This is a genomic window from Pelatocladus sp. (assembly GCF_059505505.1).
The window spans coordinates 1-52,767 of the sequence record NZ_JCACKS010000209.1; the positions used below are offsets into that span (position 1 = coordinate 1).

Sequence of the window (52,767 nt, forward strand, 5' to 3'; positions counted from 1 at the left end):
AGGCTGGTCGTGGCAGCTTGAATCACTGCCTACCCCGAATTATTGAGCCGATACTAAATAATTTTATTAATGCTTAATTACTGATTACAGATGCTATGAATGCACTGATGTTGATACCTGTGGACGAACATTTGATAATTGCCACGGTAATTGGTGACGATTAAACCAAAAATCTACACAAACACCTGTAATAAATAGTACTAATAACATAAGTAATTGTGTGCGGGCAAACTTACCGCGTGAGTTCTCACTCAAGCTAGATGAATGTAAATTTAAGTTCTCATCAATTTGATGATGTCTCATATTAAACCTTCACATAATATTAACCCTGTTTTTTTATTTAGAAAATTTGGTGAGAATTTCTACGCTGTTTAGCTATTTGGTTTTACTCTCAATTTACCTAAAAAAAAGTTGAAAAACAGGGGAGAAATCGGGTAAAAATTGGGTAGCAAAAGTTAGAGCATATCTAACGCATCTGATTTACTCGAAACCAGCGATAGCCGTATGCTTCTAATGAGATCGAGGAGGAATCACCATTAAGGGGTTCATATTGGCGATCGCTAAATATCTCAATGAGATGGGTATATTTGTGTGACTTAAATGTCGCTATGCATGGTTGATCTGCTAAATTGTGTAGGGCGATAACTGCTTTACCTTCCCACTCACAGCAGTGAGCCAATACACACGGCTCGTCAGTTTCCAAAATCTGCCATTTACCCCAGCCAAACTCCGGACACTGTTTGCGAATGCGAATGATGTGTTCCATCCAATTCATTAAGGAAGTGCGATCGCGTTGTTCGACTCTTACATTTACTTGTTTGTAGCTGTACTCTCCTTCTTCAATCACAGGTCGAGTCAGGGAAGCAGGTGAGGCGGTGGAAAAGCCGCCGTTGGCTGCATCTGACCATTGCATGACTGTACGAACGCTATCTCTACCTTCAAGTGATAGATCATCACCCATACCGATTTCTTCGCCATAGCGTAGCAGAGGCGTACCAGGTAGACTGAATAATAGACTATAGGTAAGTTCGATCCGATGCCTATTGTTTCCTAACATTGGTGGTAGACGACGGCGAATACCATGTCCGAAAATTTGCATATTCTTTTCGGGAGCAAAGGCCTGGAAGATTTCTTCACACTCAGAATCAATGATCTGATCAAGGGTAAGTTCGTCATGGTGGCGGACAAAGTTAAGCCACTGACAGCTATCAGGAATATGAGGTAATATTTTTAATCCCTCACACAAAGCTGGTGATTCTTGCCTTGCCAGAGCCAAAAACATATATTGATTTAACAGGAAATTAAATAACATTTGGCATCTGTCACCATCGCCAAAGTAAATAGGAATTTCTTCTGGTCGGACATTTGCTTCTGCTAAGAGTAGAGCATCACCCCGACGTGATGATAGAAACTCTTGCATGTCTTTTAAAAAGGTTTGCAAATTCGGACACTTTGACATCCCCAATGGATTAATTAAAAATGGTGCAGCATCGATGCGAAATCCAGACACACCAAGTTGTAGCCAGAAACCCATAATTTTATAGATTTCTTCTCGCACCGCAGGATTAGCAATATTTAAATCTGGTTGTTCTTTATAAAAGTGATGCAGATAGTAAGCTTCTGCTTTTTCGTCGTATTCCCAAATGCTTTCTTGTTCACCAGGAAAAGAAATTTGTTCCGGTTTTGTTTGTGGGCGTTTCTTTGACCATACATAATAATCGCGGTACTTGGAGTTTGGATCTAAACGTGCTTGTTGAAACCAAGGATGCTGATTGGATGTATGATTTACAACTAAATCAACTAGTACTCGAATGCCGCGATCGCTCGCTTGATGGATGAACTCGACAAAATCTCCCAATGTCCCTAGTCGCGGATCAACGTTGTAGTAATCCATAACGTCGTAACCGTTATCTTGGTTGGGAGAAGGATAAAATGGTAACAACCACAAACAGGTAATCCCTAATCCAGAGAAATGATCCAGACACTTGGTCAATCCTGGAAAATCACCAATTCCATCTCCATCTAAGTCCATGAAGGTTTCAACATCCAGAGAGTAAAATATTGCATTTTTATACCAAAGATTTTCCATATGAAACTAGTTAGCTGTTTCCTGCTGTTGTGAATCTTGTTGTCTGTGTCGTTGAGGTTGGGAACTATTGTCGTGAAAATGCAGCCACAGTAATACTCCACCAATCACTGCAAAAATGATGTTTAACCAGAAGGTGTAGTCAATGGCAAATTGCACTAACTCTGTCAGCGCAGTTCTTTCAGTAGGTATAGCATTGAAAAGGGCAAAAATTCCATGTACGGTGATTCCTGCACCAACCATGCAAACATAAAGTAATCCTGAAAGATAGATTGCATATTTCCAACCGTAATATTTTGCTTGTAAATAAACTACAGTCGCCGCCACTAAGTCAGCGCCTAAAAAGCTCATCACACCTGCAAAAGAAGCATTTTTTGACCATAATAAAGCCGCTAAGGGAACATTACCCATAGAGCCAATAAAGGTGAAAAAGGCAATAATCGGTGCTATCAAGGCATTTTCAACAATAGCAAGTAGTGCAGGTGCGTTTTGACCGGATTGTAAAAATAGGGTATTCCAGAAGGTGGTAGGAACAAACACGGAGATAAATCCAGCAATGGTGAAACCAAAGAGAATTTCTTTATACGCCATCTTCCATTCCATAAAGAAAGCATGGGAAATCGCCAGCCAACCTGTTTTGGAAGTTAACTTTTGCCACCAATTTTTGTTTTGCATCTCTGCGTGGTGTTGCATTCCTTCACCTTCTTGACGTTGTTGTGCATGTTGTTTTGCTTGATTAGCAAGATCCCTGGGAAACCAAAAGCGGGTGAGGATGTAGGCGTAGATAATCATCAAAGTGCCAAGTAGAAAGTTACCAACAAAGAATTTCCAACCCAGCAACACCCACAACACGATACCCAATTCAATCACCAAATTGGTAGAAGCAATTAAAAAAGAAACAGCATTGATCGGATGTGCGCCTTTGACGAAGACAGAACGCGAAGCAGCGATCGCAGCAAAGGAACAAGAAGAAGAAATAAAGCCAAACAAACCAGCTAATAATGCTTGTTTCCAACTGCGTTTACCTAAAACTCGCGCCATTTGGGAGCGAGTAACTATCACCTGAATTGCCGCAGAAACTGTATAACCGAACACCAGCGCCCAAAAAGATTTCCATAATATTCCGGCGCTGGTTAATAAAGCTTGTCCTATTTGGTCTAACATGATCGACCCTGATTGATGTTAGTTTACAGTCAGTATTCACTAAGTTTGCGTGATTTACGTTTTGTTTTTACCTTTCCCCAGATAGGATTCTTAAACAAAACCTTCTACAACCCCAATAATTGGGATCAGTTGCAAAAGATAAATAACTGCGAATACTGCGAAAAATATTCCGGCGATCGCAGTACCAGCAAAAATTATTTTTGACGGTTGTAATTCTTTTGGTAACATTCGATAGTTGAGGAAGAGAGTAAGCCCGGTGACAATGGGAATATGAGCAGCTTCAATTCCACCTGCGGTTTGCAGCAAGCCAATAGGTTGACCGAAGAATAGATAAACAGCGATTGGTAAAATAGCTAGTAACACAATAATATAAACACGCTGCAAGAACTTCTCTTTAGTCCAACGTCCCCGCACACCAAATCCTTGCAGAATAATTTGCGTACCATCAGCAAACATTCGCCCAAAACCATCTTCGACTGAAAGGACAGTGCTACAAAAGGTAATAAAAACAATCGCCACCATAAACCAAAAGCCAAAAGGCCCCCAAAGGTCGCCTAGCAAGCTTCCCAGAGTTTCTGCTACCTGATTTTCTTTTGGTACAAGTCCCTGCGGACGCAGCAACTCGCCACCGAGAATCAAGAAAGACAACGCCGCCAATAGCGCACCAACCACAGCTAAGGTGTTGGATATGGTCATCAAATTTATCCAGCCGCGCAGTTTCTTTTTTTCCTGTTGATTGAGTTGCTTGGGGTCTATACTTTCTTTTCCCTTAACACTAGCAGCACCATAACCTCTAGCTTCTACCCAGTAAGAATACCACATTAACCCGGCCGCTCCTGCGAGCATAAAACCTAGCCAAGGTAGTATTTCTTGATACTGCACGTTTTGGGGAATTTGCGGTACTAATCCGGCTGCCAGTTGACGAAGATTTGGAAAAACAAAAATAGCAGCTGTTACCACTGCAATTGTACGGGCAATCCCCACATAAGAGGAAATCTTTTCGACTACGTTGTATTGCCCAAATAAAACAATTGCTGCTGTAACAATTATGATAATTACCGTCCACAGTTGTACACCTCCCCCTGTTACCAAAATTAGTGCAGTAGCGGCGGCTCCTGCAAGTCCAGCAACAGTAGAGATTGCTACCACTAATTGTGGTAGTAATATCAGCCATATAGCCCAGTTTTTCGGTCCAGGAAGTTGTTTAAAACCTTCGAGAATAGTTGCGCCCGTGCAAACCGAAAAGCGACCCACCTCACCGTTAATAAACCATTTCAGAATCACAGCAGCAAGTAGCGCCCATAGCAAAGAGTAACCATAAAGAGCGGCAATACGAGGTGTAAATAGTAACTCTCCTGAACCCGCAGCCGAAAGCATCCACAAAAAACTTGGCCCGAGCCACTTCAAGTTTTCCCAACCACGGGGAGACTCTGGTATATTTATATTCTGTATAGATGAATGGCGATCGCTTTGATTGCTCATTTGGTAGTATTCCGTTAATAAATACCGTAACTTTCTAGATCCCCCTAAATCCTCCTTTTGAAGGGGGATTTAGGGGGATCTAGAATATTTTGCTACTGACAAGAGGATTTTTCAAACATCCTCTTACTGCGGAATTGCTGAGGGATATACTTCATCGGCAATTAGCACAGGTTTGTTGCTATATTCTGCTTCTAGCTGGCGCTTCAAATCTAAATTCCAAGTAAGCTTGTATTCTCGTTCCAAGTCAGCAACAACAAACTGACGTAATACACCCGTAACTGCTACTTTTTCATTCTCAGTCACCTTTGGCTGGGCATTCTGATACAAGACTAGCAAATCTTGTCCACCAAACAACTTGTCTTCATCCAGTGTAAATGAATTGGCATCTGTAATATTTTCCACTTCACCTGTCACCGCCAGTCTTTTACCGTAGTATTGCTGGGGATCTGTAGTAATTTCACCAGGTTTTGGTGCTTGGGCTAGTGACTGTGCAATAATTGCAGGTTTATTTTCATAATCCGTGTACAAGTTTGGATCTAAGTCCAACTTATATTCTCGCTCAATATCTGCAACTACAAATTTGCTCACCTGACCTGTTGCTTGAATGAGTGTGTTTGGATCTGCTGGAAAAGTAAAAGGTTTACCTGTTGCATTCACAACCAAGATGGGTTCACTACCAAAAAATTGCTTATCGCTGATTGTGAAGGTTGATGCACTCAATTTTTGGATGGGTTTGCTTCTAATAGTCACTGTTTTACCGAGAAGTTGGTTTGTATTATCGGCAACTTCTTCAGTAGTAACATTATTCTCTGGGACTGCTGATTGTTGCTCTAAGTTGTTGGTACAAGATCCAAGCAAGAAAGTAAAGAGTGCCAGAGTAAAAACCCCTGTAAACCTCTGATTTATCATTAGCAAAATCTCCTTAATTCGTTGTCTATCAAGTTTAAATTCATGGAGAAAAAGTTCGTAGCAAGCAATGCGCGTGTTTATTTTTTAAGCACGCGCATTGCTTACTACAAACTGTTAATTCAGAAATACTTGACCATTGCTTTGAATTCTCAACACAGTATCACTGTTAGAGAAGTTAGCTGTTTCATCCAATGAAAGAGTTAGTGTTCCATTTTTAGATGTAGATATAGGCATAGCATGAATAAAACCTGCATCTTCTCGTATCATTGTGATAGTCACAGGTGTTGGTAGATTTCGCAGAACAATTTCTTGTCCACCTGAAAGAATTCGAGGTTGGGTATAACCGATCGCTTGGTAAGAGACAGAAGCGTTAGTGTTATTTTGTAATTTCACATTTACCCTACCTGCTGTTGGTGTAATAGTAGCGATTCCCCTTCGGGGACGCTTCACGAACGGACTCTGTCTTGTTGCTGGTAAAGGTGGCTGTATAGGATTTACACCTCTGACATTAGGATTAATGGGAACAACCACGCCGTTTTGTCCGCCAGACATTTGACCTTGCTGTCTAAGAGTTGCAGCATTCGGTGGACATCCCTGGGGAACCAAAACTTGATTATTATGTGGTTCTTCGTAAAAAATGCTAGGACAGGGATTGACCGCAGAAAAAGGGGCTGCTGATGCAGCCAGAGGAATAGCTGGCAGACCTATTAATAAACTGCTAAAAATACCTCCCAATAGCCCAGCTTTGTTTTTGCTGTTCTGATTTGGTAGATTCATAGATGCCTCCACTAAATGTAATATAAATTTTTCAAAAATTTGAATTAAGTATGATTTTTCTCATCATCAAATAATTTATTTATTAATTAATATTAAAAATCAATATATTGTTTTGTTGTTCTAAAACAATGGCGAATATGAATTTGAATTAACTTAAAAAAAGTTGAGCCGCTCAACTATCAGAGGAGTCTTTCAAAACGTCTTTGATTTAAGCGTAATTTGTAATTGTGGAAAACTCGTGAATATTCTCAGCGTGTTTTTCAAATTACTACTTACGAAATAGAGTTGATTCGATCATTAGATTTTATCTTCTTCTTTTGATGGATAAGTAACTAAATCTATAGACTGATGAATATATATGTTTTAAGAGAGAAGCTAAATAAAAATCTACCTAAACAAAACAAAGTTGTAATTTGTTGAGGAGACAAAAATGGTAATCCAACAACATAAGCGTGCAGTTGGTACATTCCCCAATCGCCGAACAGCAGAAGACGCGCTGAATAAACTCAGAGACTCAGGTTTCTCTATGAATCGAGTTTCTGTATTGGCAAAAGACACAGATCGCAATGAACAAATAGGTGGAGCTGCTGTCAGAGATAAATCTGACATGAGCGATCGCGGTGACAACGAGGCTCAAGAAGGAGCTGGAGTTGGTGCAGTCACTGGGACTATTTTGGGTGGTATTGGTGGTTTACTTGTCGGTTTGGAAGCTTTAATCGTTCCGGGAGTAGGGCCTTTTCTGGCTGCTGGAACAATAGCAACAACCTTAGCTGGTGCGGGTATTGGTGCAGCAGCAGGTGGTTTAGTAGGAGCGCTGACTGGTTTGGGTATTCCTGAAGAAGACGCTAGAGCTTATAGCGAAAGAGTATCCCAAGGTGAATTTTTGGTAATTGTAGATGGTAATCAGCATGAAATTGAGCGTGCTGCATCAATTTTGAGAAATCAAGATATTCGCAATTGGGCTGTATACGATGTATCTAGTGATGTAGCTTCTGCTGATATGTCTGGTATGAATAACATGGATCGGACTACACAGAGGTATACAGGAAGTACTACTGATGAGGGTGTAGTGGAAATTGTTGATAAGCGGGATGAGCAATCTCGCTAAGTATGATCGAGCGATCGCCTCAAATCATGCGATCGCACTCCCTACAATGGCAAATCTATTTTACTTTTTGCCATTGCCATCACCTTTTGGGGAATTTTCACCATAAAAGTTGTTCCGACGCCTACCTTACTTTCGACAGAAATTTCTCCCTGATGTAGTTCCAGGCATTTTTTCACTACAGCCAATCCAAGTCCAGTGCCAACAATCTTACCTACATTATTACCACGATAAAAAGGCTCAAATAAATCCTGCTGAGATTCTACAGGAATACCGATTCCAGAGTCTTGAACTTGGAAAATAATCATCTCTGGAGTACAACTGAGAATTAACGAAATTATTCCTTTTTCAGGTGAATACTTAATCGCGTTTGAAAGTAAATTGCTGAGAATTGAATACAGCAAATTTTCATCCAATTTGGCATGAGTACAGTTACTTTGACTGGCAAATTTAATACTATGTTGTGGTTGAGTAGAAAACTGAAGATCCTCAATTAAATTAATACAAAATGCCTCTAAATCTATGAGTTCTGGACGAAATTCTAATTTGCCTGCTTCTGCTCTCGTTAATGTGAGAATATCCGTCAGTAATTGATTCATGGATCGAGCTGAAGATTGAATCCGAAGTAGATTTTTGAGCTTCTTTTCTTTTGTCCACTGCTGTTCACTTTGAGCCAACAATTGAGCCGATCCTAAGATAATACTCAAAGGCGTACGAAATTCATGAGACACCATAGAAAAAAAGCGCAGTTTTAGTTCGCTGAGTTCTTTTTCTTGAGCTAATGTGCGTTGAATCGCTTCCGCTTGCTGACGTTTAACTAATTGTTGATAAAGCAAAGCATAAACACCTAACAAAATACTAAAACTCAGGAAAGTGCCGAGAAATTCAATCAACATCCGGTTACGGATATTGTCCTGGGAATGTCTGACTGAAATTTCCAGTAACTGTTCTTCCCTAGTTTGCATTTGGGTTAGTGTTTCGCGAATTTCGCTACGGTTTTGGTTACTTTGATTCACTAGGGATGCTTGAACAGCAAAAGTCGATTTACCTTGCTGTAAAATGTCAATCGATTGCTGGGATAGTTCAACTCTTTGAGCGATTAAAAATTTTAACCTCTTCATCTGCTGTTCTTGAGAAGGATCATCAGCAAGTTGTTGTTGCAATTTTTTGACTTTAGCATTCAAGCTTTGCATTGCTTGATTGTAACGTTTGAGTTCTGAACGCTCTCCATAAAGAATATAGCCCCTACGTCCTGCTTCTGCATCGGTTAGTGTAGCGAAGACATCAATTAAGCTTTTCATTGCTTCATGGGTGTGCTTGACTTTATCACCACTCTTAATTAACTGAGTAGCGTTTTGATAAGAAATGAGGCTGACAATACCCATCAATAACAAAGACAAACCAAAGCCAGAGGCGATCCATTTTCCTTCCAGCGACCATTTCATAAGAAAATAATTTTAGTTAAAACTTTGAAGTCAGCACCTTTTGTTATCAAAAAACCTTACATTAAAGTTAATTCAAAAATGTTCAGATCATGCGTATCTTGGTAGTTGAAGATGATGTCCAGCTAGCAGAGATGCTGATGGAAGCCCTCAGCGATCGCCAATATGTGGTGGATGTAGCCCAAGATGGAGAAGAAGCATGGGATTTTGTTAATGCGTTGGAATATGACTTAGTAGTGCTGGATATTACGTTACCCAAGTTAGACGGTGTAAGTTTTTGCCAACGTTTGCGATCGCCTACGGTGGGGCGTATCTCATCGCGCAACAGTACACTGCCTGTCCTTATGTTAACAGCACGCGATACCCTAACTGACAAAGTTACCGGATTGGATGCTGGAGCAGATGATTATATGGTCAAACCTTTTGAAATGCCAGAGTTAATGGCTCGTATTCGCGCGTTGTTCCGCCGCAATAGTACCACAGCATCTTTCCCTGATCTCAGTTGGGGAGGTCTGCATTTAAATCCCACCACTTATGAAGTCACCTATGTTGACCAACCCCTACACCTAACACCCAAAGAATTTGCTCTTTTAGAATTAATGGTTTCTAGTGGTCGCCGGGTGTTAAGTCGAGCTGGAATTATAGAACGTATCTGGTCACTGGATGACCCACCTAGCGAAGAAACTGTGAAATCTCACATCAAGAGTTTACGACATAAACTTAAAGAGGCTGGTGCTCCTGATGGTTTGATTGAAACAGTTCATGGACTAGGCTATCGCCTCAAGCAGCTTTAGATATCTACCCGATTTCTACCCCATTTTTGCCCAATATCTCCACAATTGATTGCTAGACTCCTACTGAAAATAACTTCCTTAACACCAAAATTCTCCAAATCAATTAATTACTTGGTTTGGAGAATTTTAATTTTGACTGATAAGTAGTTGGACAAAATTAAATTCATTCGTGGATACTCTTAACAGGGAACTCTTAACTGTGAACAGAAAAACAATTTGTGTAATTAATTATGTCTAATTACTTACTTATTTCCCTATCCCCTGTCCCCTATTCCTTGTCTCCTCTAAATAACCGATATTTACCCGATTCTTACCCGATATTTTGACTTCTAAGTCGTAACATCACCAACATAGGCAAATTTTGAACATTATTTTACTTTTGGGTCTAATAATTATGTCTCAATTTTCAGTCAATATAGCTAACATTGTTCTTACTAATGAGCAGTATCGCAAGCTCAAACTTTATGCAGAAGCTCATGAGATATCAGTTCATGAAGCAATTCGCTTGCTCATTGACTCTCTTCCAGAATACTCCGAAACGGGCAAAAATTTAAATAAAAATCATCCATTTATATTTTCACGAAGGTTTTTACATACTTTTTTTGATATGCATTAATCTGAATTTGTTAGCAATCAAAAATTTCATAAACTTTAGTCTTTCTATTATTTTGCTACATTTTTTAATTTGTGGGTGAAGATTTAAAAAATGAATAATTTTACCTATCAGAGTTTAGTTAGATCTCTGGAAAATTCTGCTACAGAAATGCAATATTCTCAAACAGTTTATGCACTAATTTCAGTTCAGGGTGATCCTACTGCTGAAATTGGCAAAGAAGGAGCGGGTGAACAAAATATATATGTGCGCGAATTAGGATTAGCATTAGCAAAACGAGGTTATCAGGTTGATATTTTTACTCGACGCGAAAATCCTAATCAAGAAGAAATTGTGCAACTAGCACCAGGATGTCGCACAATTCGTTTACTTGCAGGACCAACAGAATTAATATCCAGAAATAATTTATTTGAATATTTACCAGAATTTGTAGAAGCTTGGCTCAATTTTCAACAACGAACCAAACGCAACTACGCACTGATTCATACTAATTATTGGCTTTCTGGTTGGGTAGGACTAAAACTTAAAGCCAAGCTGGGTTTACCCCAAATTCATACTTATCATTCTATTGGAGCAGTTAAATACCGCGATGTCCAAAATCCACCGCAGATTGCTTCGATTCGCTATCATGTAGAGAAGGCTATTTTAGAACAAACAGATTGTGTAATTGCCACTACTCCCCAAGAAGCAGAAGATCTGCGTCAGCTAATTTCACAAGACGGACGCATCAAAATTATTCCTTGCGGTATTAATACTGCACACTTTGGTTCTGTAAGTAAAGAAACTGCTCGTCAGCAGTTAGGAATCGCCCCTGATGATCGAATAATTTTGTATGTAGGACGTTTTGATCCTCGTAAAGGAGTTGAAACCTTAGTCAGAGCTTGCACCTATTTGACTCATCCATTTAAACTCTATTTAGTTGGTGGTAGTCGTGAAGATGAAACAGATTTTCGAGAACAACAACGCATTCAAAATCTGGTAAAAAAATTAGGATTGGCAGAAGTTACGGTTTTTACAGGACGGATTTCTCAAGCGCTGCTACCTGCTTATTATGCCGCAGGAGATGTTTGTGTTGTGCCTAGTTATTACGAACCTTTTGGTTTGGTTGCTATTGAAGCAATGGCAGCAAAAACACCTGTAATTGCTAGTGAAGTGGGAGGATTGCAGCATACAGTGGTACATGGTGAAACCGGACTGTTGGTTCCTCCTTGTAACCCCAACGTCTTGGCGATCGCAATTCGGAATTTGTTAGAAGATCCTATTCTTAGGCAATCCAATGGCAATGCTGCATATAATTGGGTTCAATCTCGTTTCAGTACTCAAGCAGTCACCGCCCAAATTTACGAACTCTACCAATCTCTAACACTAGGTACCTTTGTCCAAGAAATAATTCAAACTAAAAAGTTAACTCCGAACTTGGAAAGACAAATCCAAAATTTATTAAAATCAAAAGCTTTGAAGCCTCATGAAATTAAGGCTCTAGAAAAACTAATTGATTCTTTTTCTAATGGCACTGTGCAATGGGTAAATGGCTGAATGCGAGACTCGCAACAAATGAAATAATTATTTTGGATTTCCTACATGCATGTTTATTTAGAATGATAAATAGTTGATGTCAATTTCAAAAAGAGGTAAGTGTTGTGATGGAGATAGAAGAAAATAAATTTACAAACCAAGATGGTAATATCGTAATCGTCTTCAAACCAAAAGGTCGGCTAGACATCACCACATCTTGGGAATTTCGTTTAAGATTACAAAAATGTATTTCCAAACTCAGTTGTCACATAGTTGTCAATCTCAGTCAAGTCATTTTTATTGATAGTACGTCAAGTCATTTTTATTGATAGTACTGGACTAAATTCATTGGTGGCTGGAATGCGAGATGCTCACAAAGCAAAGGGCAGTTTTCGTATTTGTAACCTACGTCCAGAAGCCAAATTAGTGTCAATGATAGATATGGCATTAAAGATTTTTGAAACAGAGGAAGAAGCTTTAAATAAGCTAATTCCATTTTATTCATAGCTAATATTTTTAAATCCTCTTGCTGCTTGGTTGTAAAGATTAATCAAATCATATTAAGCTGTTCAGCATTTAAATCGAGCGAGCAATCTCGACACAGTAAGCAGTATAGCTCTCAAAAATCCTAGTTTAAATGCACATCAGCTTAATACAGGGACAATAATACATCCCTGTATTTAAATATATAAAATTATTCGTATTTTTTTAATTTTATTCTCAACACTTTGAAGTCGGAGGAACTTAACCATGAAAATGCTTATAGCTATTGACATAGATCATACTTTGGTTGAAAACGAGCAAGCTAATGCTGCTTTAAACCAACGTCTGGAAGCTATACGCAATCACATTTACTTAGTTTATGTTACTAGTAACTCTTATGCTTCTAGCCATGAGCAAATAGCACAGGCAAAGCTTTTAAAACCAGATTATTTGATTACGAGTCTGGGTAGTGAAATTTATCAACAAGGTATTATTTTAGATAAAGGTTGGGCAAATTACATTTCAAAAGACTGGAATCGAGATACAGTTTGGGCGATCGCCAGCCAATTTTCTGCACTTAAACCTAAACCTGAAAGAGAACAAGCTCCTTGGAAGTTTAGCTTTGATCTGGATATGAATGCATCGCTTGACATCATCAATGATTTGCGAGATTTATTAGAATTTGCCGGATTGAAGACTCAAGTTGTTTTTAGCAATGGACGAGACGTTGACATCTTACCCCACAATGGGAGCAAGGGAAAAGCTGCTGACTATCTGCAACAAATGCTGCAAATACAACCAGATGCAACCATTATCTGTGGAGGTTCTGGAAGTGACATTAGTCTATTTCAATTACCATCACCAGGAATTATCGTTGGTAATGCTCAAACTGAACTTCTTTGGTGGTATTACAACACACGTCACTCTCGCCACTATCTAACTCATTATCCTTATGCTGTAGGTATTCTCGAAGGTTTTATCTACTTTGATATGTTACCATTTTCCCCGATAGATACTAATAGATACTAGTTAAAAACAGTGGGGTGTAGAGACGCGAAATTACCCTGCGGGATCTTGCTACGCGTCTGGTACAAGGAATTGTGGGCTTAACACCAACTGTATTGGGTATGGGGTAGTTTGGGAGCATCGCAAATGTTCAAAAAACCGACTGCGATTTCAATCGCAGTCTTAGAGGATGTTTGAAAAGTCATGATTGATGTATCAAATATTTTTTACCCCACCCTAACCCTCCCCTTTACAAGGGGAGGGAACCGGATTTCTCTTGTTTCCCCCCTTTATAAGGGGGGATTAAGCAGGGTGGTTTCATACAAGCAGAGAAAAATTAAAATCTTCTTTTAAAGCCTCTCCCCTTAATAAGGGGAGAGGTTTGGAGAGGGGTAAAAATCTATGCTTCAAAACGATAAATACAGACTTCCATATTTTTCTTTTCTCGTATGAAACCACCCTGCTTTATAAGGGGGGATTAAGGGGGGTAATAATGTAATTAAAATTACAGCCAATCACTTTTCAAACAACCTCTTATAGCTCAAGTCTGCTTAAAGCAGACTACTTGATTTTATGAAGTCGTCTTCAGACGACTTGTGCTATTAGCTAAGGGTTAAAACCCAAGTGCGGTATTTAATGATTCAATTAAGGATTCTCTTTTCACCACCAAGACACCAAGTCGAATCGCAAACAATTTTATATAATTTTATGTATATTTATTATGCACTTGAACCTAACACTGCTGCCACTTGAGCAGCAAGTTTTTGAGCATTAAATGGTTTACTAATAACTCCTGTAACCCCCCATTCAATGAAGTGACGTGTTTCTGCGACACGCCCTTTAGCCGTTAAAAGAATCACAGGAATCTGCTTAGTAATTGGATTTTCTTGTAAATTTTTAAAGGTTGTCAAACCATCCATATCTGGCATCATGACATCTAAAAGAATGGCATCTGGGCGAGCAGTTTGAGCCAATAATATTCCTTCACTCCCACTTTTAGCAGTTAATACTTGCCAACCTCCCATAATCTCCAGACAGGTTTGAATTAATTTACGGATGTCATCTTCATCATCAATTACAAGAATTTGCTTGGCAGTCATTTTGATTTTTTTCCTTAATTGTAGGGTGCGTCACGGCTAATTCCTACTTTCGCAAAAGCTCCAATCCCTACATAGCCATAACATACCCTAATTAATATTTACTTTAGAAATGACCATCTAATACCAATTAAATATGAAGCTGCATATTATTTTAACCCCTCCCAACCTCCTTTCAAGGGTAGGGGTTTTAAAATCTCGAAAATAGTTGATAAAATTCTCAATTGCTTAACGTGGTTTGGTTGTTTCAGGATTTTTAAATCGGCTGAAATAGTCAAAAAATGACCGAATACAAAACCCCTACCCTTGAAAGCTCCCAACCTCCCCTTACCAAGGGGAGGTGCCGAAGGCGGTGGGGTTCTTTCTATGCATCTTCATATGAAAATGGTATAAGTTAGTTTTTTGTTACTATATAGGGCATATTAAATCTATTAATCTAAATTCCAGTAATAACTATCAGGAATTGTGATAACTACTCTTTTCAAGCGATGGAGAGCATCATGACAAATCGCCAAAGGAGCAGTTTTACCATAAGTCCTTTCTTCTTTATCAAAGCTTACCGCAAACGGTAGACCAGGAAAAGCATTCGACTCAGAACGATAAATTTCAAAGTAAGCAGACTCAGACTTTTCCAAAGCACAGACAACTAGCTCAAAAGCAGCCTTAATATCTGTTGAATATGGACGTAAAGGTAAATTGAACTGTTCAGATACAACCTGATCTAAATCTGCTAGCGAGTTTAGCTCAATAGTTGCAGTACTGTGAGATGTTGTTATGTTCATTTTCTACTCGCTCAAATTTAGCTGCAACAAGATGTTAGGTTACTCAACTTTAAAGATACATTTAAAAAGTGGAAAACTCGTGTAGAGATATAAAATTACCAGTTCCTTATTCTCTATTCCCTGTCTCTACTACTAAATTATCGAAATGAGAAAGCGATCAGGCATTTTACTTGCGTGATCTACTGAAATGAGAAAGTAATCAGGTATTTTACTTGCGTGATCTACCGAAATGAGAAAGTAATCAGGCATTTTGAGAAAGCAATTAGGTATTTTACTTGCGTGATCTACCGAAATGAGAAAGTAATCAGGCATTTTGAGAAAGCAATTAGGCATTTTGCTTACTAAATTTGACTTAATCCTTTCTTTTTCTCAGTAATCAGTTAAACAAACTGTGAGAACAAGTGATTATTTCAGCTAAAAACGCGGGATTGAAACAGGGAGTATCCCAAATAGACCTCTTGCAAAAATATTTTTACCCCACCCTAACCCTCCCCGTAAACGGGGAGGGAACTAAATCTTCCCCCCGTTCACGGGGGGATTGAGGGGGGTTCATTCGACTTTTGCAAGAGGTCTAATGTTTAAAATCTCCGCAGACTGGAAGTCTGGGGCTATACAGACAAAGCCTGCCTACGCAAGCTAGAATTAGTCCGCCTGCGCGGACTTGGTTTGTGTAGCCGTGATTTCTAATCGCCAGGTCTTTTTCTTTAGACTCACAACGCGCATTTTGTTTTCTGTTCCCTATTAAGAGTTCTTTATTCCCTCTCTCTTGTAAATTGTCTGAAAATATCTTTATTGTTCTTCATTACCTATTTTTAATCTCAGGTTAACACTTCGCGGTTGTTCTTTATCTGTTGGTTTTCTTTGAGTCTTAATAATTTTATTTGCAGAAATCTGCCATTTAGAAACTAAGTATTTTTGAATCACTTCAAATCTTTGGGAAATGAATTTATTAGGTTTTTCTTCGGTGGAATCGGTGATTAATTCTAAATGCAAAGTAGGCTGCTGTTGCATAATTTGTCCGACTCGATCAAGTAAGTTTGTGCTAGCCGTTGGTAAAGCTGCACTATCCGGTGCAAAAGTTATTACCCCTTGGGAAACAGAAATTCTTTGCATTCTCACCTTTGCTGTCGGAAAATTAAGCCTATTTACAATATCTTCAGTCAATAAAATATTTGCATCTCTATCAATTCTACGTTCACTGAGATATGTGATATTTATACCAAGTGGTTCCATTTGACTTGTTGTTACTTCGTAGCCTAATAACTGTGCTGGTGGTGGAAGTCTAAGATTTTGCAAAGCTGCTGAGGTGGTTTCCAAAAAAGTAATTTGTATTTCTGCAACGCTTGGAGGTTGTGTAGGCTGACTTTGTTGTTCGATGATATTTGTCACTGCCAATTTACTGATAATGTCACTGTTGGCTGTAGGAATTTCAATTAATTGCAGAACTATATCATCTGGCTTTTTTCTGAGATGAGATGCGACTAATTGCACAAATTCATTTTTTTCTTCTGGTGTGTAAAGTTTACTGGTAAACACGCGCATTTGCATTACTAACTTACCATTTCGATCTTGAGTCAGAAAGTTACCAAGATCAGAACGAGGTGTGCCGTTAGGAAAGTTGGCAAATTTCTGTCGCCAAATTTCTGTTCCTGCTTTTAATATTTGGTTATTTTGTTGTTTTTGAATAATTTCTTGCTGTAGTTGCATCAATGATTGGCTAAGGGGAAAAAGCAGAGTTAGTACTGGAATTAAAATCATAATAAAGCGACTGGGAAGACTACCAATTGCTTTTAAACGATTTGATGCTGGAAACTGTTCTAAAAATGATTGAATCCTGCTGCTTTCAGAGTCTTGGTAATGCCATTCTCGGATTTTTGAACGCACAGATTGTGTATCAATCCGTATCAATAAAAACACTACCATTGCCATTAAAGTAATTGCGACGAGGTTGGTTAAAAATAGCAAACCTCCCCCACGGGCGATTTGTAAACCATTTAACCAGTTTAGAGTAGCTGCAATACCAACTCCATAACCTACCACACATAAAGGTGGCATCAGTGCTACAGCAATTGCGACTCCTGGAATCGAAGTTACAACCCCTTTCGGTTCTTTGCAGGTAGCAACAGCAGCTAAAGCACCGGAAAATAGCGCGATCACTAAATCTAGAACATTGGGGCGTGTGCGAGCTGCAATCTCAGCTGTTAGTTCCTTAAATGGTAAAAGTCCTACTAGAACAAAGGCAAAGGTAATGGCAACCAGACAGCTTAAGCTAAGGTTAATGATGGCGCGTACTGCTAAAACTAAATCTCCCGCCGCGAATGCCAAACCATTGGCAAGAATTGTTCCCATCAGAGGAGAAATCAACATTGCACCAATAATAACTGCGGGGCTATTGATCACTAAACCCAAAGTGGCAACACCTGCTGCAAAAATGACTTGTAGCCAATAATTTATATCCTGTAGCGTTACCGATCGCAGCAAATCGCAGTAAATTTGTTCTTTACGGACTTCAGTAATGCCCAAGTTAGCAGTCAACCAATCTCGGCATTGATTGATCCGATTCTTTTTAGTGCCATCTGCTTGCCCGAACTTAGCCATAATTTTCCTTGCCAGTTAAGTAAAGCCTAACTTTCACTCTACAAGTTCAAAATATGTCGTGTTTTTAGATATTAATAGCCGTTTTGAGAAAAAGAAAAAAGTTAATTTAAATATAGAAAATAAATTATTGCTTTTTAGTCAACCGTAAAACCTAGAAAAATATTGTAATAAGAATAACTAAAAAACTAAATAAATATGCAAAAATTGATGCTTTTCCGCCTAAAACGCTATTGCGTTCCTATTCTAACGGTTTTACTCGCACTACTACTTACACAATTGTTACAACTGCTGCATAAGTTAAGTGCTTATCCACTATTTTTTGCTGCTGTCATGATCAGTTCTTGGTATGGCGGTTTAGAATTGGGGCTGCTAGCAACACTTCTGTCCGCTTTAGCTTGCGCCTATTTCTTTTTAATTCCTGTTTATTCTCTGAGTGTAATTGGTTTTAATATAGTAGGGCTAGCTCAATTTGTGCTTGTGTCACTTTTAATCAGCATCTTAAATCAGATGTTACGTTCTGCTCAACGGCAAGCCAATATTAATGAACGAGAAGCCCAGCATAATTACGATCGCTTGCGTCAAAGCCAAGAAAAACTACACCAAAGTGAAGAACGCTACCGTTTGTTTGTAGAAGGTGTGAGAGAATACGCAATTTTTATCCTGGATGCAAACGGTTTGATTGTGAGCTGGAATATTGGAGCAGAACGTATTTTAGGCTATCGGGAAGCAGAAATTATTGGTCAGCATTTTCAACTAATTTTTACACCAGATGCGATTGAGCGGGGATTACCTGAGCAAATATTAACAAAGGCAGCAACTAAGGGTTTTACTAAGAATAATCGCTGGCACATTCGTAAGGATGGCACACATTTCTGGGCGCATTGTGCGATCGCGCCTTTACGAGATGAAAACGGAAATCTGCGCGGCTTCTCAAAAATTATGCAAGACATCACTGAACGCAAACGATCTGAGGAAGAACGCAATCAGCTATTATTGCGTGAACAAGCCGCACGCGCTGAAGCAGAAGCAGCAAACCGTTCCAAGGATGATTTTTTAGCTATTGTCTCCCATGAATTACGCACTCCCATGACTGCAATCTTGGGATGGGTTGGGATGTTGCAAACAGGTAGACTCGATAAGGGCAGAGTCAGGGATGCAATTGAGACAATTGAACGCAATGCTAACTTACAGATGCAACTTATTGAAGACTTACTAGATATTTCACGTATTGTCCAGGGGAATCTTTCACTGAATTTTGACTCGGTTGATCTATTAGAAGTGATTACAGCTGCAATAGAAGTTGTACAACCAACAGCAGATGATCAAGCTATTCAACTGAAATCGGTGCTTGATACTTCGTTAGAGTCAATTTGGGGTGACTCAGAACGTTTGCAACAAGTTGTGTTAAATTTACTTTCCAATGCAATCAAGTTTACACCCCACGGGGGACGAGTTGAAGTGCGATTGTCGAAGGAACATGGGGACAAGGGGGACAAGGGAGAATTTTTTAACAAGTCTCTTCCCAATCCCCATTACCCCTTATCCCCTCCAGGGGCCCCACCTTCCCCTTATCCCCAAAGGGGACCCCTACCTTCCCCGATCCCCCATGTCCAAATTCAGGTGAGTGACACAGGTAAAGGTATTAGTCCTGATTTTTTGCCTTACGTTTTTGAGCGTTTTCGTCAAGCTGATAGTACAAGTACAAGGTCAAATAAAGGGTTAGGTTTAGGACTTGCGATCGCGCGTCATTTGGTAGAATTACATGGCGGTACTATTGATGCAGAAAGCCAGGGAATAGGACAAGGAGCAACGTTTACAGTAAAACTACCGCTTTTAGATGTCTCTGTATTATCTGTATTAAAGGATGTTCAAACAAACAATAATAACCAGATACAGCCGCCAACAGTTGGAGAACAAGCAGTAGCATCAAACAATCCTCCCAGACTTGACGGTTTGTGCGTCCTCGTTGTAGATGATGAGGTGGATGTACGAGAATGGATTAGCACAGTTTTGCAAGAGAGTGGTGCAGAAGTTATTGCTGTTGGCTCAACAGGTGCGGCGTTGGCAGTTATTGAACAATCCAAACCAGATATACTAGTGAGCGATATCGGGATGCCAAACGAAGATGGCTACACACTTATCCGTAAAATTAGGGAAATAGAATTAGAACAAGGTGGCAGGATTCCAGCCTTAGCACTAACTGGATACGCCAGAGAAGATGATTCCAGAGAAGCGATGACAGCAGGTTTCCAATTACACGTAGCTAAACCAATTCGAGCAGGTGAATTAGTGGCGATCGCTGCTAGACTTGCCAGAATGTCTGGAAAGAGGGTGTAGGGGTTTAAAAAAAGATTTCCGACGCTTCATTTATTACTGGACAAACTTTATTTGTTGATGGTGGTAGCAGTATTACTTTGCAAGTTACATTCCCTTGAATCCTACTTTACTTTCAATTTCTCGTAATTCGGTTGTAGAATTTATCTTTGAATTAGCAGCATGATCAGATGATTGCTTGCGTTGAATACCAATTTGACCGACAATTACACCAATTAAAATTACTGCACCACCAATATATTGGGCTAAAGTAGGAACTTCCCACAAAATTAAATAAGCTGCAACTACCGCAATCACAGGAGTAAACGACCCAACTAAGGAGACTTGGGAGACACTAGAAACTTTCAAACCAGCCATCCAAAATGATTGACCAACTACTACAATCACTGGGCCATAAACTAACATCCACTTCCATAAAAATGGGGAAAGTGCATCCATAAAGTGATTTTCACCATAAAGCAGTAAAGCAGTAAAGAAAAATATTATTGTTCCCAAGACTGTACGAAAAATGCTGTGAAAACCTAAAGGTATTTGAGATAGTTTTGCTTTAGCAATAATTGTTGATGCTGCTAATGTTATGGCTGCGATCGCTGTTAAAATTTCTCCTGTGCCTAAACTAAAGTAGTTTTTCATCTCTGTCATACCTTGGAAAGTCGAAGGCAAAAAAATAGTAAGTACCACGCCGACAAATGAGATCAGCGCGCCAACTATTTCCCAAAAATTCACGCGATCGCGCAATAGCCAGACAGATAATGCCAAAGTTAAAGGAGGTTCTAAGCGTCCAATTAAAACAACATTGTTGACATTAGTTAACGCCAGCGCTTGAAAAATCAAACCAGGTGCTACAGCACCACCAATAATCGCTAGTAATGTTAAATTAAACCATTTATCTCTGGAAAACTGTTGTAATTTCCAAGATTTAAACTGCTTCCCATATATAAGAATTAGCACTATCAACGCGCAAAGATTACCTACAAATAAAACATTGCAGAACGAAATGGGATTGCGACCATCCACAAAACGTTGAGCGCCGATTTCCGTGAGTTTGCGCGTGACAGAGTTTGCAGCACCGAAAATAATCACAGCAAACCATAAATAAAGCTGTGCTGGTATGCCGCGTGCAAGTAGACGACGTGTTACTCTCATGGAGTCTATATAAAAACTAATTTCAGTTTATTTTGTTAGATTTGATTCAGAACTAATTTGAATTGTACAAGGCTTTGTATCATATTGCGATCGCACCCAGATCCCCGAAGCATCCCAATTTTTTCAATATCCCGCGCTTGGGTTTAAACCATTAGCTAATAGCACAAGTCGTATGAATACGACTCAAGACTCAAATAAATCAAACAGTCTGCTTAAGCAGACTTTATTTATGAGGGTCTTCCACGTAGAAAAAACGGGCAGGCTTCTTTGGATATTCCGCATGGCCCATTGATTAATAAAGGGGTTTATAAGCCTGCCCGTTTTTTTGGGGACAATGCAAATGAGACTGCGATTTGAATCGCAGGCGGGTTTTTTGAACATTTGGGATACTCCCGTTTGGAGTTTCTTGTTTCAAAGAAAATTTTTTGGTTTAATTTAGACGTTTATTCTTTCCCAACCAGAATAAACATTAAATTTTTGTCCTCGCAAAAATCCGATTAAGGTAACTTCAAATTCTCTAGCTAGAGAAACCGCTAAACTACTAGGAGCGGAAACAGCACAGATAATTGGTACTCCAGCAACTGTACACTTTTGTAAAATCTCAAAGCTAGAGCGTCCACTCACCATGACAATGTGGTTATGCAAAGGTAAGCGATCGCTCAATAAAGCTGAACCAATAAGTTTATCTAGGGCATTGTGACGTCCAACATCTTCTCGCAAACTGATCAATTGTCCTTGAGTATCAAATAATGCAGCAGCATGTAGACCACCTGTAGCTTTAAATATACCTTGAGCGGCCCTTAGTTGTTCTGGCAAACTATAGAGAATTTCTGGTGTCACTTTTGGTTCTGGGGGTATGGTTGCAACACCCCGCAAATGTAAAGCTTCCAGACTAGCTTTACCACAAATTCCACAAGCGCTGGAGGTGTAGAAGTGACGTTCCAAAGGCTGTAAATTGGGATGCAAATCTTCTCGTAGTTCTACATTGACAATATTAAAACGTTGTTCGCCATCTATTTGTGTATCTACGCAATAACTCAAATGTTGGATATCTTGTCGGTTGCTAATCACTCCTTCAGTGTAAAGAAAACCAGCAGTTAGTTCAAAATCTGCGCCTGGGGTTCGCATAGTGATTGCAACTGTCCGACGCGGAGATATCAGACGAATTTCTAAAGGTTCTTCTGTGGTGATATAGTCAGAGCGCGATCGTATTTTGCCATTTTCCACTACCCAAACTCTAGCTTGAGTTTTACTGCCTTTAGATTGGTTCATGATATATATTGCTCAAACAATTTTGGATTTTAGATTACTCTGTCGAGTAGGCGCGTAGCGACTTTACCGGCGAAATCGGCGGATGGCTTTGTAACCTAAAATTGTACATAGCACACTGAACACGACGCTAAACACAAAAGCTGGTGAGATGAAAATTGAAAGGTCGTAATTTGAGTATTCTTTAGGTTTTGGTAGGTATGCTGTGGCGATTTGCTGACTTGAAAGTGGGTGTAGGGTAAAAACCTCTTTTATCTTTGGTGGTGAAATTGTTTCATTGGGGCTGCCCTGTGCATCAATGTTAGTTTATATTGTAGTAATTTCACTTAATCACTACAACGCGGGGTAGTTGAATTTCGGTTAATTCATAATCTTGCACCAACTTTTCGTAACGCCAAGAAATAAATTTCTTGGCTGATAGCGAAAGTCAGATAAATCTGACTAGGACGGTGTTTGAGTCCGTTTTAACTGACTTATGCTATTAGCCGATAAATTCATTCTGAGGCGGGATATGCGGTTGGTGCAAGATATCAGTTTCAACGGACTTATGCTATTAGAGTTGAGAATTTATTCTCAGGCGAGATATGGGGTAGGTGCAAAATTTTAAGTTCACTGAAGTTGTGATCTAACGACACAAGTTGGTGTCTCTACGACACAAGTTGGTGTCCTTACGACACAAGTTGGTGTCTCTACGACACAAGTTGGTGTCTCTACGACACAAGTTAGTGTCCTTACGACACAAGTTGGTGTCTCTACGACAAAACTTAGTGTCCTTACGACAACAAGTTTTATACCTACACCCTAAGTCGGTTTCCTTCACTCTCCATTTTTCTATTCTTCACCACCAAGGCACAAAGACACGAAGAAAATTCGTCTATTAGCTAAAGAGTGGTAGGAAGGAGAAAAATGTGAAGACTGCGGCTATTGTCAAAACTATCATTACATCAGTTGGTTTTTTAGTGCTGTTTTTTCCACAACAAGCTCATGCTCAATTGATACCACAACCTTGGGTATCAGTTGGTGGCAAAGATGGTGATGTTACTTATTCTGTAGGTGCAAGGGCTTTGAATTGGGGTGCGGAATTGGGAATCGGCCCTGATAGTGCCACAGGTGTAGATGTGCTAAAGTTTATTAGCTTACCAGTAGTTTCACCATATGTTGGATTAGGATATTATTCAGAAGATAAAGGACTTGCGGTTTCAGGTGGAGTTCAACTAGGTGCTGGTGACAATCTTTTCTTGGGCGCTGGTTACAATTCTGTGCGCGGCATCAATGGTCAATTAGGAATAAAATTCTAGAATCGCAATCCTAAATGTCAGATTCGCGACTTTGCAAGAATTGTCGGGGATCTTCATGTAATATTTTGATCCCCCTAGAATAAAGTCCCCCTTTGGAAGAGGGATTTAGAGAGAGAGCTAAAACATTTTGCTACCGACAAGAGGACTTTTCAAACATCCTCTTAGCTAATAAATTTATTTCTTGACGGAATGAAAAGTTGGTGCAAGATATGAACAAGTTTCCATAGTGATTGAGATGATTAAAAACTTCCTTATTGTTTTGAATTTCGCTGTCGAGGAGTGAAGCAAATCACAAAATCTCAACTTTAATTTTCATCGATAATGATGGCTTTTGAGGCAATTTCAGCGATTTTTTATGAGTATAAGCACTCAGTTTTGTACTGTCTTGCTTTATGATTAGTTATTGCTCCTTTGTTCATGGTTATGTAAAGTTGGATGCAATAAAGCAGTAGAATAGAAATGTGTGGGAATTTGCCGGATGGCAATAATGCCTAATTGAATGAAGCTATAGCGTTGATAATAATGAAAGCTTTTGAGATTTTTTATTTAGCAGGCATCTCTGTATGGAGCAAGGCTTAAGGTTATTACTACAATTAGTACTAGAATTTGCGCCTGTAATTGCAAGTTTGGTGCCAAAAAATAATGATGCGCGTTCTGATGGAACTAAAAACGATTATCCTGCCAAAATTCAAGAAATTATCCAAACCGTCAACAGTGCCAGTGAAAAGCTTACCTATTTAGGAGGATACGAGCAACAAAAATCGGAAGAACAGCAGCTAGCTGTTTACTACCATCAGATGCAGTTAGAAATCGCAACCCAGGAACAGGAAACAGCGCTCAAGATTCCAGAGGTTAATAAACTATTTGATAGCTGGCCTTTGCGGTTGTATCCTTCACAGATTTTAGAGTCTGGTACTAATTATGAACGTAAACCTTTAAAAATTTTTCTGGCTCCTCCGAAAGTAGGATTTGATCAGTTTGATTATCGAGAAGAAGAATTTGCTACTGATATCGAGTTAATGGTAGCGGAGGGATTACGAGATTTCTTGAGTAAATATTATTCTTTACAGAATACGATCAGACCAACAGAGTTTTTAGCAGGAGCATGGGACAGTAAGCGTTTTCACAGTGAATCTAGTATTAAGGCTCTGTTTGGAATGTTGAAAACAGAGCCGATTTTAATTTTAGAGTCTGAAGCTGATGGAGACTACCTAAATTTTCGGATTGGTTATTGGGGACTAGGACAAGAGCGTTATTACTATAAAACAATATCTCGGATATCTTATAGAGAAATTGTTGAACAGTCGGCAAAAAACCGCGCCTATGAGTGGAAAAGTATCCGAGATGAATTAATAGCGCAAGGAGAAAAAATAGAGGAAATTAATTACTTAGGTAAAGATAGTGCTAGTAATTTAGCAATCTTAGAAAAAGAAGAAAAATGGAGAGCCAAAGGAGTTGATGTTAGTAAATTATCCTTACGATATAAAATTAATCATCAAGACTTAGAACAACTTAGCCAAGTTTTAGTTACCTGTCATTGTCTAGTTGCTGGTTGGATAGCAGATATTTATCACTTGATTCATCATGATGTATCTCCCCTGTTACCAGATTTACTGCCGAGTTTGCTTAAAAGCCAAATTGACTTGCAATCACTGCAAGCGATCGCTTCAGGATACAAACAAGTTTATCAAGCTCTAGAAGAAAAACACCGTTACTGGATTCCGGAGTTAGCGTTGCAATTAGCTCAGAGTTTATCGCATCTGAGCGATCGCTCTTTGGCAGAAGAACAATTAGAATACTCTATTGGTACATGGTTGGAACTGCACCAAGTACCACAACTGCAAGTTAATAATCTAGTTGAGGCGATACGAAACGCAGCCACCACAGCAGATACACCATATCTCCAAAAACTCAAAGAATATTTTTCAGTAGTTGGTGATAGTCAAAGTATTAACGAAGTCGAAGAAATTTTATACGCGATCGCCGACTCTCGACACCCACGTCAACTGAAAAATGCTTATCTTAGCCAAACTTTAACCGGACATACAGGCAAAATTTCATCTGTCGCCATCACTGCGGATGGACAGATTTTAGTCAGTGGAAGTGCAGACAAAACGATTAAAATCTGGAATTTGCACACCAAAAAAGCAATCCGCACTCTTAAAGATGAATTGGGAGAAGTTTCTTCGGTTGCTGTGAGTCCCGATGGTAATTTCCTTGCTGTTGGTAGTTGCGAACATCCCAGAAGTAATGTAAAAGTCTGGCATCTGTCTAGTGGAAAACTACTGCACAAACTTTTGGGACATCAAAAACCAGTCAATTTTGTGGTGATTAGCCCAGACGGAGAAATTTTAGCTAGCGGTAGTAATAAAATCAAGATTTGGAACCTCCACAAAGGCGATCGCATCTGTACTTTATGGCATTCTTCTCCTGTTCATGGTGCTGCGATCAGTCCCGATGGTAAAATCATCGCCAGTGCTAGCAGTGATAAAAAAATTCGTTTGTGGAACTCGCGCACAGGTGAACCACTACGCACTCTCAACGGACATAAAGGCGACGTATACTCAGTTGCGATTAGTCCAGATGGACAACTTTTGTTTAGCGGTAGTGCTGACAAAACCATCAAAGTTTGGGAACTTGAAAGCGGGAAGATGCTGCATACCTTCGCTGATCACACAGATGAAGTTAAATCAGTTGCGATTAGTCCAGATGGACAACTTTTGTTTAGCGGTAGTGCTGACAAAACCATCAAAATCTGGTGTTTGCAAACCGGAGAACTCTTACAAACTCTCAACGGACATGCAGGGGTAGTTAATTCTGTTGCTGTTAGCCCTGACAATCAATTGATTGTCAGTGGTAGTTCAGATAAAACCATTAAAATCTGGCAAGTAGCCTAATATAGAAAATCACATCTAAAGTAAGCAAACACCAGCAGATATTATAAAGTGCATACTTAAATCAGTAAACAGTTATCACAAATAACTGATAACTGATCACAGGAGTGAATAAAATGAGTCGTCGGTTATTGATAACTGGTGGTGCGGGATTTATTGGCTCGAATTTTGTACATCATTGGTGTCAAAATTATCCTAGTGATCGGGTGGTAATTTTAGATGCTTTGACTTATGCAGGAAATATTGCCAATTTAGCAGGGTTGGAGAAGCAAGAGAATTTTCGTTTTGTCCAAGGAAATATATGCGATCGCTCGTTGCTAGATCAACTATTAGAAACAGAGAATATTGATACTATTGCTCACTTTGCTGCCGAATCTCATGTTGATCGATCAATTTTGGGACCTGGTGCTTTTGTCGAAACTAATGTAGTGGGTACATATACTTTACTAGAAGCTTTTCGTCAACACTGGCAAGCAAATTCTCTACCTACAAATTATCGCTTCCTGCATGTTTCTACTGATGAAGTTTACGGTAGTCTTAATCCTAATGATCCACCTTTTAATGAAATTACTCCTTATGCTCCCAATAGTCCCTACTCTGCATCAAAAGCTGGTAGTGATCATTTAGTTCGTGCTTATCACCATACTTATGGACTACCAACAATTATCACTAATTGCTCTAATAATTATGGTCCCTATCAGTTTCCTGAAAAACTAATTCCTCTAATATGTATTAATACTTTAATTGGTAAAGAATTACCCGTGTATGGTGATGGTAAAAATGTCCGAGATTGGCTTTACGTAGGCGACCATTGTAGTGCTTTAGATATAGTGATTAATCGTGGTATACCAGGCGAAACTTACAATATCGGCGGTAATAATGAAGTAGAAAATATCAATTTGGTGCAGATGTTATGTCAGCTTATGGATGAATTAGCCCCTAATTTGCCCGTGCGTCCAGCAGCAAACTTAATTACTTTTGTCAAAGATAGACTTGGACACGATCGCAGATACGCCATTGATGCTACTAAAATTCAAACTCAGTTAGGTTGGACACCTTCAGTTACTGTTGCAGAAGGTTTGCATCTGACAGTTGCATGGTATCTCACTCATAATAACTGGTGGAAACCTTTGTTATCGCAAGAGTATCAGGCATATTACCAAAAAAATTATGTTTTTTGAACAAATTAAATAGGTGCTTCTCAATGACTTAAAAATATTTTCGCTGGGTCGCGATCGCCTCCACTAGCCAAGCAACAGTTGTAGGGAGCATCCTAATTTTTTCAATCTACCGCAAAGGGTTTAAACCCTTTGCTCATAGCACAAGTCGTATTCATACGACTCAGGCCTTTCGGAGATCCCTCAAACAAATTAAACAGTCTTTTTGTACAACTACTTATTGGTTATTGCTGCGATCGACAATATAATTATAAGCCTTTACATTATTAGAAAGTGGTTCTAGCCTTCCTTGATTAACTAATGCTTGATAGATAAAAGCTGCAATTGTTCCTCTAGTCGCAGGCTGATTGGGATTGAGAATTTTGGTATTAGGATAATTTACAACAATTCCTGCTTGAGTTGCTGCTGCTACGTCATCAACTGCATATTGAGGAATATTTTTGGCATCTGTATAATAATTGCTGACTACGGCTGAGGCTGGAGCATTTTGCAAAGGAGAAACTGTTTTATTTGTGGCTTTAGCAGTCATCAACGGCTGCATTAAAGTAGTCATTGCGAGTGGAAAGAAAAATCGCCTTCTAGTTGTTTGTCTTCTAGCTGTTTGAGCAGTTGTCAAATTTAAGTTTTGAGACAATGATACTAATGCTTCAACTCTAGAGACTGGCTGTTTTGGTCGAAAATATTCTCCGGGATAACCATGCATAAATCCCATTTCGTAAGCTTCTTCAATGGGTTCAGCCGCCCAATAGTTAGCGGGAACGTCTTTATAAACACTACCACTGGGTATTGTTCGTTCTTTATTTTGGTTAAAAGCTTGACGAATAATTGCTGCAAATTCATCCCGATCAACAGACTGATTTGGTCTATAGGTTCCATCTGGATATCCGGTAATAATATTGCGTTCTGCTAGTCTTGTAATAAAAGGTTGCGCCCAATGATTTTGTGTATCAGGAAAGTTAGTTGCTCTTTCTGGTGCTGCAATAACTGATTGTGGTATGGAATCAAAAAATGGTACAGATGTTAATGTTACTAATGCTAACAAAAGTGATATTTTACGTTCTGATGATAAAACAGGAATTTTAAACATAATATTTCTCCCATTAATTTAAATCTCTTTATAACTTAAGCTTAACTCTATATAGGTCTTGATTTTTCTAGCTTTTGATAGAGAAATATCATGTTTGAAGTATTTCTAATTTGGATATTTTAGATAAATACATTTTTTTTGATTACATTTTTCAACTTCCTGCTCACTTCTCCACTAAATTTCCACTTTTTAGTTTTAATATGCATTATTCCTAAATCATCTGCGAGAGACAAGCTCCCCGACTTCTCTTAGAAGTCGGGGAGCTTGACTTTATGAGCTGCTCTATACCATCAAAGAAGTATCGATCAGTTTTAATAAAATACTTTAAGTATTGACAGCATTACGAAAGTCATAACTCCATCTTACCCAGGGGTGGAGGGGTGAAAGCGAGACATAAGCTGATGTGCATTTAAACTAGGATTTTTGAGAGCTATACTGCTTACTGTGTCGAGATTGCTCGCTCGATTTAAATGCTGAACAGCTTATTCCTAATTAGAAAAGTCAACAAGGAAAGAGGCTTTAATTTTATTACTCCTTTCCTTACACCAAACAGGTTTAGCGGGTTAGATTTTCACATCACCAGGACTTAAAAAGTCAGCATGGTAAGCTGAACCACATCTAATTTTCCAGAGCGAGCCAAGTCAGTCAAAGGTTTCAGTCAAACAAAATATGCAACTTAAATGTGAAACAGCTTATTGTAAGTAAATTTATCAAGACAAAATTGCCGGAATTTTGTCTTTAAACTTATTCAAAAACACTTGACCTGGCATTTGAAATCATAAACTATGAGAAAAGGATAAGTAACTTTGAATTTTATCTTATCTGAGTTGACAATCATGCTTTACAACTACTTCAAATTTGCTTTGAGAGATTGCTGGATAAATAGATATGTTGATTTTGAGATATTTTGGTTTATTCGACTACTGGTAAAACATCTCAAAGAAGCTATTAGAATGAAAGGTCTTTGATCGCTGTACTTAATCTTTACTTCATAAATTCTATTAACAATATCTTCAAAAATAAGCTCAAATACTTTAAGAAAATTTTGAGACATAATTCCAGTGGCTTTGTCTAAAGCCTTCATTGCTAACCCTTGTTTTTCATGGTTTTAAATAGCAAAATAAAAACATGGATGAAGCAAACAAAAGCTGAGTCCAAAACAAAACACTTAACTTTCACTCAAGAGGAATCAAATCATGTCTAGAATTACAATTTCCGACATCAACGTAGAAATGACCGAAGTTTCTGAAGTAGACGCTGCTGCTGTTGTTGGTGGTTTGTCTTTCAACGAACTCGTTGGTGGTCTAGCTAGTTTGGGAGCACAAATTGCTAGCCAGAAAATCTTTCAGTTTGGAGCTAGCTTCTCTGAACTCTTAGGTGCTATTGGTGGAGTTTAATCTCTAAAGACGCGTAACTTGACACTTACTTTCACTCAAAAGGAATCAAATCATGTCTAGAATTACAATTTCCGACATCAACGTAGAAATGACCGAAGTTTCTGAAGTAGACGCTGCTGCTGTTGTTGGTGGTTTGTCTTTCAACGAACTCGTTGGTGGTCTAGCTAGTTTGGGAGCACAAATTGCTAGCCAGAAAATCTTTCAGTTTGGAGCTAGCTTCTCTGAACTCTTAGGTGCTATTGGTGGAGTTTAATCTCTGACTTACACAATTGTGGTTGTAAAACAATACTTTGTTCTACAACCACAAGTAAATCTCAACTAAAATTGAATACCCTTGTTTGTCTAAGGTAAAATATTGGTGATATTGCAAAAAGTTTAAACTTTTTGCAGTATCACCAAATTTTAGTTTACAGGTTTAATTTTGTCAAGTTTTAACTAAATTTTGCCTTTGCTGAATCAATTAAAAAGTTAAAAGAGAATTCCCATACTGAGATCTTGCACCAGCTTTTCATACCGCCAAAAAATTAATTTTTTGGCTAATAGCTAAAGTCAGATAAAGCTGACTAGGAAAGTAGAGACGTAGAATTGCTACGTCTCTACTTTTAGATTCAGACCTAAATTTAAGCTTGCTTCAACAGTTCTTTTCCAGACAAATCATGATCTGAGTCTAAATCTACAGTGATGTTCCATGTAGAACTTTGTTGTTTTAACCAATTAGCAAATAAATCACTCAAAATCTTCAGTCGCACTAAATCATTTAATTGAGGTTGAATAATTTCTTCCACCCAAATTAAATGAACTCCTTTAGGAGTAACAATAGGCTTAATTGCTCCTGGTGGAGTGCAAGCAAAAACAGCAGCAGCAATTTCTGGACGTAATTCACTGCGAGTTTTCACACCAAGATATCCACCAGCACGGCGTAATTCTGGATGTTGAATATATTGGCGAGCAATTTCTGCAAAACTAATTTCGCCTTCTTGAAGGGCATAAAATAGTTCTAAAGCCAAGTCTTCGTCATCTAAAACAACTTCATAGATAGCCGTAGCTACATAATTGAGTTGATTTTCATAAAAGAACGCTTCAACTTTATCAGCAAATAAATGACTTGCCAGTTTTGCAGAAAGCAAATTAGTTTCTGCTAATAGTTCAAATTCTTCTACAGCAAGATGATGTTTTTTCAGCCATGCCCAAGTGTCTTCTGCTTTGAGTAGTTTATTAGTTACGCGCAAATTATCTGCTGCTTTTTGCAGTTCTGCGTTTTCAACTTTTATACCTGCTTGATTTGCAGCATCTGCAACAATTTTGCGATTTGCGATCGCTTGCACTAATTCTGGAACTTGGCAGGAGAGTTTGATTTGCTGCAAAATATCTACGCTGGAAATTTTTAACTCTTTCGACATGGTGAAATTATGAATTCCAATTACAAAGTTTGCGTCGAGTCAATCGTTGTTTAACAGTTAAGATTTATCAAATAACTAATAGCTAATGATAACAACTAACTGCTAATTATTACATCATGATTGGCTTTAATTAACTACAACTCCAAACCACCTTTTTCCAGTTTCTTAAACGGATCTAAGATAAAATCAGCCAGACGACGTTGACGAACAATTACCTCTGCGGTTGCTGTTTGACCAGGGGTGAGTATAATACGTTTATCCCCTGCTTGGATATAAGGTTTATCTAGGGTAACTTCGACATCAAAAACTTCGATATTACCTTGAGGGGTTTCGACAATTTTTGAATCTGGTGAAACCCAACGTACTTGTCCTTCAACAACTCCATAATCTTGAAAAGGATAGGCATCAAATTTCATTTTGACAGGCATTCCCACCTTTAAGAAACCGCTTTCTTGGCTAGGCATTTGTGCCTTGAGGATATAATCAGAATTACTAGGTGCAATCTGAGCAACTTCTTGACCAGCTTGGACGACAGCGCCAGGTTTTTCTATCGGCAACTCATAAATTACACCATTAATTGGCGACCTAATAATGCGTTGTTGTAACTGAAGATTTAATGATAAAATTTCACTTCTACTTTGAGCGATGAGCGATCGCAACTCAGCAACTTGTGATTGTAAATCTTTGAGCTGTTGTTGATTTTTGAGAACAGCTATTTTCCCTGCTTCTACTACACTGTTATAACTACTGCGTTGTTCTTGCAAACGTAGTTTAGCTTGTTGAATTTCTGCTTTAGCTTGGTTAATTACTGTTTGATAACGACTAGTTTCCTCTTTGTAACGTAATTCGGCTTGTTTGGCATCAGATTGAGCTTTTTCTTGTAATTGTTGACTTTCTTGTGCTTCCTTATCTAGTTCTATAACTTTAATCTGGGGGACAACACCTTGATTTTGCAATTTTTCGTAACGTTCAGCCTCTTTCTGATCCTGATCTAAACGACTGTTAGCTAATTTATGAATAGCTTCGGTACTATAAATATTCTGTCTTGCTTGATCAACTAAAGCTAGTTTTTCTATTTTTTGAGAATTATAAGTACTCTCTTTTGCACCTAATTCTTGCTGCGCTTGATATATTTGTGAAAGTTTTTCTAATTCTTGGGATTTATTTTGTTGTTCTTGAACGCTATTTGTTAAAACTATTTGGTTTTTGAGTAACTCAAACTGTACTAATCGATTTTGGTATCCTTCGAGTTTAGTTTTTGCTTGTTGTAAATCGGTTCGCAGAACATCTGATTCCAATTCAACTAAAACTTGTCCTGTTCTAACTGTATCTCCTTCTTTTACCTTAACGGCTACGACACTACCACCAACTTGACTATCTAATTTTCGCGTTTTTCCTAGTGGTTCTATCCGTCCTCTGGCGTTTCCTGTTTCATCCACTCGAGAAAACGCTGTCCAAGGTAAAACGACAACAGCAAAACTCATTAAAAAATATAGTGAAGAACGTGTCCAACGCTTGGGTAGGGCATCTAAAAGTTCTTCTGTGCCATAATACCAATCATTTCCTTCTGTTTCTGGGAACGTTGCTTGCTCGAATTCGTGATCTTCAGCCGATCTGTAATTACGACGCCCATTTGTCTGGTTGTTTGCTGATATAGACGGTAAGTTGTTGGATAAGTTAGCCATACTTGTGTACCCTGTCAAGTTTTTTGTGCGCTTGGTTTGAATAAAGGTTAGGAAAAGGAAAAATGTGTATCTTAACCAACTTGAGCAAGTTGTTGTTGATTGAGATAAAAATAATGTCCTTTGGCGTTGATCAATTCATCGTGAGTACCACTTTCTATCAAAACACCACGATCCAAAACCAGAATTAAATCCGCATTGCGAATCGTTGAGAGGCGATGAGCAATAATAATACTTGTGCGCCCAGCCAGAATCGTTTTGAGATTGTTTTGAATGATCCGCTCTGATTCTGAATCCAGATGACTTGTGGCTTCGTCAAAAATTAATAAGCGGGGATTACCAACCAAAGCTCTGGCGATCGCCAGTCTTTGGCGTTGTCCACCAGAGAGCAAACCACCTCCTTCACCAATTTGAGTTTCGTAACCCATTGGTAGTCGGCGAATAAATTCATCTGCACCAGCAATGGTTGCGGCTTGGATAATATCTTCTAGAGTGGCTTGGGGGTGAGCAATGCTCAGATTTTCACGAATAGTTCCACCAAACAAAAAGGTATCTTGATCAACTACTCCTATTTGTTGTCGGAGCGATCGTAAAGAAAGAGCTGTGATATCTTGACCATCGATCAAGATTTTGCCATCTGTCGCTGGGTATAAACCTAATATGAGTTTTGAGAGGGTAGTTTTCCCGGAACCGCTACGTCCAACAAGGGCTACTGTTTGTTCTGGTTTAATTTCAAAACTGAGATTTTCCAGGATATTATATTCACTTTCGGGATGATAACGGAAAGTTACTCCCACAAAGCGAACACTACCAATCATCTGGGGAAGCATTTGCTTGGCTGAGGTGTTTAAATCTTCTTCTGGTTCGGCTTCCAAAATATCGTTAATCCGTTCTGTAGAAATCACTACTTCTTGTAGTTGATTCCACAAGACAATTAATCGTCGAAAAGGCTGAATTACCTGACTCAACAACATGTTAAAAGCAACTAATTGCCCGATAGTTAGTTGATTTTGGATTACCTGCCATGCGCCAAACCAAAGTAAAATCGTGGTTGCTAAAGTTTCAATGCTACTACTTACAAGTTGCAACCGTACACCAATCACTTGACCAGAGAAATTCTTTTTCACCGATTGATTGAGCAGCTCTTCCCAACGCCAACGTACTGTCTGCTCAATTGCCATTGAACGGATTGTCCGAATCCCGGTCAGTGATTCGATCAGGTAGCTACTTTCTTTTGCTACACTCTTAAAAATTTCTCTGGATATTAAGCGTAAAAAAGGTGTGGCAATCAGCGCCACTAAAACAAATGGTGGCACAACCAATAGCACCAGTAATCCTAGTTGCCAACTGTACCAAAACATTAATCCGATGTAGATAAATACTGTTAATAAATCCAGAACAATTGTCAGTGCTTCTCCTGTTAAAAAGCGCTGAATTTTTTGGTTTTCTTGGACGCGAGAAACAATATCACCAACGTATCGAGATTCAAAAAATGCTAAAGGTAAACGAAAAGTGTGTTTCAGAAAACCCACCATCAAGGCGACGCCTATCCGGTTAGCTGTGTGATCTAATAAATATTGTCGTAGGGCGCTGATGGCGACACGAAATAAACCAAAAATGATTAACCCCAAACCGACAGCGTTTAAGGTCAGGGTGCTACCTTGGACAACAACTCGATCCAAAAGTAGTTGAGTAAATAGTGGTGTTACTAACCCAAATAATTGAATCAAGATCGAAGCAACAAACACCTCTACCAATACAACTGTATGAGGTTTGACTAAATCAAAAAATCGCCAAAATGGTTGAGTGGCTTCTGGGGTTTCTTTTAACCCAACTGTTGGTTGCAGCAACAACGCATAACCAGTCCAATGAGCTTGGAATTCTTCGTGGGTGAGACTGCGTTGTCCAATTGCAGGATCGCAGACAATCACTTGCTTTTTGTTAACTTCATAGACGACTATATAATGCTTGCCTTCCCAATGGGCAATTGCAGGTAATGATTGTTGTGCTAATTGATCAAGACTAGCTTTGACAGGCCGGGTAGAAAAGCCGATGCTTTCTGCTGCGGCGACTAAACCTTTGATGGAAGCACCACTACGGTTAGTATTGGCTAAATCTCGCAACAAACTAATACTAAACTGCTTGCCCCAATAACGACCAATCATTACTAAGCAAGCTGCACCACAGTCTGAGGCGCTTTGTTGAGCATAGAAAGGATAGCGCCGAGTGATGTGTCCCCAAAGTTGCCCAAATTTTACTTGGGGACTGGGAAAATAAGATTGGCGTTTTTTTGGTTTTGGTGCTGTTGACGATTCTGTTGAGGGAAAAGGAATGACTTTTCTGTTCTCAATAGGTTTTTGTGTGGTGACAGAAGCAACCTTTGAGTCAATTAATTGGCCTAAGTCAGACCAGTGTTGCAGGGCTATTTCCCAGTTTGCATGACTGAGAGTGTATGCAATTGTTGTTGGTTGTGTAACCTGTAAATCGTCTGCGCGGGATATTTCATAGATATTTCCAGCAGTTAAATAACGACCATCAGGATGCTGTAATTCTCCTTGATGTACTAGCCATAGTTTACTATCTTGGCGGAGTTTGGCATTAACACTGCCCAACTCTAAATCATGTCGCTCAAATACAGATAAGGCTTGGAGTATACCTTCACCAGAGGTACTGCTTTTTTCTTGATATTGATGCAGCAAAGTGAGCATTAAATCCCAAATTTCTGCTTGTTTTCTGAGGCGATCGCCAATCCGAGGATGCTTACTCATCAAAACTTGCAAAACTTCGTTTGGCAAATAAGCAAGTTGCAAGTTAGAAGAAGCTCTAGCAGCATAGGGAAGCCATTGTTCTTTGACAAACAAACTCGTTTCACCAAATGCTCCCCCAGGATTGAGGGTGGTAATTAAGTTGTTTGAGCGATCTAATAGCCGCACTTTACCCGTTAAAACTAGATAAATTCCTGATTTTCCTGTCGTCGCTTGCCAAAAAAGCTTTGCTACTGGCGGCTTTAATATTTCTACCGCCTTCATGCAGCTTTGCATTTCTTGATTAGCAAGCTTTTCACCCAAAACACGGGTGAGTGTTTGACCTAGCTGTTGCTGGTCAAATACTGATGGCATTTCCGTACCTCACAAATATATTTAGTTGCTAATTTTCATTAAGTTAAATGAACAATCAACGTTCAACTCGCTGTTAGACTGCAAATCAACAATCTGAATTCCAACGTTTTTGAACTGTTCAGTTTCTTGTTTTCCTTCTTGATATTTATGTTTGGTAGACAGCCCTTTTTGTTTGAGTAGTCGGTTAATGTGGCGATCGCTAATTTCAATTCCTAGTTCAAAAGCTAGGTGTTTGCTTAACCATTGGGCTGTCCAATTGGTAAAAGCATAGCCATACTCACGTGGGCTATGTGTTACCAGTTCTTGCAATCTTTCAAGATATTGCTTGTTAACAGTTTTTGGTCTGCCTTTCGGTCGCTCATTCCATTGGTGCGCTAGTCCTGCTTGTACCATCGCAATCCAATACCGTGCCATCTCTTGAGAGCAACCTAAAATGCGACAGATTTCAGCCTGGCTTTTACCCATGTCTGCTAGTAACATGATTTCTAGCCTGCGTCTGTATTCTGGTTGCAAATCAGTTTGCAAATGTTTTAGTAAAAGTTTTCGCTGAAAGGGCGTTAAAAACTTACTCTCTTTGCTGTCATAGCTTTCTAGGGCATTCTTGTTAATAGAATTGTTCTGCATAATTTTATCACCAGTTGGCATCAACTTTAGGCAAGTGAATTAATTCATATTCTTTTTACAAAATTTTTACTGAGTTCTAATTGTTCTTTTAAAAACTTTATTTCTCAAGAAAGAAAACTTGTATTTTGTATAAGTTTCAACATTGCCATATATGATTTCATTTGTCAGAACCTTTATTTTTTAATGAAAATTTAGAATAAACTTGTTACATGACTTTGGTCATTGTACTCTTCAATACAGGCTAATCGATTTCCAGTCTGAGTGTTTTGTCGGTCTATAAGTTTTACAGTATCTTTATCAAACGCTAAGAAATTTTTCATCAAAAAGCAAACTATTTTACAGAATTTTCACAAAAACCTGGTAAATATCACTGACTATAATTACGTAAATAGCATCCTATAGCTTACTGTTGCATCAGTACTATCGGCATCAAAATATTTCTATCTTCTTAAGTGGAAAGACAGAGATAAACATTTGACACAGAATAATAAATAGGAGTTTGGTACACTGCGCGTGGCTTGAGAATGTACCAAGGTAGATGCGGCAAATGTACTTATTTTACTACTATTGCTCAACAATCACATCTACAATTCAAGCCTAAAGATATGTAACATTAGAGTTGAACAGGGAACAGGGAACAAGAAAACAATGTTGGGAAACCTGTCTACCCTAACGGATCGCCAACTTACGCAGCCAGATCCCCTACTCTTTGAAAAAATCGGGGATCTTGTCGTTCACTAATGATTTAGGAATGCTATAGCTACAAATTTCTACCTAGCAAAGATTCCAATTCTACTTTTAAGGCTTTGATATCTGCAACTCTTGCTATTAGTAAATTATCAGTGCCAGCATCAATTAAACGTGCTTTCCAATAACGAATACTATCAGAATTCTGCACCCAAAAATCTATGACTGTACTCACAACCTCATCCTTATCCCAATTCCATTTGGATGGTACTGGTTCCACAGATTCTAGAAATGCATCTAACGTACATATATGCGTTGCTATATATTCCACACCTTGATGTTGTGATATGTGCAAAGTTTCTTGTTGGTGATGAAAAAACTGTAAAACTTGGGATACTCCAACAATATCAAAAGTGTATTTCATTGCTGTTCCCTCATACGAAAGTTTTTAAATTATGTTTATCTTGAAATTTGTTGAAAAATATTTAAGTTCAGTATTTTAGTATTTTATATCGTAATAATGTCGTAATATCGTATATATTGAAAACTAGATAAATTAGCACTTTATTGTTTTTAGTGCTAAAGTTTATCCATCAAAAAATTAGCAGTTTGATGCATTGAGTGCTAAATTTCATAAAAGCATCAACCCTAAAATAAGAAAAAAATCGTGTTTGAAAAGGGGTAAATATTATTTTTTGATATAAGAGGTTGTTTGAAAGTGGTTGGCTGTGATTTTAAGTACTTCTAGATCCCCTCTAATACCCCCAGGGCTGTTTTTTTAGATAAGAAGGGAGAATTTGTCAATATCAAAGCGCGATGATTTTTGAGCTATTGTTATGGAAAACCTAAATTTCTACCCAGAAAAGAAGAAGCGATCGCGCTTGATAACGCTTGTCAAGCGTAATAGTCACATATAAAAAAAGACCAGCCGTAACAGGCTGATCTATAAACAAGGCTATCCTTTATGTTCTCTTCTCATATAGAGTGAAATCCAAACATTGCGTTTCCAGAACGCAACGAGCAATCTTTCTTAACAAGATTGTAGCAGCCAACACAGATTTTGAGTTAATTTTTATCAAAAAAAGAAATCGACCAAGAAATTTGACTTCTATCTTTAAGAATAATTTAACTGAGATATTACACCAACCCAATCTCCTGCTAAGGGTTTAAACCCTTAGCTCATAGCGCAAGTCGTCTAAAGACGACTCAAATTAATTTTTGGGATGCTCCACTAACTATTTACTAACTGCGGTTGTCCCCAAATAATACGTTCTTGCTTGTAAATAGCAATTCCCGGTTTAGCTCCCTTGGGTTTATAGACGTGCTTTGGTTGAGTGTAAACTACTGGTACTTGGTCGCTTTGACGAGCGCGACTGTAATAAGCGCTTAGATTAGCAGTGAATTGTAAATCTGCTTCGTCTGGAACAGCACCAGGTTCTAGCCGTAATAGTACATGGCTACCTGGAATTTCTTGAGTATGGAACCACAAGTCATAATCGCCAGCGATACGGAAGCTTAATTGGTCATTTTGTCGATTATTACGACCTATTAAGACTTCAAAACCGTTAGGGGTGCGGTAATGATAAAAGTTATCAGGGGTTTCGCTAGTACTACGACTGCGGTATTCTTGCTCTTCTAAATACTGCTGTTGAATTAATTCTTCACGAATTTCTTCGAGGGCTTGCAAATCTGCTGCTGTTGTGTAATTCTCTATTTGAGCGATCGCAGCTTCGACTTGTTCTAAATACTCAATTTCGGCGTTGACTTCTGCTAGTAGTGGTTCGACAGCAGTACGAGCGCGTTTGAGTTTTTGGTGTTGTTTATAGAAATTTTGAGCGTTTTGTACAGCATTTTTATCTGGTTCGAGTCCAATTTGTAATGACTCACCAGTTTCAAAATCAGGAAGGGTGATTTCCTTCATTCCTGGTTCCCAGTTTTGCAGGTACGCCATCAACAAATCAGCTTTGGTGCGATACTCATCGGCTCGATCCGATTGCTGTAAGCGTTGCTGAAAAGTTTGTGCTTTTAGCCGCAATTTCTCTAGAAGATTACTGACTTTTTGAGTCAGTTGATGACGTAGTTGAGAGAAAGTTTGTTGATTAAGTTGATCTGTGTAGTAGCGGTTGAGTAATTCTTGAATATCTGTTGCTGGTTCAATTCCACCCCAACCAATTATAGTGTATCCTTCTGTTGTCCAAGCTGGTTGAAATTTCTCGTCTACTAAAGCTTGTAACCATTCTTGCCAAAGTGCAAACAAATTTTGCCAATCTTGAGGTGTCAGGGTATCAGTATTTGTTTCTGGATCTATATTCGCAGCCAACAGCATTGACTGTAATAATGCTGGAGAAACACCACGATAGTTTTTCAACAATTGTCGCTTGATCGCTGTTGGAATTAAACTTACTCGTTCTTGCCAGCGTTGTTGGGATTCGCTCAAACTGGGTATAGCATTAGTCAGGCTGGGTGGGGTTTCATAAGCTTGTCCGGTGAGGATGGGACGAACACTCGATTTTTGTTGGTTGACCTGATGAGCGGCAGTAATAATAATATTATTTGCATCAGTCAGAATAACATTACTATATTTACCCATAACTTCTATATACAGATGATACAGAGGCTGTTCTCCCGGACGACGAGCAAATTGTAAATCAACGACCCGTTCCCAAGGTGCGATCGCCTCAACTGCTACTAAAGCCAAATTACCCAACTGATGAACTAATTGCTGACTAAAGGTAAATGTGTCTGGCGATCGCGGTGGTGGATCACCAATGTGCAGACGCGCAGCTTGGGGGTGCCAAGAAATTTCTAGCCAACTGCGCTGTTTTAGGGTACGTAGCGCAACACAAATAGTATAGCGATCGCGTTGATAAACTTGTTCCAAGCGCGATGGTAACCAGTGAGCGCGGATGTCGCTACAAACAGCGCTGAGAGTGGTAAAGTCGAATGTTTGCACAACAATTTTTCGCTCAATTAACTTTAATGGTTGACATAGCTCTTGAAAACAAGAGATGCACACTGAATAAATGTATCTCTATCGGTATGCATCTTTTATGGTAGCGGCAATTGACTTTGAGAGAAATGTCAATTCAATATCAGAAGGCTCTTAGAGTTTCTTCTTGAGCCTGTTTTTTTCTTTTACTGCACCTACACCTGCAATTCCAGCTAAGAAAATCGCACCAACTGTGGCAGGTTCTGGTACGCTCTGTGGAGAAGTGCCAATGGTTATGAACTTAGTAATACTGGTTCTTGTTCTTGAACTTTTGGTTGTAATAACTGGGTGTATAGTTGACTCAGTTGAGCCGCTACACCATTCCAACTAAATTTGGTTTCCACTCTCTTTCTCGCTGCTTGACCTAGTTTATCTCGCCATAGGGGATTGGCAAGAATTCGATCAATCGCCACAGCAAAAGCTTCTTCATTCTGTGGTGGTGCTAGCAAACCAGTTTCTTCAGACACGACAGTAAATTGAAGTCCACCAACGTCACTTGCTACTACTGGTGTATAGCTGGCCATCGCTTCTATCGCTACTAATCCAAATGGTTCATAGTGACTGGGAACAACGCAAACATCAGCCGCAGCATAATAAGTAGGTAGAATATCCTGACTCAGACGACCTGTAAAGATGGTAAAGTCGCTCATTCCCAATTCCGCAACAATATCTTCAATTCGTTCGCGTTCCATACCGTCGCTGTGTCCCGGACGACTACCACCGCCAATCATCAGCTTAAGATTTTTCTCACCACGGAATCGAGATTGTCCTACAGCACGCACCAAGGTTTCTATACCTTTACGGTAGTCAAAACGCCCCACATACATAACTACTTTGTCTTCGGGATTAAGACCTAACTTAACTCTTGCTGCTTGTCGATCAATACAACCAAATCGCTCAATATCAGTACCGCAGGGAATAATATCAATGTTACCTTTTGTGGAAACGAGCGATCGCATATGTTCTTTTTCTTGTGGACTTGTCGCCACAATCCGTTCTGTTGTTTCCAATACTTCTTTTTCCACTGCTAACCGTGTACTGGCAATTAAAGGAACAGTCTTGATAGTGTTATATTTAACAGCTCCTAATGAGTGGTATGTATGAACCTGCTTGCTTCCTTGAATTTTCTTTAACCGCATTCCCACCCAGCAAGAAAGCCAATAGTTTGTGTGAATTAATGGATAACTAACACTATTTTCTCTTTGGAAATCGAGGAAATTATCCACAAATTCTGGCAAATATGCGAATAAATTGTCTCTAGGGACAAATTCAACAGCACCTGCTTCCAAACGTATTGTTCGACAATTAGGATGATGTTGAACAATATTATCTTGCTCTGGACTGATTTTCCGGGTAAATATATCTACTTGCCATCCTAGCCGGGCTAGAGCTTCACCTACATGGCGCACATAAATATTTTGTCCTCCAGCTTCTTCTTTGCCTATTTCAATTGCTGGATCGCCATGGACTGAAATCAAGGCAATGCGTTGTTCAGTTCTAGAGTTCATAGTTTGTTGGTTTTTGATTTGAAAGAGATGTTAAGCAAGTTTTAGTCTTGTCTATCTTTTCACATCACTAATTTATGTCGAATGTTTAAGTAATTTTTATTTTAATTTAATATGTCAAATATTTTTATACACCAGTGACTAGAAGTCATCTGCTGAATTACATAATTCCATTTGTTTTCTTTATATCTAATTGGTGATATGTTTATTTGATACTTTCGATAAGTAAAGAGAATTTTTTTAGGAAAGTTTCTGAAATTGAGTTACACAAATGTAATATATGAACTTATTTGATAGAAAATACAAATAACATTTATTCTAAATACTAATAATTTAAGTATTTAGAGTTTATTTTTTAAATTCAAGCTATTTTTTATACATTTAAGAATTTGGAAATTAGTAATAAAACTAACCTGTTTTAGAAAAATCTTGAGACACTTCCCTATCTCTGAAGAAAAATATGAATTAGGAAACTTGAGCAAATAATAAATTTACGTTATAAATATTATGCAGATATTAAGCTACTTATATATTTTCACTTCAAGATATAGATAGTCTCTATCCTGAAGCATTGAAATATCAATGGTTATTCATTGATCATTGGTCACTACTACTAGTACAGCGGGCGCGGAAATAAACCTACCATTTATAAAAGGTCAAAGCCATAAAAAATCTTTTCCCCGATCCCCGATTTTATTTTCAAGTTGGCGTGCAGCGAAGTGGAGTATTAAATCTTCTCGGCAAAAATAAAATGAATAGACGCTGTAGCAAAATTAGAAAGCAATTATAGGAAGATATAGATTCTGTGTCTAGTAAAATACCCTTATGCAATTAGAATTCATTTCCGTTGAAGAGTTTTACTTTGCTCTGACGTTAGCAGTTCGCACACTCGAAGAAATAGATAAACCTGGTTTGGTAGAACAAGTGCGATCGCGACTTTTGGCAGAATGTGGACAACCCTCAACTGTTGCTCCTGGCAAACAGAATACATTTAATTACGTATTCAAAGTCAAAGACACAGATAACATTCCTGCGCCTAGTCTGATTGTCTCTATTTCAGATTGGCAAGATAAACTGCGCTTAAGTAGCGATTATGGTTGGGTGTTAGATCAACAACGCAAGCCAATTCGTACAGACAAATACGATCAACGTTCGCATTTCAACCAAAATTTGCGATCGCACTTACAAAAATGGTTGCATATCCCTTTTGACTAAGTAAATGTATCAAACTGCAATCCGCCTAAAGCATGAAAATCACTTTTTTTAGCCTTTGACCGAAATTAATAGGATACAAGCCTCATCCTTCGCTTGACGGCTTTATTGATATCCATGCTATTATAAAAACAAGTCGCCACAGGGCATTGGGAGACTTTAAACGGACATAGAGAGACTGTAAGACTACTTAGTAGCGAGTTTATGTGAAGTGTCAAGGAATACTCGCTCATCTGCGGACGAGGAGGTATGTCAATTCTCACGTCTAACCCCTAGCTCGAAAATGGGTGTGTGGAGGTGTAAGGGTGTAGGGGAGAGATGTAAGAATCATATTTTCATGTACAGGTTGTGGGATTTTACCCAATAAGCTGTTTTGAAAATAGCTTGAAGGTAGATAATTAAAAATTAAAAGTTCAAACTTATTTTGAATTTTTAATTTTTAATTACTTCTACTGGCAGATTAACTGGTAGTTTGTGTAGCCAGCATTTGTTTGAGTTTTTCCAACTCAGAAGCCCAGCGTGGATCTGGACGAATAGCATCTGTATCGCCTGCTGGAGAAGTTTCTTTGGGACTACCACCACGGCGAGGCTTTTTAGATTTTTTGCTTTCTCTCGGTGTAACAGCACTGGCATGACCACCACTTTGATTAGCAGCTTTAGTAGGTGCTTGTTGTTCTTCATTATCCTCTCCCTTTGTACGAGGTAATGCCTTTTCTAATTTGATGGGAGAGTCTTTGAACATTTGACCATTGTATTTTTCAATAATCTGGTCTGCTTGTTCGTCATTATTTACCGTGAGAAAACCAAAGCCACGACATTTGCCAGTTTTCCGGTCTTTAATTAATTTAGTGGTGACAGCATCACCTTCTTCTGCAAAAACTGCTTGCAGTTCTTGACGATCTATTTCTTCTTTAGGCAAATTGCCTATATATAGGCGAACAGACATGGACTAACCTCCAGAGTTAATTGAAAAACGACCAGGCAAAAAACAGTTACTGGGTTTCGGCTTTTGATAGATGCTATTGAGTAACAATGCCACAAACCTAGTTTTTTTACTCCAAACTATTAACCTATTACAATACTGTTTTTTGCCAAAATTAAGCCTGTTGAATACAAAAGCGTACACTGCGCTAACAATACCTTTATTCTAAGAATTTATGAATCTTACAACTTACTGCTTACGACAGGAAATGACTTTAACGCCCTTGTTCCAAATATTTAAACACCATTTCTTACATTATCACGGTATTTTCTACGTAGCTAGCTTAGGACGGACATTTCCGACTATTGCATGAAAGCATCGTAGCATAAAATACTTTTATTTTTGAAGTTGACTTTTTGGAAACAAAAACCAGCCTGTGGCTGGTTGATTTGCTGCTGTGTTGGAAGGAGAAAAGGGGATTGATTTGGACAAATAGCCGAGCCTCATTACCAAACTTGGTGATTGATTTATATCGGCTGCTCCACTTTATGTGAATCAATGTAACAGAAATGGAAATATTTTGCAACATTTATTTACATTCTCTTTTTGGTCAGCAACAGGGGTGTAGAGGAAACCCCATCAATCTTCTTGAGGGGCTTGAAACAAGGACACCATTAACCTCATAACTACGTCACAGTTTTCTCCTCTTAAAATTGAGGCACGCTACCTACGGAAGCCGCAAAGCGTCTACAACGCCAGATCACTCGCGATCGCCAATCAGATAAACCAATACAAACCTGCCTCAATTTTAAGTTCATTGAATCGAAGGTAAAAGGATATTACTCAATTAGTACTAACGATGAGGACACCGACCAATGACACAAGCCTTACCAAGATTTGTAACTTTTGAAGAATTTGTAGAGTGGAAGCCTGACGGGGAATGCTATGAATTGCATGATGGAGTGATTGTTAAAATGCCACAGCCGTTAGGAGGTCATGAAGAAGTTACAGGATTTTTATCAATACATCTGGGTGTTCAATGCTATCAATCAGAGCTTCCCTATCTCATCCCAAAAACAGCATTAGTTAAATCTCAACAGAGCGAGTCTGCTTACTCACCAGATGTACTAATCGTGAACCAAGCGCAACTACAAAATGAACCGCTTTGGGAAAGAGAATCAACTGTAATTTACGGAGCATCAATCGCTTTAGTGGTTGAAGTAGTTAGTACTAACTGGCGTGATGATTATTTTACAAAATTAGGTAAATACGAAGAAATTGGAATTTCAGAATATTGGATTGTAGATTACCTAGCTTTAGGCGGTAAGCGATTTATTGGCAATCCGAAACAACCAACTATATCAGTCTACTCGCTGGTTGAAGGTGAGTACATTGTCACCCAGTTTAAGAACAGCGATCGCATAGTGTCACCAACATTTCCGGACTTTAAATTGACTGCTGAACAAATTTTTTTAGCTGGGAAAGGGGGAAAGTAGGGAAAACGCTAATTATAAAAGCCAGAGCAGGTGGTACAATCGGTACTCATCCTGCTTGCACAAACAGCTATCCCCTCAGAAGAATATATGCTCCCCAAACCTCTGCTGCGACCGCTAAGACAATAGACCAAATGGGGTGAGGACTGTTAACGATTTTTCCGCCTTGAGTTTGTAGGGTTTGCACATCAATCCAAGGTGTTGCTCCGCGTCGTAACCAGCCAGTGACGGTGATCTGACGTCCGAGCAATTCTTGAGGATTGACATGTTGTCCCAACCAAGAAATGTGATGTAGTTTGACTAAACCTGTGTGAGATTGCAAAACTAAATCTTGTGCCAAACAGTTGTTAGTACCACGACGACCTAATAACTTTCCAACAAGACGCACACCGATGCTATCAATAGGAATGCTAGCTGGATTAGTTAACAGGTTGGGCAGTTGGTCATCAGTTTGGACATTCGCAGGTTTAATGTTTGAAAAGAAAGAATTTATCCGCAACAAGAGGCCGATACTAAAGCCAATCAGCATACAGCCCTTGATAAAATTCCAGTCCTCATAAATCCATTTCAAATTTAAAAGTTTGAGTGCGAACAGAGTTTGCCAAATTAACCAGATCAGACCCCCAAACGCAACGCCTAAAGGAATTCCCAACCAAGGGGCAATTTGTAATAAAAAAGACTGAGGCTTGATTTTTAAAGGCTGTTGGCTTTCGAGATATAATTCTGGGTCTACATGCCAAAGACGAGCGATTTTACACAGGCGTAGGGCGCGATCGCCAATTAAAGGATGAGTATTATTAATTACAAACCACCATCGATAAGGATTGACACAATCCCACATCAACAGAGATTCAAAGGTAGTATAAGCAGCCATACTACCCAAGCATAGACTTTGTTTGTAGCCTACGGGTATAACTAGATTTAAGCTTTCTAGCTGCCAACTGGTGTGTTCTTGTTTTTGGACATCACCAGCAATACCAATAGCCATTTTCAGTAAAGCACGGACTAAAGCATTGGGATTACCAGTAACTTCCGCCGCCACGCGATCACACCAATAAAGCCGCAACTGCGACAACCATAAACCAGTTGCACTCAGCAAGCACCACAAACCATAAACCAGACTTGTCAATACACCAAAAAACCCACGCCAGATAGGTTGAGTTTTTGCATCTCCCCACTGTCCCAATAACTGATATAGCTGGTAAATCGGAATTGTTAGTACTAGTAACAAAGACATAACAGCACAATCCCAGTGAGCAATCTGTCCTAATTGACTGGCATAAATTGTGGCAATTTCATCATTTGTCAGTTGCTCTAATAACCCTTGACTAACTACAATTCTAGCTGTACGGGGTAAATTACCATAGCAAAAAGCAACAGGGGAAGTAATTGGTAGGACAAATAATTTAGGTGTCCGCCAACCCCGTTGTTGGCAATAACGTTGTAAAACTCGCACTGTCTCTTTACTATGGCGATGCAAAATGTCTTTTTCTAATTCTCGTTGACCGTAAAACTTTGTCAGTAATCGATCCAACAACCAAGGAGATAAACAGAACAGGACAAAAATCAAAACCACCAATATACTTGTAGGATCTCTATATAAAAGCTGTAATGGCTCTACAAAAGGCAGTTTAACAAAGGCATCATTAATAAATCTCATTACCGACAGCAGCAGCGTTTTGATTACCCAAAACAGCGCTACGCATGTTCCTGCTTGGAGTAAATACAATAGCTTTAAGCTTCGTTTTGGCAAGGGTTGCCATACTTTAGCGCGTCCTGCTTGTCGCCAGTAAATCGTAGGTGGTTTGACTTTTTCCTGATTAACAGTAGTTGGGGAGTTAACGGGTGGAGGAATTGGTAGAGATGAATTTTTTGTTACAGAGGCGCGGGGTGTGGAAGATGCTGAAGCCAGCCAACCTCGCGTTTGAGTTCCGCCAAATGTAGGTACTCGCAGACTACGGGCTGATGTTTGCTCGATATTTGTGTTCTCTGCATCTTGGCGTTCTCGCGTCTCGGCGTCCTCTGTTTGTGACTGCTGAGACTCCAGCATAGGTGAAGAATTATTCCAGGGGATAAATCCGGTGACGTCAGCAGTAGACGCATCGTCATTTTGATAGCGTTTTTTGATCTGTTCTAGAGAACGTTCTGCCCATTCTTTAACTTGTGGACGTTCGTTTTGAATCAGAGTTTCGCATAATGCGATCGCTGTTGCAACTTCCCCAATACGCGTATAAACGACAACTAAGCCTATTTCCGCTTGGATAACTGCCGTGCGATCGCTATTACTACTTAAAATGGCTTCTAAGATGCTTTTTGCTGTTTGATAATCTCCTTGCTTCAGGGCGGTTAAACCAGCCTTCAAAGATGGTTCAGAATGTGAAGGCATAGTAGTTTGCACTCCAATAACTATATTGTTAGTGGTAATTGGTAATGGGTAATTAGTAATAGGTAATAATAATTACCCATTAACCACTGGTTGTTGACTAGAAAAAACTGGGGCGATCGCACTTAATTGCAAATCAGGGTGATCTTGTTGTAATTGATGGCAATTCCACTCATTACGAAATAGTAAAACTGGTCGCCCCATACTGTCTTTGACTGTGGTCGTATTGAACAAACGTCCGATTTTGGTCAATGCTTCCCAACTACCTTCTACCCAACGCGCAACACTGTAGGGTAATAAATCCAGTATGGTTTCAACTCCATATTCATTCATTAAACGGAATTGCACCACCTCGAATTGCAACTGACCTACCGCAGCTAAAATTGGATCGCGTTTGGCTTCATCTACAGAATACATAATCTGTACAGCCCCTTCTTCACGCAATTCCGAAACGCCTTTTTGAAATTGCTTGAATTTAGATGGGTTGGGATTGCGGAGAGTTGCAAACAACTCTGGAGAGAAATAAGGAATTCCCTCATATTCCAACTTTTGCCCAGTGTAAATTGTATCCCCGATTGCAAAAACACCAGGATTATTTAAACCAATGACATCACCTGGGTAGGCGACATCAATAGATTCTCGTTCTTGAGCAAAGAGTTTTTGCGGACGAGACAAACGGACAACTTTACCTGTGCGGGCGTGATTGACTGTCATATCTTTTTCAAATTTGCCTGTACAGACACGCACAAACGCCACGCGATCGCGGTGTTTGGGGTCCATATTGGCTTGCAGCTTGAACACAAACCCAGAAAATTCAGGATATTCGGGTTCAACTTCACCCACGCTACTATTGTGTGAACCTGGTTTGAGGGCGTACTCTAGAAAATACTTGAGGAATAACTCAACCCCAAAGTTAGTCATCGCACTACCAAAGAAAATAGGCGTCATTTTGCCTTGGTGTACTAAATCTAAATCTAGGTCTGCTCCCGCCCCTTCTAATAGTTCTAAGTCGTTTTTGAGCTGATAGTAAAGATCTTGTTCTAAAAGTTCTTCAATTTGGGGATTTCCCAAATCAACAACTGTATTAACCGCTTCTTTACTACCGTGAGCGCTACGTTCAAACAGGTGAATTTGTTGTTTATGGCGATCGAAGACACCTTTAAAGCGATCGCCCATACCAATGGGCCAGTTGACTGCATAGGTCTGCAATCCTAATTCTTGCTCAATCTCATCTAGCAGTTCTAGGGGTTCTCGTCCGGGACGATCAAGTTTGTTCACAAAGGTGAAAATGGGAATACCCCGCATTTTACAAACTTCAAATAGTTTGCGGGTTTGGGGTTCCAAACCTTTAGCAGCATCAATCAGCATGACTGCATTATCTGCCGCCGCTAGAGTCCGATAAGTATCTTCACTAAAATCCTGGTGTCCAGGAGTATCTAGTAAATTTATCTGACAGTTTTGGTAGGTAAATTGTAACACCGTGGAAGTAATCGAAATACCCCGTTGTTGTTCCATTGCCATCCAGTCAGAAGTCGCTTTGCGCTGTGCGCGTCGGGCTTTGACTGCGCCAGCTTCGTGAATAGCACCTCCGTACAACAGGAGTTTTTCTGTGAGTGTAGTTTTACCAGCATCCGGGTGAGAAATAATCGCAAAATTGCGACGAAGTTCAACTGCTTTGTGAAGTTCTAACTCAAGGTCAGTTGACATAACTGTATCTACTTGTAAATTAAATCTAACTTTACTTTTTCCAACTTTAGCGAGTCTTTTTATCTTAAGACAACGATGCTCATGATAGGTTCTTAGTGTACTTGAAAGCAGGAGGCAAATTCAGTTATCAGTTATCAGTTACCAGTTGACAACTACCAATGGATCACTGATCAGTATTTACTGTTTACTGACTTCAGATTTCATCCTTCACAGGCTTTACCCCAAACTCAACCCAATTATAAGGAACAGAGAAATGTACGACACGGACAAGCGCAAGCTTTTATCAGCACTTTCTCATGCAGCCATCTTTTTGAGTACCACATTAGTATCGATCGCAATACCTATTTTCATCCTCTTTGCAACAGAAGATCCTGTTGTGAAAGAAAATGCCAAAGAAGCCATTAATTTTCATTTGAATGTCTGGTTTTATGGGGCTATTATTGGTGTTTTGATTTGGGTGAGTTTTGGTTTGTTGATACCTCTGGCGGGTTTATGGTTTTTAATTCATTGGGGATTAACAATTTGGGCGCTTTCTCATGTTTTAAGTAATACTGAAAAACCTTTTCGTTATCCCTTCATTCTCCGACTTGTTTAGTAAAAAATCAGTTTTTATCCGGTTATATCAAGTCACTGATGAATATCTGAAATAGACGGGTGGCTTTTAAATCCAGGGTCATAGCTTATTGGTAATGGATAATAGGCTGTGTTTTGATTATCGATTATCATTGCGCCTCACACGTATCTCATCACAAATTTTTAATCAAGCGCATCTATTAATATATTGATGGAAATTTTTATATACTTTCTTGTCTTTTTTAGAAGATAAATGACAAGCAAGTTGTAAAATACAAAATTGCCCCACAACCTCATCAGGTGTAGGGCAGAGGACAGTTAAGCGCTGTTTGTAGTGTGTCCTTGGTAAGCGGGTTTTTACCCGAACTTTGTGACGCTTTGTTTTTTGTCCATTTGTGTTTTTTCTTCATAAAAATTTATGTTTCCAACCCATCGCCCTCGCCGTCTGCGTACCCATTCCCAACTCCGCCGGATGGTACGTGAAACTGTTCTTACCACCAGCGACTTGATTTATCCTTTGTTTGCTGTCCCAGGTGAAGCGATCGCCAATGAAGTTAAATCTATGCCTGGTGTCTATCAGCTTTCGATAGATAAAATTGTCGAAGAGGCAAAAGAAGTTTACGACTTGGGAATTCCCGCCATTATTCTATTTGGTATTCCTGCTGATAAAGATGTTGATGCCACAGGTGCATGGCATGATTGCGGTATTGTTCAGAAAGCTGCAACTGCGGTGAAAGAAGCAGTACCAGATTTGGTGATTATTGCTGACACTTGTTTGTGTGAGTATACCAGTCATGGTCACTGCGGCTATCTGCAAGTTGGTGATTTATCAGGACGAGTTTTAAATGACCCCACCCTAGAATTACTCAAGAAAACCGCCGTTTCCCAAGCAAAAGCAGGTGCTGACATTATTGCGCCTTCGGGAATGATGGATGGATTTGTACAAGCAATTCGCTCTGGTTTGGATGAAGCAGGTTTCCAAAATACGCCGATCTTGTCCTATGCTGCCAAGTATGCTTCGGCTTACTATGGCCCATTCCGGGATGCAGCAGACTCAGCACCCCAATTTGGCGATCGCCGCACCTATCAAATGGACCCCAGTAACTCCCGCGAAGCGATCAAAGAAATAGAATTGGATATTGCTGAAGGCGCTGACATGCTCATGGTGAAGCCAGCATTGGCTTACATGGATATCATCTGGCGTGTGAAACAAGCTAGCAACTTACCTGTTGCTGCTTACAACGTTTCTGGTGAATATTCTATGGTGAAAGCCGCAGCCCTCAACGGCTGGATTGATGAACAGCGCGTGGTCATAGAAACCTTAACTGGCTTTAAACGGTCTGGTGCAGATTTAATTTTGACCTACCACGCTAAAGATGCTGCGCGTTGGCTGGGGTAAGCAGTGGTTTGGCCTGTCAGGCGACAAAATTTTATCTGGGTAATTGGCTTAATTAATCTCACGCAGAGGCGCAAAGATGCAGAGTTTATCTTATGTATCTTGGTGTCTGGGCGTGAGATTATTGTTTGCTAGGGAATGAAAGCATTGGATTTGTGGTAAGCACACTTAAGTGAGATGAATTGCTGTTTCACCTAACTACTTGGGGTCGTAATTCGATTTTAGATTTTGGATTTTGGATTGACTCTACTTATGGAATCTGAGAGCTTGTACCATCAAACAATTTCGGTTATTGCTTCTCTATCAACGCCCCCTCAGAGTTATCACACAGTTATTAGTGAGGGAAAGATTTTAACTTTATCGGTAAGCCGACTGTGTGTTTGGGTTACGATAAAAATATTTACTGCTAGTAGTAAATACTCTTATACCAAAATAGCTAGTACATAAATCGTGGATAAAAATCGTGAATAGCAACCGTTCCGCAAGGTTCTGGATAACATTCATCGCAAGTTATATCGCTATCGTTGGAGGTGTTTGGGGGTTTCTAGAAGCGTACACCTACTTCAAAGGTATCCGTTCAGGGGACAAAAAGTGTTACGGAGGAAATGAGGGTACACATA

General features: G+C 39.2%; 40 protein-coding genes and 1 pseudogene. 17 read left to right on the plus strand and 24 right to left on the minus strand.

What is annotated here, in order from left to right; all coding sequences use genetic code 11:
• Window positions 1–93: 93 nt before the first annotated feature.
• The 6 genes from AC5JMK_RS17785 to AC5JMK_RS17810 form a co-directional block, all read right to left on the minus strand.
• Entirely contained in the window at window positions 94–303 is a 210-nt protein-coding gene (locus AC5JMK_RS17785) for a hypothetical protein (protein WP_495910711.1), read from the minus strand.
• 163 nt (window positions 304–466) lie between these two features.
• Window positions 467–2,089 (minus strand): alpha-amylase family protein, encoded by a 1,623-nt coding sequence (locus AC5JMK_RS17790; protein WP_096676658.1) that lies wholly within the window; start codon window positions 2,087–2,089, stop codon window positions 467–469.
• Between the two features lie 6 nt (window positions 2,090–2,095).
• Window positions 2,096–3,250 carry a permease gene (locus tag AC5JMK_RS17795; protein ID WP_096676659.1) on the minus strand — a complete coding sequence of 385 codons (1,155 nt, stop codon included), beginning with the start codon at window positions 3,248–3,250 and terminating at the stop codon, window positions 2,096–2,098.
• Window positions 3,251–3,340: 90 nt separating this feature from the next.
• Window positions 3,341–4,732 carry an Nramp family divalent metal transporter gene (locus AC5JMK_RS17800; protein WP_096676660.1) on the minus strand — a complete coding sequence of 464 codons (1,392 nt, stop codon included), beginning with the start codon at window positions 4,730–4,732 and terminating at the stop codon, window positions 3,341–3,343.
• 123 nt (window positions 4,733–4,855) lie between these two features.
• Entirely contained in the window at window positions 4,856–5,641 is a 786-nt protein-coding gene (locus tag AC5JMK_RS17805; protein WP_096676661.1) for a hypothetical protein, read from the minus strand.
• 114 nt (window positions 5,642–5,755) lie between these two features.
• Window positions 5,756–6,418 carry a hypothetical protein gene (locus AC5JMK_RS17810; protein WP_096676662.1) on the minus strand — a complete coding sequence of 221 codons (663 nt, stop codon included), beginning with the start codon at window positions 6,416–6,418 and terminating at the stop codon, window positions 5,756–5,758.
• A gap of 430 nt (window positions 6,419–6,848) precedes the next feature.
• Between AC5JMK_RS17810 and AC5JMK_RS17815 the strand changes: the two genes are divergently transcribed.
• The gene (locus AC5JMK_RS17815) at window positions 6,849–7,526 is read left to right on the plus strand and encodes a general stress protein (RefSeq protein WP_096676663.1); all 678 of its coding nucleotides are present in this window, start codon (window positions 6,849–6,851) and stop codon (window positions 7,524–7,526) included.
• A 41-nt stretch (window positions 7,527–7,567) separates the two neighbouring features.
• Here AC5JMK_RS17815 and AC5JMK_RS17820 read toward each other — a convergent pair whose 3' ends face one another.
• Window positions 7,568–8,968 (minus strand): sensor histidine kinase, encoded by a 1,401-nt coding sequence (locus tag AC5JMK_RS17820; RefSeq protein WP_495910712.1) that lies wholly within the window; start codon window positions 8,966–8,968, stop codon window positions 7,568–7,570.
• A gap of 89 nt (window positions 8,969–9,057) precedes the next feature.
• Between AC5JMK_RS17820 and AC5JMK_RS17825 the strand changes: the two genes are divergently transcribed.
• The 5 genes and pseudogenes from AC5JMK_RS17825 to AC5JMK_RS17845 all read left to right on the plus strand — a co-directional run bounded on the left by AC5JMK_RS17825 (window position 9,058) and on the right by AC5JMK_RS17845 (window position 13,399).
• The gene (locus AC5JMK_RS17825) at window positions 9,058–9,759 is read left to right on the plus strand and encodes a response regulator transcription factor (RefSeq protein ID WP_495910713.1); all 702 of its coding nucleotides are present in this window, start codon (window positions 9,058–9,060) and stop codon (window positions 9,757–9,759) included.
• Between the two features lie 394 nt (window positions 9,760–10,153).
• Window positions 10,154–10,375, plus strand: coding sequence for a hypothetical protein (locus tag AC5JMK_RS17830; RefSeq protein ID WP_096676667.1), 222 nt, complete (start codon window positions 10,154–10,156; stop codon window positions 10,373–10,375).
• Window positions 10,376–10,465: 90 nt separating this feature from the next.
• Window positions 10,466–11,908 (plus strand): glycosyltransferase, encoded by a 1,443-nt coding sequence (locus AC5JMK_RS17835; protein WP_495910714.1) that lies wholly within the window; start codon window positions 10,466–10,468, stop codon window positions 11,906–11,908.
• A 104-nt stretch (window positions 11,909–12,012) separates the two neighbouring features.
• Window positions 12,013–12,394: pseudogene (locus AC5JMK_RS17840) on the plus strand (STAS domain-containing protein).
• Between the two features lie 243 nt (window positions 12,395–12,637).
• Entirely contained in the window at window positions 12,638–13,399 is a 762-nt protein-coding gene (locus tag AC5JMK_RS17845) for a sucrose-phosphate phosphatase (protein ID WP_096676671.1), read from the plus strand.
• A 695-nt stretch (window positions 13,400–14,094) separates the two neighbouring features.
• On the opposite strand, the gene AC5JMK_RS17850 is transcribed toward AC5JMK_RS17845, so the two are convergent.
• The 3 genes from AC5JMK_RS17850 to AC5JMK_RS17860 all read right to left on the minus strand — a co-directional run bounded on the left by AC5JMK_RS17850 (window position 14,095) and on the right by AC5JMK_RS17860 (window position 17,852).
• Window positions 14,095–14,475 carry a response regulator gene (locus AC5JMK_RS17850; protein ID WP_495910715.1) on the minus strand — a complete coding sequence of 127 codons (381 nt, stop codon included), beginning with the start codon at window positions 14,473–14,475 and terminating at the stop codon, window positions 14,095–14,097.
• Window positions 14,476–14,903: 428 nt separating this feature from the next.
• On the minus strand, window positions 14,904–15,254 hold the full coding sequence (locus AC5JMK_RS17855; protein WP_096676675.1) for a hypothetical protein: 351 nt from the start codon (window positions 15,252–15,254) through the stop codon (window positions 14,904–14,906).
• A 789-nt stretch (window positions 15,255–16,043) separates the two neighbouring features.
• Window positions 16,044–17,852 (minus strand): DUF389 domain-containing protein, encoded by a 1,809-nt coding sequence (locus AC5JMK_RS17860; protein ID WP_096676678.1) that lies wholly within the window; start codon window positions 17,850–17,852, stop codon window positions 16,044–16,046.
• Window positions 17,853–18,047: 195 nt separating this feature from the next.
• On the opposite strand from AC5JMK_RS17860, the gene AC5JMK_RS17865 reads away from it, so the two are divergent.
• Window positions 18,048–20,189: an ATP-binding response regulator gene (locus tag AC5JMK_RS17865; RefSeq protein ID WP_495910716.1), complete on the plus strand. Its 2,142-nt coding sequence runs from the start codon at window positions 18,048–18,050 to the stop codon at window positions 20,187–20,189.
• 84 nt (window positions 20,190–20,273) lie between these two features.
• On the opposite strand, the gene AC5JMK_RS17870 is transcribed toward AC5JMK_RS17865, so the two are convergent.
• Entirely contained in the window at window positions 20,274–21,332 is a 1,059-nt protein-coding gene (locus AC5JMK_RS17870; protein WP_096676682.1) for a DMT family transporter, read from the minus strand.
• Between the two features lie 435 nt (window positions 21,333–21,767).
• On the minus strand, window positions 21,768–22,604 hold the full coding sequence (gene fdhD / locus AC5JMK_RS17875; protein WP_096676683.1) for a formate dehydrogenase accessory sulfurtransferase FdhD: 837 nt from the start codon (window positions 22,602–22,604) through the stop codon (window positions 21,768–21,770).
• 472 nt (window positions 22,605–23,076) lie between these two features.
• On the opposite strand from fdhD, the gene AC5JMK_RS17880 reads away from it, so the two are divergent.
• The 4 genes from AC5JMK_RS17880 (at window position 23,077) to rfbB (ending at window position 27,974) form a co-directional block, all read left to right on the plus strand.
• Window positions 23,077–23,208 (plus strand): hypothetical protein, encoded by a 132-nt coding sequence (locus AC5JMK_RS17880; RefSeq protein WP_495910717.1) that lies wholly within the window; start codon window positions 23,077–23,079, stop codon window positions 23,206–23,208.
• 301 nt (window positions 23,209–23,509) lie between these two features.
• Window positions 23,510–23,899, plus strand: coding sequence for a hypothetical protein (locus AC5JMK_RS17885; RefSeq protein ID WP_096676685.1), 390 nt, complete (start codon window positions 23,510–23,512; stop codon window positions 23,897–23,899).
• 563 nt (window positions 23,900–24,462) lie between these two features.
• Window positions 24,463–26,796, plus strand: coding sequence for a WD40 repeat domain-containing protein (locus AC5JMK_RS17890; protein ID WP_096676687.1), 2,334 nt, complete (start codon window positions 24,463–24,465; stop codon window positions 26,794–26,796).
• Window positions 26,797–26,909: 113 nt separating this feature from the next.
• Window positions 26,910–27,974, plus strand: coding sequence for a dTDP-glucose 4,6-dehydratase (gene rfbB, locus AC5JMK_RS17895; protein ID WP_096676689.1), 1,065 nt, complete (start codon window positions 26,910–26,912; stop codon window positions 27,972–27,974).
• A gap of 214 nt (window positions 27,975–28,188) precedes the next feature.
• On the opposite strand, the gene AC5JMK_RS17900 is transcribed toward rfbB, so the two are convergent.
• Complete coding sequence (locus AC5JMK_RS17900; protein ID WP_495910718.1) at window positions 28,189–29,058, minus strand: S-layer homology domain-containing protein; 870 nt, start codon at window positions 29,056–29,058, stop codon at window positions 28,189–28,191.
• 1,196 nt (window positions 29,059–30,254) lie between these two features.
• Between AC5JMK_RS17900 and AC5JMK_RS17905 the strand changes: the two genes are divergently transcribed.
• Together AC5JMK_RS17905 and AC5JMK_RS17910 are read left to right on the plus strand one after the other, a co-directional pair.
• Window positions 30,255–30,455: a hypothetical protein gene (locus AC5JMK_RS17905; protein ID WP_495910719.1), complete on the plus strand. Its 201-nt coding sequence runs from the start codon at window positions 30,255–30,257 to the stop codon at window positions 30,453–30,455.
• A 52-nt stretch (window positions 30,456–30,507) separates the two neighbouring features.
• Window positions 30,508–30,708, plus strand: coding sequence for a hypothetical protein (locus tag AC5JMK_RS17910; protein WP_495910719.1), 201 nt, complete (start codon window positions 30,508–30,510; stop codon window positions 30,706–30,708).
• Window positions 30,709–31,075: 367 nt separating this feature from the next.
• Here AC5JMK_RS17910 and AC5JMK_RS17915 read toward each other — a convergent pair whose 3' ends face one another.
• From AC5JMK_RS17915 to AC5JMK_RS17950, 8 genes are all read right to left on the minus strand, one after another.
• Complete coding sequence (locus tag AC5JMK_RS17915) at window positions 31,076–31,855, minus strand: peptidylprolyl isomerase (RefSeq protein WP_495910720.1); 780 nt, start codon at window positions 31,853–31,855, stop codon at window positions 31,076–31,078.
• A gap of 134 nt (window positions 31,856–31,989) precedes the next feature.
• The gene (locus tag AC5JMK_RS17920; protein ID WP_096676699.1) at window positions 31,990–33,540 is read right to left on the minus strand and encodes a beta-barrel domain-containing protein; all 1,551 of its coding nucleotides are present in this window, start codon (window positions 33,538–33,540) and stop codon (window positions 31,990–31,992) included.
• A 71-nt stretch (window positions 33,541–33,611) separates the two neighbouring features.
• Window positions 33,612–36,656, minus strand: coding sequence for a peptidase domain-containing ABC transporter (locus tag AC5JMK_RS17925; RefSeq protein ID WP_096676701.1), 3,045 nt, complete (start codon window positions 36,654–36,656; stop codon window positions 33,612–33,614).
• 21 nt (window positions 36,657–36,677) lie between these two features.
• The gene (locus AC5JMK_RS17930) at window positions 36,678–37,280 is read right to left on the minus strand and encodes a helix-turn-helix domain-containing protein (RefSeq protein ID WP_096679067.1); all 603 of its coding nucleotides are present in this window, start codon (window positions 37,278–37,280) and stop codon (window positions 36,678–36,680) included.
• A 760-nt stretch (window positions 37,281–38,040) separates the two neighbouring features.
• Window positions 38,041–38,391: a hypothetical protein gene (locus tag AC5JMK_RS17935; RefSeq protein WP_495910721.1), complete on the minus strand. Its 351-nt coding sequence runs from the start codon at window positions 38,389–38,391 to the stop codon at window positions 38,041–38,043.
• Window positions 38,392–39,198: 807 nt separating this feature from the next.
• Window positions 39,199–40,920: an Rqc2 family fibronectin-binding protein gene (locus AC5JMK_RS17940; protein ID WP_096679069.1), complete on the minus strand. Its 1,722-nt coding sequence runs from the start codon at window positions 40,918–40,920 to the stop codon at window positions 39,199–39,201.
• A gap of 150 nt (window positions 40,921–41,070) precedes the next feature.
• Entirely contained in the window at window positions 41,071–41,283 is a 213-nt protein-coding gene (locus AC5JMK_RS17945; protein WP_495910722.1) for a PEP-CTERM sorting domain-containing protein, read from the minus strand.
• Window positions 41,190–42,464: a glycosyltransferase family 4 protein gene (locus tag AC5JMK_RS17950; protein ID WP_096676705.1), complete on the minus strand. Its 1,275-nt coding sequence runs from the start codon at window positions 42,462–42,464 to the stop codon at window positions 41,190–41,192. Before AC5JMK_RS17950 ends, AC5JMK_RS17945 begins: the two co-directional genes overlap by 94 nt.
• A gap of 822 nt (window positions 42,465–43,286) precedes the next feature.
• Between AC5JMK_RS17950 and AC5JMK_RS17955 the strand changes: the two genes are divergently transcribed.
• On the plus strand, window positions 43,287–43,676 hold the full coding sequence (locus tag AC5JMK_RS17955) for a hypothetical protein (protein ID WP_096676706.1): 390 nt from the start codon (window positions 43,287–43,289) through the stop codon (window positions 43,674–43,676).
• A 457-nt stretch (window positions 43,677–44,133) separates the two neighbouring features.
• On the opposite strand, the gene AC5JMK_RS17960 is transcribed toward AC5JMK_RS17955, so the two are convergent.
• The gene (locus tag AC5JMK_RS17960; protein ID WP_096676708.1) at window positions 44,134–44,619 is read right to left on the minus strand and encodes an RNA recognition motif domain-containing protein; all 486 of its coding nucleotides are present in this window, start codon (window positions 44,617–44,619) and stop codon (window positions 44,134–44,136) included.
• A gap of 851 nt (window positions 44,620–45,470) precedes the next feature.
• On the opposite strand from AC5JMK_RS17960, the gene AC5JMK_RS17965 reads away from it, so the two are divergent.
• A complete protein-coding gene (locus tag AC5JMK_RS17965) occupies window positions 45,471–46,091 on the plus strand; it encodes a Uma2 family endonuclease (protein WP_495910723.1) in 621 nt (206 codons plus the stop codon).
• 67 nt (window positions 46,092–46,158) lie between these two features.
• Here the strand turns inward: AC5JMK_RS17965 and AC5JMK_RS17970 are convergent, their stop codons facing one another.
• Together AC5JMK_RS17970 and prfC are read right to left on the minus strand one after the other, a co-directional pair.
• The gene (locus AC5JMK_RS17970) at window positions 46,159–48,474 is read right to left on the minus strand and encodes a M48 family metalloprotease (protein WP_096676710.1); all 2,316 of its coding nucleotides are present in this window, start codon (window positions 48,472–48,474) and stop codon (window positions 46,159–46,161) included.
• 72 nt (window positions 48,475–48,546) lie between these two features.
• Window positions 48,547–50,178: a peptide chain release factor 3 gene (prfC, locus tag AC5JMK_RS17975; RefSeq protein WP_096676712.1), complete on the minus strand. Its 1,632-nt coding sequence runs from the start codon at window positions 50,176–50,178 to the stop codon at window positions 48,547–48,549.
• Window positions 50,179–50,431: 253 nt separating this feature from the next.
• Here prfC and AC5JMK_RS17980 point away from each other — a divergent pair, with 253 nt between their 5' ends.
• Both AC5JMK_RS17980 and hemB read left to right on the plus strand, forming a co-directional pair.
• Complete coding sequence (locus AC5JMK_RS17980; RefSeq protein WP_096676714.1) at window positions 50,432–50,773, plus strand: DUF4870 domain-containing protein; 342 nt, start codon at window positions 50,432–50,434, stop codon at window positions 50,771–50,773.
• A gap of 396 nt (window positions 50,774–51,169) precedes the next feature.
• A complete protein-coding gene (hemB, locus tag AC5JMK_RS17985; protein ID WP_495910724.1) occupies window positions 51,170–52,150 on the plus strand; it encodes a porphobilinogen synthase in 981 nt (326 codons plus the stop codon).
• Window positions 52,151–52,767 lie beyond the last annotated feature (617 nt).

What these genes read in the sequence shown, in the direction of transcription:
- AC5JMK_RS17950 (WP_096676705.1), bottom strand. Translation starts at nt 42,464, where the DNA reads ATGAACTCTAGAACTGAACAACGCATTGCCTTGATTTCAGTCCATGGC.
- AC5JMK_RS17845 (WP_096676671.1), top strand. Translation starts at nt 12,638, where the DNA reads ATGAAAATGCTTATAGCTATTGACATAGATCATACTTTGGTTGAAAAC.
- AC5JMK_RS17920 (WP_096676699.1), bottom strand. Translation starts at nt 33,540, where the DNA reads ATGGCTAACTTATCCAACAACTTACCGTCTATATCAGCAAACAACCAG.
- AC5JMK_RS17980 (WP_096676714.1), top strand. Translation starts at nt 50,432, where the DNA reads ATGTACGACACGGACAAGCGCAAGCTTTTATCAGCACTTTCTCATGCA.
- AC5JMK_RS17800 (WP_096676660.1), bottom strand. Translation starts at nt 4,732, where the DNA reads ATGAGCAATCAAAGCGATCGCCATTCATCTATACAGAATATAAATATA.
- AC5JMK_RS17815 (WP_096676663.1), top strand. Translation starts at nt 6,849, where the DNA reads ATGGTAATCCAACAACATAAGCGTGCAGTTGGTACATTCCCCAATCGC.
- AC5JMK_RS17825 (WP_495910713.1), top strand. Translation starts at nt 9,058, where the DNA reads ATGCGTATCTTGGTAGTTGAAGATGATGTCCAGCTAGCAGAGATGCTG.
- AC5JMK_RS17900 (WP_495910718.1), bottom strand. Translation starts at nt 29,058, where the DNA reads ATGTTTAAAATTCCTGTTTTATCATCAGAACGTAAAATATCACTTTTG.
- AC5JMK_RS17835 (WP_495910714.1), top strand. Translation starts at nt 10,466, where the DNA reads ATGAATAATTTTACCTATCAGAGTTTAGTTAGATCTCTGGAAAATTCT.
- prfC (WP_096676712.1), bottom strand. Translation starts at nt 50,178, where the DNA reads ATGTCAACTGACCTTGAGTTAGAACTTCACAAAGCAGTTGAACTTCGT.
- rfbB (WP_096676689.1), top strand. Translation starts at nt 26,910, where the DNA reads ATGAGTCGTCGGTTATTGATAACTGGTGGTGCGGGATTTATTGGCTCG.
- AC5JMK_RS17820 (WP_495910712.1), bottom strand. Translation starts at nt 8,968, where the DNA reads ATGAAATGGTCGCTGGAAGGAAAATGGATCGCCTCTGGCTTTGGTTTG.
- AC5JMK_RS17870 (WP_096676682.1), bottom strand. Translation starts at nt 21,332, where the DNA reads ATGAGAGTAACACGTCGTCTACTTGCACGCGGCATACCAGCACAGCTT.
- AC5JMK_RS17880 (WP_495910717.1), top strand. Translation starts at nt 23,077, where the DNA reads ATGCTATTAGCCGATAAATTCATTCTGAGGCGGGATATGCGGTTGGTG.
- AC5JMK_RS17960 (WP_096676708.1), bottom strand. Translation starts at nt 44,619, where the DNA reads ATGTCTGTTCGCCTATATATAGGCAATTTGCCTAAAGAAGAAATAGAT.
- AC5JMK_RS17970 (WP_096676710.1), bottom strand. Translation starts at nt 48,474, where the DNA reads ATGCCTTCACATTCTGAACCATCTTTGAAGGCTGGTTTAACCGCCCTG.
- fdhD (WP_096676683.1), bottom strand. Translation starts at nt 22,604, where the DNA reads ATGAACCAATCTAAAGGCAGTAAAACTCAAGCTAGAGTTTGGGTAGTG.
- AC5JMK_RS17910 (WP_495910719.1), top strand. Translation starts at nt 30,508, where the DNA reads ATGTCTAGAATTACAATTTCCGACATCAACGTAGAAATGACCGAAGTT.
- AC5JMK_RS17915 (WP_495910720.1), bottom strand. Translation starts at nt 31,855, where the DNA reads ATGTCGAAAGAGTTAAAAATTTCCAGCGTAGATATTTTGCAGCAAATC.
- AC5JMK_RS17785 (WP_495910711.1), bottom strand. Translation starts at nt 303, where the DNA reads ATGAGACATCATCAAATTGATGAGAACTTAAATTTACATTCATCTAGC.
- AC5JMK_RS17890 (WP_096676687.1), top strand. Translation starts at nt 24,463, where the DNA reads ATGGAGCAAGGCTTAAGGTTATTACTACAATTAGTACTAGAATTTGCG.
- AC5JMK_RS17795 (WP_096676659.1), bottom strand. Translation starts at nt 3,250, where the DNA reads ATGTTAGACCAAATAGGACAAGCTTTATTAACCAGCGCCGGAATATTA.
- AC5JMK_RS17855 (WP_096676675.1), bottom strand. Translation starts at nt 15,254, where the DNA reads ATGAACATAACAACATCTCACAGTACTGCAACTATTGAGCTAAACTCG.
- AC5JMK_RS17805 (WP_096676661.1), bottom strand. Translation starts at nt 5,641, where the DNA reads ATGATAAATCAGAGGTTTACAGGGGTTTTTACTCTGGCACTCTTTACT.
- hemB (WP_495910724.1), top strand. Translation starts at nt 51,170, where the DNA reads ATGTTTCCAACCCATCGCCCTCGCCGTCTGCGTACCCATTCCCAACTC.
- AC5JMK_RS17965 (WP_495910723.1), top strand. Translation starts at nt 45,471, where the DNA reads ATGACACAAGCCTTACCAAGATTTGTAACTTTTGAAGAATTTGTAGAG.
- AC5JMK_RS17865 (WP_495910716.1), top strand. Translation starts at nt 18,048, where the DNA reads ATGCAAAAATTGATGCTTTTCCGCCTAAAACGCTATTGCGTTCCTATT.
- AC5JMK_RS17860 (WP_096676678.1), bottom strand. Translation starts at nt 17,852, where the DNA reads ATGGCTAAGTTCGGGCAAGCAGATGGCACTAAAAAGAATCGGATCAAT.
- AC5JMK_RS17905 (WP_495910719.1), top strand. Translation starts at nt 30,255, where the DNA reads ATGTCTAGAATTACAATTTCCGACATCAACGTAGAAATGACCGAAGTT.
- AC5JMK_RS17810 (WP_096676662.1), bottom strand. Translation starts at nt 6,418, where the DNA reads ATGAATCTACCAAATCAGAACAGCAAAAACAAAGCTGGGCTATTGGGA.
- AC5JMK_RS17930 (WP_096679067.1), bottom strand. Translation starts at nt 37,280, where the DNA reads ATGCAGAACAATTCTATTAACAAGAATGCCCTAGAAAGCTATGACAGC.
- AC5JMK_RS17955 (WP_096676706.1), top strand. Translation starts at nt 43,287, where the DNA reads ATGCAATTAGAATTCATTTCCGTTGAAGAGTTTTACTTTGCTCTGACG.
- AC5JMK_RS17790 (WP_096676658.1), bottom strand. Translation starts at nt 2,089, where the DNA reads ATGGAAAATCTTTGGTATAAAAATGCAATATTTTACTCTCTGGATGTT.
- AC5JMK_RS17830 (WP_096676667.1), top strand. Translation starts at nt 10,154, where the DNA reads ATGTCTCAATTTTCAGTCAATATAGCTAACATTGTTCTTACTAATGAG.
- AC5JMK_RS17925 (WP_096676701.1), bottom strand. Translation starts at nt 36,656, where the DNA reads ATGCCATCAGTATTTGACCAGCAACAGCTAGGTCAAACACTCACCCGT.
- AC5JMK_RS17850 (WP_495910715.1), bottom strand. Translation starts at nt 14,475, where the DNA reads ATGACTGCCAAGCAAATTCTTGTAATTGATGATGAAGATGACATCCGT.
- AC5JMK_RS17935 (WP_495910721.1), bottom strand. Translation starts at nt 38,391, where the DNA reads ATGAAATACACTTTTGATATTGTTGGAGTATCCCAAGTTTTACAGTTT.